This is a genomic window from Candidatus Zixiibacteriota bacterium (genome assembly GCA_036480375.1).
In the GTDB taxonomy this organism is placed as follows: Bacteria; Zixibacteria; MSB-5A5; order GN15; family JAAZOE01; genus JAZGGI01.
This window is the reverse complement of the sequence record JAZGGI010000049.1, coordinates 1-57,671: the sequence shown is the minus strand read 5'-3', so window position 1 is coordinate 57,671 and position 57,671 is coordinate 1. Positions and strand designations below refer to the sequence as shown.

The following is a 57,671-nucleotide window of genomic DNA, read 5'->3' as shown; positions in this document are numbered from 1 at the left end:
AACCCGTGAACTTGAATTCGAAATGCGCCTCTCCGGAAAATCGTACATGGAAATAGCCCGGGCCGGAGGAGGTATTCGCGCATCGGTTCGGTGTCTGAGGGAAGCCGACGAAAAATCTCTAATGGAGCGGACCCGCAAAACCATCGATACTCTGATGTCTTACGGCGTAACATCAATGGAAGCCAAGTCCGGATATGGTCTCTCGACCAAATCCGAAATTAAAATGCTGGAAGCGATTCAAAAGCTCAATGAGCAGGAATCGATGGATCTATATCCGACTTTTCTCGGAGCGCATGAAATACCGGATGAATACCGGGATAACCGAGACGCTTATGTTGATCTGGTCATAAATGAAATGATTCCGGCCGTGGCCGAACAAAACCTGGCGTTGTTCTGTGATGTTTTCTGCGAGGAAGGTGTCTTTACCGTCGATGAATCACGCAAAATTCTGATGGCTGCCAGACAAGCCGGAATGAAACCGAAACTGCACGCCGATGAAATCAAATCGACCGGAGGCGCAGAACTGGCGGTTGAATTAGACGCGGTTTCGGCCGACCATCTCGGATGCATTTCAAAAGCGGGAATCAGGCAACTGGCCAATTCGGATACCGTCGCGGTGCTTCTTCCCGGAACCGCATTCGCGCTTGACCTAAAAGAATCGGCTCCGGCCCGGGAAATGATTGAAAAAGGAGTTATCGTTGCGCTCTCGACCGACTGCAATCCCGGTTCATCAATGACCGAATCATTACCGATGATAATATCACTGGCTGCCGTAAAACTGAAAATGACCGCTGCTGAATCTCTCTCGGCGGTGACCGTCAATGCCGCCTGCGCGATCGGTCAGGGCGAACGTCTCGGGCGTTTGGAAAAAAATCTACCGGCCGATATCGTCATCTGGGATATGGAAGATTATCGGGAACTGCCATATCATTACGGCGTTAATCTGGTGGATACAGTTATTAAAAACGGGAAAGTCATAATCGAAAAATGAAGCGTTTAGTCGTACAGGCATTACTGATTTTGATAATCGTTTCCGGATGTGGACCGTATTCGTTTTCGCCTTCGGGCAAATCCGCTTTTCAATCGGTATATGTCGCCCAGTTCGAAAATAATACCATTCAATACGAAATGGGCGACCGGTTGACCGACGCCGTTATTGATGCTTTTGTGCTGGATAACACCGTTCAGGTAAAAGAGTCCGATAAAGCCGAAGCGGTATTAAACGGAACGGTTATCAGCTATCGCCGCGATCCGCATACTTTCGACCAGCAGGATAATGTTACCAAATATGCCGTTAAAGTCTCGCTGAGAGTTAAGATCGCCAAAGCCAATACCGAGGATATTATCTGGGAAGAGACTTTTTATGCTGAAGGCGTCTATGATGCCAATACCGAAACCGAAGAGGGCGAAGGGCAGGATCGCGTAATTTCTCTTCTGACGGCAGATATTTTGGATAAAACGACTAAAAGCTGGTGAGATTTGAGTTTGAATTGTGTATAATAGACTGGCCGATTTAATTTTGAATTTGATGCCGCAGGCATCTACACGAAATGAGTTACTATGAATAATTTCTTTGACCGTATGAGTAGAAAAACCGCCGTTTTGATAATAATCTTCGCTGTACTAATGATGTCAAATATCCCGATCAATGCCGGAGACATAAACAAAAACGCGGGGACCACTGGATTCTCGTTTTTGAAACAGGGAGTTGGCGCCCGGGCGGTTTCTCTGGGCGGAGCCTTTGTTTCCATAGCGGGCGATCCTTCGATAATCTATTATAATCCGGCCGGAACCGCCCACCTTGACGGTCGCCAGTTTTTAGCCGGTTATCATAATTATGTCCTCGATGTTCAATCCGGATTCGTGGCCGCGACCATGCCTTTCAAGACCTATGGAAATATCGGCCTGTTTATTTCCTACATGAATTTTGGCGAATTTATACGAACCGACGTCAATGGCGTAGTTGATAACGCCGATCCGACATTCTCCGGAGGAGATTTCTTAATCGGCGCCAACTATTCGCGATTTATTGGTTCATTTCTCTCGGCGGGCATCAACGCGAAATTTATTTCCGAATCGGCTGACGGCTATTCATCTCAGGCGATTGCGGTTGATTTTGGACTGATGTTGACGAATTTTTTCGGAGATTCTCTAACTAACGCCGGTGTCTCGGTATATAATTTCGGCGGAGTTCTTTCCGGATTTTCAGCCGCTTCGGATTACTCACACAAAGACAAATTACCGACGGGCGTCCGCGCCGGAGTGTCTCATTCGCTTCGCGAACTCCCCGTTATAGTTTCATTAAACGGAGTTTATCCCAATGACAATGACTTGTATATCAGCGCCGGTTTGGAATTCTATAAACTGGAGCCTTTATATCTGAGGCTGGGGTATTCGACCTTTGGTCAGAATTATAAAACCGGTTCCGACAGAGATGGGCTGGGAGGATTCGCGTTTGGCTTCGGGCTCGATTACAAACAACTTCAAATTTCTTATGCCTTTATGCCTTATCTTGATCTGGGATCAAGTCATCGGGTAACATTTACAGGGGGCTTTTAAGATGTACAAAAATTTGCTGGCTTTATTTTTAATCGGGATTCTGGCTTTGGGCGGATGTTCTTCAAAGCCTAATACCGATCAGGATCCGAGAAAAGTCGTTATCAAGTTCTTTGGAGCTATGGAAGAGAATGATGACACGGCGTTGGCCCATTATATTGATTTCGAGCGAATGATGAAGCCCCAATCCGCCGATTACGCCCTCTCCGGTGATACCGCGCGGAACTTCAAATTCCCGACGGAGATAATTGACGACTTGATGGATGGGGGGCTCACCAAGCAGCGGTGGTTTTCCATGCAGCGGATTGTCAATAACGCCGAGGATTTCGGCGACAGCGCCACAGTCGAGGTTTCATTTATTAATCCGACTACTAATACTCAATACCTGACCAAATTCGGCCTGCGCAAAATAAACGATATCTGGAAAATCTATAGCTTCAATGTCAGAGACGGCGAATAGCCAAAAAAACATCCAAATATAAAAAATCGGCGTCTTTTTTGTTGACATAATTATCCGAATTCAATATTAACAAAAAAATGGAAGCTTGCCGGCCAAGGGTTCTGTAGGGACAGAGGGGGAAGGTCCCCATAGGAGAACCTGTGGGATGGCGACAAACTTCCATTCTCAATAAAATAAAATGTCAAAAATTGTCAAGTACTTTATGGCCTAAATATAGGTATTACATAAAATACTGGAGATTATGTCCTGTAGTTGTTTAACTTACAACGATTAAAAAAACCCGCCAGGAGCGGGTTTTTTGGCTTTTATCATCGAATATTCTTATTCAAATACCATATAAAACGGCGGCGCCCCATGATGTTTCATGCCCGAATTGTTGCCGATCGCGATTGAAATCTGCAGCGAATCCGGGATTGAGAAACTCAAATCGACGTCATCGGCGTCCGCTGTGGTAAGCTGACGAGCGAAAACAACCGTCCATCCCAAACCGTCATGTTCCGAAACCGCACGAACATCCCAGCGAGAACCGTTAGCGCCGGAAAGATGATTTAAATAAAAACCGGGCATTTTTACTCCATTCGAATCGGTAACACTCGCCCAGCTATGGCTGTGTATATAGCCTATATATATTCCTTCCAGAAGATCCGGCCCGGTATAATCTGTGGAATCTGGATGCATATAAAGTGGCCGGGGGCTGGGAAATGCTCCGAAATTCCTATAGTATAACTCTCCGCCCGTTGATGCTTGAGGATCTGTTGCAGTCGTAGTAGTTGTAATATGCATATCTTCAGCATAACTGGCCAGTCCCGTTCGGTTTGCTTTCCAGTGCCACACATCAGCGTCATCACCAGTTGCGCCGTAGAGCTTTCTGCCGGAAGCGTTGGCCGTACTGTGGCATAAGGCCGAACAATCAGCGCCGTTGGGTCCCCCGTTGTCAATAATTACATAAAATCGATCTTCATTTGCAAACAGAGTAGTGTCTATTTCTTCCCAGTTAATTGTATTGTTTAGCCAGCGAGCCTGTAACTGCCCGAATTGGTTATCCTCGGAATTATCATTCCACTCAACTCTGACAAAAATGGAATCATTGGCAGTCAAGGCCTTCATGCTGGCGGTTAAATTATTGGTAAAACTCACTCCGGCGTTATATTTGGATGAATCACCCACGGAAACATCAACTGCTTCAATCGAATTCCAGACGGCATGATCGACCGAATTCAGGCCCGGACTCTGATGAGCTTCCACGACCAAACGCGGAGGCGGAGGAGGGGGCGTCGGCCCAACGCCGTTGTCATCATCGCCGCCGCAACCATACCAAACTGCGGCAAAGGCTATAATAAATATTAATGAAAGGATTTTTCTGAACATAGATACCTCCGTTTACGGATAAGTATTTCTAAGACTATCTAACTTAAATATCGCCTAATTTCGCAATTTGTCAAGTGAGTTCTCGGTTAATAATATGCTACAAAATGTGATGATCCATCCCAGAAAAGCGAAGCTTTTTTGGGGTGGGTTTCCGCAAATAGTGTTTGACTTTGATAGATATTCTTATTAATATTTGTGTTGTGCGTCTTAAACATTATGATAAGTCAAATACTGATCGTGCTGTAAATTTTTCCTGTTACGGCAGATTGCGATTACTACGCAATCGATCAGAGAATAATAACCAAACCCATAGAGGGATTATGTACAAATGGTCTTGGAGGATCTATAATGGACAGAAAAACGATAATAAGCATAGCAATTGCGAGTACAAATGGGACTATTGTTGGTGCATTAAAAGATATATTACTAAAACATGAATTTATTGCAGAAGTTATGCTAACGAATAGTCTTGACTCTACTCTTAAACAAGTACTTAATGAAAAAACCAATGCACTAATAATTGACATATTTGACCTAAATACACCAGATAGCGTGAAATTAATCGAGAACATCCGTGATCGCCTGCCTGAGGTACCGATTTGCCTACTGGGTACTCGCGAGCAATTGCATGAAATGCCGAATGTACCCACCTCATGGAAATGGCGCTTTCTTGACCATTATTATAAACTTCCATACGATACCGCCGCAGATAAATTCATTCAGTTGGCTAATTCTATGGCCAATAAACTTGCGTCATATTGGTTATCCCGTAAGGCACGGGTCCGATTGCGAGATTTGCAAAATATTGTGGCTCATGATTTAAGTCCAAATTACGTCCCGCATAATGGAAAAACAAAAGAGGACGTAGAAAAAATAGTCCAAATGGCAATTGATGCACTAGAAGTGAGAGAACTGGATACTGCGCCGAATCAAATTGTCCCAGGACTTGAATCAGGGGACGTTCAAATCTTGGTTAAACAAACGATACAAAAAGCCTCTGCGGCATTGGAAAAAACAGCCAACATAAATAAGACAATCCTTGCTTGTGGAGCCATACTCGTTTTGGGGTCATTTATAATCGCTATTCTAAAACCTGGTTGGGAACCAGCAGTTTTTGGTGGATTTGGGATAGCGGGCATCATAACATCGCTTATAGTTAATCCTCTTAGGTCAATAGGTAAGAGTGCTCAGCGGTTGGTTCAGATTCAAGTATCATACTTGAGCTTCCTTAATCAAGTATCGATCCTCAATAAGGTAATGCGTAAAGAGTCTGAATTATCCATTAAAGTAAGTGAGCGACTTGAAGCAGTAACCAAAAGCCTTCAGGAAGCGTTGGAGAAACAGTCAATGTAACTCTGTGAAAGAAAAATGTCAGATGGGAACGACTGGTGACCCATCCCAAAAAGTGCGGCTTTTTTCGAGTGGCTTCCCCCTTACAATCTCTTAAGCAGGATAACAGTCAAATCATCCATTATAAAGTCGGGGTGGGCGAATCCGTGAACGGCAGACAGCATCTTATGACCAATCTCTGATGCCGATAACTTCCTGTGTTTTTTTATAATCTCAACCATCCGCTCGGTTTCAAACTGCTCGCCTTTTTTATTTTCCGCTTCGGTGATGCCGTCGGTAAACAGGCACAGGATATCTCCGGCATTGATATAAATCGGACGTTCTTCATAACGGACGTCGGGTCGGACGCCGAGAATCAGGCCGCCTTCAAAAAGCTCCTCAACCGAATTGTCTTTCCTGACCAACAAACCCGGATTATGACCGCAATTGGAAAAAGTAAAGATTGAATTTTTGGAATCTAAAACTCCATAGATGGCAGTGACAAAATTTTCCGATTCCAATGATTCACATAGAAGATTGTTTACTTTGCGGCAAATAGTACGGATAGCGTAATTGTTTCTAATCTCGGCAATAAGTGAAGCTCGAAATGACGCCATAATGAGAGCGGCGGGGATGCCCTTGCCGGATACATCCGCGATGGTGATACCGAACTGATTCTGCACTATGTTAATAAAATCATAATAATCGCCACCGACTTCACCCGAGGGAATATTGGTTCCCCACAAATCATATCTGTCAATCCGGGGAACTTCATCGGGCAGGAAAGTTTTTTGAATCGTTCGGGCGATATGCAACTGCTCTTCAATCTTTTTCTGATCAAGCATATACTTATGCAAACGGGCCCGCTCGATTGATATTGCCGCCTGAGTAGCAAACGTTGTCAGGATATCCTTATCTTCATCGGAAAAGGCGTCATGATTGTTATGTTCGAGATTTAAAACCCCGACGAGTTTCATGTCCAGCATGATGGGGACAACGATTTCGGAATTCGTTTCCGGGCGGGCGTTAATATATCGGTTATCTTTGGAAACATCTGATATGATTTCAGCCTGTCCGCTTTTGGCGACGTTGCCGACGATACCCTGTCCTACTTTCAGATGCAAATCGGCGTTTATAACATCATCATACCCAACCGATGAAATTGATTCGACATCCTGGGATTCTTCCTTGATTAAATAAACGCCACCGGCATGATATTCTATGATGTTTTTCAAAGCGATTAAAATATTATGCAATACTTCATCAAGATTCAACGACGTCATCAGTAATCGGCTGACATCAAATAATGTTTTTTTCTCGAGGGCTTTACGGACAGCGGAGCGATACAACTGAGCATTATTAATCGCCAATGCGATTTGATCGGACAAAATCTCCAGCGTATCCAAATCTGATTGCTCGAACTTGCCGTCGCGAGCGTTAACCGCCTCGATAACTCCAAAAAACTCGCCGCGCAAAGTCAGGGGATAGCAAATAATTGATGTCAGATCAAAATCTTCGTTTTTGGTAAAGGCCGGATAGTACCGCTTATCCTCAGATGGACAGTTGGACAGAACCGGTTGGTTGTTTTGCGCTACCCATCCGACAAATCCCTGACCCATCTTAATAATCATCCGCTGCGGTTCGGTATCGCCGTAATAAAATCGGCCTCTCAACTCATCGCTGGCGGCGTCATAGCGATACACCATAGCTCCTTCGGCATTGACCGCCTGAGTCAGAAGCTGCAAAACCGACTTGAGGACGTCTTCATATTCAATCGTCGAATTGAGCATATGGGACGATTCGGCGATCAAGGCCAGCTTTTCGACCGATTCTTTTGAATCTTTTAATCTGTCTAATAGTCCGCTCATATTATATCAAAGCCTTTGCTTGATTGCTCTGCGTTTAAGCAATTATACAACAAGGCGATGAGATAATCGATAGAAAAATGACAGAAATCGCAACATACGAAAGACAGCAAATCGCCTGTTTTTAATTGAATATTATCAGTCACTGCCGGTATATTAGACAATACAAAACACAAACAAGACCTGTCGGCATGAGTTAAAAAAGCTCGTGCCTGATGCGGGAGGCTGATATGGATAGAGTAATCTGGGTATGGCTGGCGGCGGCGCTGGCTTTCATTATCTTCGAAATATTCGCGCCGAGCTTTATCTTTGCCTGTTTTGTTGTCGGAGCCATTGCCGGAGGAATCACGGCCTTATTTACCGATTCATACGTCTTACAGGGCGCGGTTTTCGCCGTCGTATCATTGATATTACTGCCTCTCACCCGGCCGCTGGCCAATAAAATCACCAAAGAATCGCCGATCAAAAGCAACATGGATGCCTATGTCGGCCAAACCGCCATGGTCAAAAAAGAAGTTTCCGATATCGCCGGACAAGTGGTTATCGACGGACAAATCTGGCAGGCCAGAGCCGAAAAAACAATCCCGGCCGACGCCCGGGTAAAGGTTATTTCCTACGAGGGCGCCAAATTAAACGTTGAAAAAGCTGAATAGTTTATAGACAAGGAGGAAAACATGTCAGGACTTATCATATTTGTCGGGGTACTGGTTGTCTTTGCCTTTATCCTGATCGGAATGTCGTTTCGCATCATCAGACCTTTTGAAAAAGGATTGGTGGAACGACTGGGTAAATTTCAAAAGACGCTCAACTCAGGGCTTAACATAATCATTCCTTTTTTTGACATGATTATTAAAGTCGATATGAGGGAGGTCGTTCTTGATGTCCCCTCGCAAATGGTGATTACCAAGGATAACGTCGGCGTCGAGGTGGACGCCATTATTTACGCCCAGGTAACCGACCCGGTCAAATCACGCTACGAGATCGGAAACTACATTCGGGCGGCTACCAAGCTGGCGCAGACTAACCTGCGTAATATCATTGGCGAAATGGAACTTGATCAGACGCTGACATCCCGCGATGTCATAAACGGACAGCTTCGCGATGTTCTCGATACCGCTACCGATAAATGGGGTGTGCGCGTCAATCGCGTCGAGCTCCAGCGCATTGATCCACCGGCGGACATAACTCAGGCTATGAGCCAGCAGATGAAAGCGGAACGTCTTAAAAGAGCCACGATTCTCGAAGCCGAAGGCGTTAAGCAATCTCAGATTTTGCGCGCCGAAGGCGAAAAACAAGCCACGATTCTCGAGGCTGAAGGTCAGGCCGAAGCTATCAAGCGGGTTGCAGATGCTGATAAATATAAAGAAATCGCCCTTGCCGAAGGTGAGGCGAAGGCAATCGTCAATGTCTTTAGCGCCATCCATGACGGGAAGGCGACCGAGGATGTCGTAACGATCAAGTACCTCGAAGCTCTGGCCAAAATCGCCGACGGAAAGGCTTCCAAGGTCTTTCTGCCGATCGAGGCCTCGGGTGTCCTTGGCGCTCTGGGTACCGCCTTTGAAACCATTGCCGGAAAAGGCAACAAAGATATTGCCCCCACGGCGGAAAATTCAGGTCAAGCCTAACTCAATCCTTTCAATAGTGAGACTGACGGCGAACCGAATGGTTCGCCGTTTTTTGTTAGTTCAGAGGGGTTTTAATATGACTATTTTAAGTTCTAAAAGTATTGCAATTCTAAAAAAAAATTGTATATTGCCGAGCAAAGATAATGGATAATATGGGTCTGAATTTTTTTAGCATTTAGGCCATATTTTATAAATGGCACCCGAAATTGATTTAGTTCGCGCCTCTGGAGACGACATGTATAACGAAAAAATAATGGATCATTTTCAGAATCCTCGCAATGCCGGTGAAATAGAAGATGCCGACGGCGTCGGAACCGTTGGAAATCCCACCTGCGGGGATATAATGACCCTTTACATAAAAGTTGAAGACGATATTCTCGTTGACGTCAAATTCAAGACCTTTGGTTGCGGAGCGGCCATCGCCTCCAGCTCATTTACAACGGAACTGGTCAAGGGCAAGAAGATTGAGGATGTTATAAAATTTACGCGCAACGACGTCGCCGAAGGTCTTGGCGGGCTGCCGCCCATAAAAATGCATTGCAGTAACCTGGCCATGGATGCTCTTAAGGCGGCTATCGAGGATTACCAGAAGAAAAAATCGCAATAAGTTATTATTAATGCCGGAGCTCCCTGAAGTAGAAACAGTTGTTCGAGGATTGTCAAAGACTATCGTCGGGCATCAAATATCAAAAATCACAATAAAAAATACCGCCAGAATTTTCCCGGGCAGAGCCAAATTCAAGGCGCGTCTCTCAAACACCAAAATAAAATCAATAAATCGCCGGGCCAAAAATATCCTGATAAATCTATCAAATGACTACACGCTCTGGGTACATCTGAAAATGACGGGATATTTTTATTATCGGCCCGCTTCAACTCCGATCGATAAACATGATCATGTTGTTTTTGACTTCACTAAAAATAATTACAATTTAAGATTCAATGATTACCGCCGTTTCGGATATTTGAAATTATTCCCAACCGATGAAATATATAATCAACCGGGGCTGGCTGACCTTGGCCCGGAGCCTCTGGATTTGTCGGCAGAAGATTTTTTATCTATGTGCCAATCTCGAAGCCGAATGATCAAACCTGCCCTTCTGGACCAGACTTTTATCGCCGGTATCGGCAATATCTATGCCGATGAGTCGCTGTACCTGTCCCGCATCCATCCTCAGAGATTGACAAATTCGCTATCCAGCAAAAAACTAACGGAGCTCCACGGGCATATTCAATCGGTCTTGAAGCAAGCGATCAAATTAATGGGAACTTCTGTTGATACATTCGCCGGCGTCAACGGTCAACCGGGGCGTTATCAGAAATACCTTCGGGCCTACGGGCGCGAAGATGAACCCTGCTTTCGATGCGGCCGCAAAATCAGGCGTGAGAAAATCGGCAGCCGCTCGGCTCATTTTTGCCCGTCATGCCAGAGGATATCACGGTAAATAATATTTGTCACGGTCTTTCTTGACTTAAGATAAAAATCGATTAACTTGTCATCATTACGATTTAATTCCCTGGACAGAAAAGTTTGTGGGACTTTTTAATATCTAAGTGAGGATTACCATGGATTACAAACATATCATCGTCGAGATTAAAGACGCTGTCGCGGTCGTTACGTTCAACCGCGAGAAAGCACTCAACGCGCTCAACTATGAACTGATTGCCGAACTGCATGATTTCTTTTCCAAAAACTGGATCGATCCTGATTTCAGATGTGTGATTCTAACCGGCACCGGTAAAGCCTTCGTCGCCGGAGCCGATATTGCCGAACTGTCTGAGCTTAATACCGCTACCGCCGCCAATGCATCGGAAATCGGACATTACCTGATGAAAACAATCGAAAACTTCCCCTGCCCGGTAATCGCCGCCGTTAACGGTTTCGCTCTCGGCGGAGGATGCGAACTGGCCATGGCCTGCGATATCCGCATCGCCTCGGAAAAAGCCAAGCTGGGTCAGCCCGAAGTCAACGTCGGCATTATTCCGGGATACGGCGGAACGCAACGTCTCCCAAGACTGGTCGGCATCGGCATGGCCAAAAAACTTATCTTTACCGGCGATATGATAAAAGCTGAAGAGGCTTATCGTATCGGCTTGGTCGATGAGCTATGCGCACCCGATGAACTGATGAACAGAGCCATGGAGATAGCCAAAAACATCGCCTCCAAAAGCGGGCCGGTATTAAAACTCGCCAAAGAATCAATCAATCACGGCATGAGCGTAAATCTATCGGCGGGATGTAATCTCGAACGCGGAGCTTTTGGAGTTACATACGGCTATTCAGACTCCACCGAAGGCCTCAAAGCCTTCCTCGAAAAACGCCCTCCCAAATTTGAGCATAAGTAGAAATTTATATAAAGCAGGAGTCGATTCACAGGCTCCTGCTTATTCTAATTTACCGCTCATCAGAATTCCATATTTGCCCTGAAAAATGGGTTTGTTTCCTCAGATTAACGTTTTGGGTCATATCAAGTCGGTGGTGATTCAGGCAAAAGCCTGTTTTCAGCTGTCGGGGATGTCATCCCTTTTTGGCTGTCGCGTAATTTATCTGAATTTTTGCCAAGGCGTTGGTCATTTATCTTATTCTACCTTAATGTTTTTTTGTTATTTCCCCGAAAGACCCGAAGGGGTCGTTGCAGGAATCCAGTATATAATTTACTCCGCATGGATTCCCGACTCGCTTCACCCCTTTCGGGGGTTTCGCTCTCGGGAATGACAGGTTATTATATTATCTGTAGGAGCAGGGTTTCCCGGCCCGAAAAATAATTGTTTGATATATCCACGCGGGCGCGGAAAACGCGTCCCTACGGACGATTGGTTAATTGTAATATGTTTCATCTTACATATGAGGATGAATTCTGAAAATACATCAGATCGGCTGGATAAATGTAAATGCTCACATGCGGGACCCCACCTTCCGGCTGTCGTCAGAGGACGGACCACCGGTCTAATTAAAGTGTAAGTTCTGGGGTCTATATTTTTTTATCTCTCGCATTCTTTTATTAACAGTTTCATGAATATTCGATTTCTCAGCAATAGATCTCCACACCCATCCCAAAATCCACCAAATTGGCCAAAGGGGATTATGAATTTTGTCTTTGTAATCGAGTTTGATTGAATTAAACTCCTCCATATTTATCGTCAAATCACAAGCGTCGGCTTGTTGCGCCATCCATTTCAATGCTATATTTGAAAGACCATCCTCAATATATCCACCACCCACGTCGGAATGAACTCCTGCAAACCACACCTGTTCAATTGTTTGGCCCTCTACAGGCAGTTCCCAAAGTACAGGTCTGAACTTAATCCGTTTTTCATCTACTGAGAGAGCATGATAACCATATTTTATGGCAGCATTAAGTTTTCTATCACTGAACTTAATGCGATCATATAGGCCGACGCTTTTGACAGTATCCCAAACTCCGATAAAATGTGGTACACATTGTTTCGAAAATGTCTCTCTAAATTCAATGGCCATTTTGTCATTAGTTTCAATCTTACGGCTCCGGTACAATTTTGTCGCATACGGAATAAGGTTTTCATGTCCTTTATATAGTAAGCCGCATTTCATAATCATTGCGGCTAAGGCTCGTACTGTATATGCGCCCCGACTAAAGCCAAATAAAAAGATTTTATCTTCTTCTTCAAATGTAGACATAAGGAACCGGTAAGCATCTTCGATGTTACGTGTGATGCCGTGGGCAAATGCCAATCCCATTAATCTTGTCAGTAATTTGCCAAGCCTCGTAACAGCAACGCGCGATCCAAGCGTCCCTATACCAGGATTATAATAGGCGATTTGCTCATCGGTATGGTTGGGGATCTTTTCAAATAGTTTTGATACATTCGTCTTGGTTTTGCAGTATTGATTACCCGTTCCATCACAGAAAATGACAATGTTTTTAGACATAACGCCTCCCAGTTTTGGATTATATTTTCCCGCTCGATTTATATATCTGAATGATGCTGTGTGAGCGCAGTGTGAATATATACAATAAATATTGGATGATCAATATATTCAAGTGCAAATTAGACTTTAGAGTGACACGGATTGTCACTCTGTATGAATAAATTTGATTTGGATCAAAAAATATCCTTTTTCTGTAATTTAGAATGCCACTATATGCACGCATGGGGCCTTCGCAATTATTCGTTAACTTTGATGTTTTTACCTAATTTGTTCGCATATATAAGATGATTGGGCGAGAATAAATAATGGAAACACACTCCGCCCCTGCGGGCACCCCTCTCGAGACAGGCGGGGGCCTGGTTGGGGAACAGGCGAAAGCCTGTTTTGCTGGTCGCTCGCGAGCGACTCCTACAGGAAAATCAGGAGTTCGCCTGTCGTAATTACCATCGAGTTGATATGACCCAAAACGTTAATCTGAGGAAACAAACCCATTTTCGGCGTAGGTGGACACCTGTACGGCACAATAATATTTGCTGGTGCACGAGGCTTACGCCGACTACAACCAAACATAGGTTTCCAGCATACGCTATTATTGAAATACAGATTATTGATTTTTTACAAGGTTTGTTTGGCAATGATGCGGTAGCGCCAGGTATATAAAACCGTATCGGAGGCGGGCCAGAAACCGATATTGTCATCGTTGGGATCGTTACTCGGCGTGACCCATCCGGTTACCGGCAAAGAATCTTCGAGAATAATTTCAATTGTGGGCGCGTTTTGTTTCCAGACGCAGGAGCCTCCGATCAGTCCGAACTTACAGCCCCGATCAGGAGGTGAAATCATCCAGCTATCATCGGGTATGGTAAATTGCGCATCCTCGACGTAAGATACCGAGGCATCAAACGAATCGGGAGAAACACGCATCGAAGACAACATCAGCGGTTTAAAAGTCTCCCATGGACGGATATCCGGCTCAACACTTCCGGTAACGGTAATTTTTACCGAAGCCACTGATGAATCGCCCCGGGGCGGCGCGATGATGATTTCGCCTTCGACTTGCAGAGTCGATATATCACCGGAAAACGAGAGCACAAGATCGTTGCAGATTTCCTGATAAGAATATACCACTGTGCCGCCCTGGAGTAGTTTGCCACCTTCCCAAAAAGTGGGCATCAATACTATTGATGTTCCCCAACCGGATTCTGTTCCGGAGACCATTCGAAAGTAGCTGCCGGCGGTATCGAGCGAGGCGTATTGCGGGTATGAAATATCGCTGCCGTAGGCGATCCGAACAGTGGAGCCGTCCTGAGTGACGATCCAGTTTGAAGATGATTCTCCGGGCGCGGGCCCGCTTTTGAAGATATAATTAACGAGATAGACAATATCGGCCATATTAATCAGGCCGTCATGATTGACATCACCCCAGAGCATCGGATCAATTCCCTGGCCGCCTCGAAACAGATGATACACGAGATAGACCGGATCGCCGACATTGATTTTTTCATCATTGTTTACGTTGCCGCAAAGTGGTTGGCCAATAACTAATTGAGGGATAAGCACTAATGTGACACAAATTAGAAAAAAGCGGAAAATCAGAATAAAATTACGGGTGATTTTGACTTTGAGCGGGACAAAAATAGACATTATTAACTCCCCGACATGAAAATAATGATATTTGGCACAGACTTCCCCAAGATGAGCGTAAACTAATATAACAAACATATCGCACTATGTCAATGGAAATAATTAATTAAATGCAGTAATTTGTAATTTTGATGTATTCAGAATCAAGGAAAATCACAGGCTACTGTGAATTTATCTTTTTTTCAAGCAAATCGGGCAGTTCGGCTATTTTATGCCGGGTTTGTTCCATGCTGTCGCGGTCGCGGAGAGTGACAGTGTCGTCTTCCAGTGTCTGACCGTCAACGGTAAAGCAATATGGTGTTCCGATTTCGTCCATTCTCCTGTAGCGTCGCCCGACGGCTCCGCCAGCGTCATAAAAGACTTTGAATTTCCCGCGCAAATCATCATATAATTTTTGCGCCAGTTCAGGCATACCTTCTTTTTTAACCAGTGGCAAAACGGCGGCTTTGAAAGGCGCGATTTTTGGTGACAGACGCAGGATAACTCGCGTTTCGTTTTTTACTTCTTCTTCGTCATAAGCGTCAACCAGACAGGTTAAAAGAGTCCGATCGCATCCGGCGGAGGTTTCGATGATATAGGGGAGATATTTGCCTTTGGTCTGTTCGTCCCAGTAACGCAAGTCTTTGCCGGTTGCTTCTTTGTGGCGGGTCAGGTCAAAATCGGTGCGGTTGTGGACGCCTTCCAGTTCTTTCCAGCCGAAGGAAAATTCGTATTCGATATCATAGGCCGCCTTGGCATAATGGGCCAGTTCATCGGGGCCGTGTTCGTGCCATCGAAGTTTATCTTCTTTGATGCCCAGATCGAGGTAAAATTGCCAGCGTTTTTCGCGCCAGTACTCAAACCACTTTTCGTCTTCGGAAGGATGAACAAAAAACTGCATTTCCATCTGCTCGAATTCGCGGGTGCGGAAAATGAAATTTCCAGGCGTGATTTCGTTTCTAAAGGCTTTGCCGATTTGGGCGATTCCAAACGGTATCTTCTGGCGGGAGGGACCCTGGACATTGAGGAAATTAACGTAAATACCCTGAGCGGTTTCGGGACGCAAATAGACGACACTGGCGTCATCCTCGACCGGGCCCATGAAGGTTTTGAACATGAGATTGAATTGCCGCGGTTCGGTCAATTCTCCGCCGCAATTGGGACAGGTATCGGCGTCCAGTTCATCGGCCCGGAAGCGGGCTTTGCATCTCTTGCAATCGACTAAAGGATCGGTGAATTCTCCAACATGGCCGGAAGTATGCCAGACTTTGGGGTGCATCAGGATGGCGGCGTCGAGACCCTCGATATCGTCACGTTTGTGAACCATTTCGCGCCACCAGAAATCCTTGATGTTACGTTTTAATTCGGCGCCCAAAGGCCCGTAATCCCAGCAGGCGTTGATGCCGCCGTATATTTCGGATGACTGGAAAATATATCCCCGTCTCTTACAGAGGGAAACCAACTTATCCATGAATTCATCTTTGACTTTTTTCTTCTTACCCACTTATCCTCCGGAGTTTTTTACCGCCGCGGCCAGTTTATCCAAAAAATCAAATGATTTCAACTGTTTCATCGACTCGGCATGATATTTCAAAAGCAGGGTTATAATCTCAACCAATTCCTGAAGTTCCTTCAGCGAGACCGGAATTTTTGACGCTTCCACCAGCGAGGATTGCATCAGCCGGACCAGTTTACTGTGGAATTCGAATCCAAGGCCGATGAGGGAGTTCTCTCCTTTCAATGTCGAGCGGCAATCGACGCATACAATCCCGCCTCGCTCGATGCTAAGCATCAGTTTTTCATCGCTTTCTTCCGAGTCCCGGATCAGGCTGTCCCCTGCCTTTCCACAGGAAGTGCATCCGGTCAGGTTGGGGCGAAACCCTAATAGCGAAACAAGGCGCAATATATAACCGGCGAACAGACCCGGCAACCGCTTTTTATCAATCGTATCGGTCATTCGCAAAAAAGACAGTGTTATCTGGTAACAAACAGACTGAGGATCCCCCCCGGTAAGTAAATTATTGAGCAGTTCAATGGCGGCTGAGGCGAAGGCCAGTCGTCCCAGTTGCCCGTCTTTTTCAAAAAGGAATACCTCGACCGGCTCAACATCCGATAAATAGCCGCTGCCTTTTTCGCCCCGCAAATATCCGGTAAATTCGAGGCGGGCAAAACGGAGAGGCCGTCCGCGTTTTCCGTTAAGTTGTCGCGAGCCTTTGACATTGAGGGTTAGTTTTCCGCAGTCGGGGGTGAAGATAATCAGAGTTTGCGATGATTCCGACCAGTTTGCGCTGGAGAGAATAATCCCTTCGGTTTTATGAATAGCCATTGTATCAGCGCTTTACCCGCAGGTGATAAATGGTTTCTCCCGGGCGCGAAAATCCGTAACGGGTACGGGCCAACCATTCGATAAAGTGCGGATCGCCATTTATTCGTTTCAGACGATACTTATAATCGGCCGCTTCGGTGAGTGTGTTCATATATTTCTTTTCGAGGTTTTCCTTTTGGGCTTTGAGGCGGTGGATGCGAAAGAGGCCGTAATCTCCCGAACAGAAGAGAAATGCCAGATACAGCACCCCCAGGCATACAAGGAAACGAATTGTTTTGCGCTTAAAACCATGTTCGTGTTCGGCCAGCCTTTTTATCAGCTGGCGCGTCACATTTTTTCTTAAATTATCAGCCATCATAAAGACTATTTAATATTATAGAATACATCCATGCCGCGATACTCGGCCATATCGCCGAGGAGTTCTTCGATTCTCAGCAGTTGATTATATTTGGCGATACGGTCACTGCGGCACAATGACCCGGTTTTAATCTGCCCGGCGTCGGTGGCGACGACAACATCGGCGATGGTTGCGTCTTCGGTTTCACCCGAGCGATGCGAGACAACCGCCGTGAAACCTGCCTTTTTGGCCAGTTCAATGGTATCGAGAGTTTCGGTCAGGGTTCCGATTTGATTGAGTTTGATCAAAATCGAGTTGGCTGATTTTTCCTCAATACCCCGGGCCAGTCGTTTGGGATTGGTGACGAACAAATCATCGCCGACAATCTGAATTTTGTTTCCCAGTTTTTCCGTCATCAATTTCCAGCCGTCCCAGTCGTCTTCGGCGTGGCCGTCTTCGATTGATATAATCGGATACTTATCCACCAGTCCGGCGTAATAGTCAACCATTTCCTCGGAAGAAAGCTCGCGGTTTTCGGAAGCCAGGATATATTTTTGTTTTTCGGTGTCGTAGAATTCGGTGGAAGCCGGATCGAGAGCATACATGATGTCCTGGCCGAGTTTATATCCTGATTTTTCGACCGCTTCGGTGATAACTTCCAAGGCTTGAGCGTTAGATTTCAAATCGGGAGCGAAGCCGCCTTCATCGCCAACGCTGGTGTTACATCCCATCCCTTTCAGTACTTTTTTAAGACTACCAAAAACTTCCACACCCATGCGGAGAGCCTCGGAAAACGAAGGCGCGCCGACTGGCATAATCATAAATTCCTGCAAATCGACATTGTTATCGGCATGCTTTCCGCCGTTTAAGATATTCATCATCGGCACCGGCATTAATTTGCAATTGGTTCCGCCAATATATTCATAGAGAAACCTGCCGGAAGACTCGGCGCAGGCCTTGGCGGTTGCGAGTGATACGCCCAGAATGGCATTGGCGCCCAATTTTGATTTTGATTCGGTGTCGTCGAGTTGAATCAGAAAATTATCGAGACGGACCTGGTCGAACGGGTCCAGGTCGGATTCGAGGATCGCGGGAGCGATGATATTATTGACGTTGCTGATCGCCTTAGTGACGCCTTTACCGAAATATTTTTCCTGGTCGCCATCGCGAAGCTCAACCGCCTCATGCGCCCCGGTCGAGGCTCCGGAAGGAACGGCGGCCCGGCCCAAAGTACCATCTTCGAGCATCACATCGACTTCAACAGTCGGGGTGCCGCGTGAATCGAGAATTTGCCGGGCGGAAATATATAGAAAATCAGACATTGACATATCCTTTCAATAATGAATTTTAGATTAAGAATCTAAACCGATTGAGATATTTAGCGCAAGTGAAAATTATTTACCGGCAAATTCAAAAATTGACATAAAATTTTCAAACCGCTATTTTCCTGCTGATGAATCTTCGCAATGCGATATTGATTTTTATTTCCCTGGTAATTTTTGTAATGGGGAATGCGGGCGCTGATGATTTAACGGGTAAAATTCGCGCCGCTGAATCGGATCTTACTGTTTTTTGCCCGGTTATTGATGCAGATTATATTCAATGGTCGGCCCTGCTTTATCTTAATCAGCAATATGGCGCCGAGATTTATATCGGGATATTGCATCCGTCGGCTTATTTCGGATGTAAAGAGATTACAAGTTCCGACGGACAGTTTCATCTGGCATATATAGGATACCCTCCGGCCGACAGTGATAGTATGCTGGTTGATTCGGTATGCGACGCGCTCTTTGCGGACGGTTATCCGAATATGGCGATCTTCGAAGCCGCGCAGGCGGCCGATTCGGCATTTATCACATATTTTTTGAGAGACATGCGGCAGAAAACTCTCGATGACTCGCTGGCTCTTTCGCACCTCGAACGCATTTACATTCGCGGAACTAAAAGCGGGTCGGGCGGAGTTATATTTAATGATTCGGAAATTTACGACAAGCTTAAAGACAGGGCAATTTTACTAAATCAGTCTTTTTCACTCGACGGCCCGTTGGAATACAAACCGGATCGATTCCGCTGGTATTATCCTCTGGAAGTTGATGAAGAGAATCCCGTTCAGACTAAGGGCGATTTCTTGTCTGGGATGGATGTTTTCCGCCTTCCGGATATTATTGCCCAAAAGGTTATCGCCGGGCCCGAGCAAAAAAACCTGTTAAACCGGTTGAGCCGGTTTATGTCATTTATTCGCACAACATATAATCAACGCATGAGCCAGACTGACCGCCTGCGCCTGCTGTTAAACGCGTACGGAGAAATTTCGCGTCTGGTTCAAATGCTGGACGCCGGCTCGGGTAATTTGAGAAGGACCCGGGTTCCTGACCGGGCCAAAAGAGTTCGATATAAAACTTCACTGGCGGTCGCTCAGGCGGTTGGGATTAACTGGTCGGGGAATCTGCAATCGAGAAACACGCCTTTTGGAAAAACCGGGAAGCTCCTTTTTGATCTGGAATTGACGGGGTCGCTACCAATTGAACTTTCGCATTTGAAATTCCTGCCGGCGGGTCAGGCTCCGGTTGAGATTGAATCAATATCGAGTATCGTTACGCCTCATCAGAAATTGCATCGGGAATACGCTGTTGATCTATCGGAGATAAATCTGGAAGGTCAGCCTGACAAAGAACATCTCTTTGCGATTGAAATAGTTATTGAAGGGATGCCGATGGAATTGTTTGTTCCGTATAATGAATACGTCGATGAGGAACTTTCTTTGACGTGGCTGCCGGGTTACGCGATTTTATCTCCCTTCAGAGAGGGCGATATAACTTCGCTGGCACAACCGTTCGATTGGCAGTTATTGATTACTAAACCATATCAGTCAGAACTAAAGGCTCGCCTTTTAATTGACAATCCCGACGCCATCGTGGTCGGCAGTTACAAAAAGGATATCGTGATACCCGAAGGCGTCACATCTCAAATGGTTGATATCCATCTGGCCGCGGGCCGGTCTATCGGTTATGGAGAGAGAGAGATTGTCGCCCGGTTGGTATCGAACGGCAATACGATTTCATCGACTTCGGCCGATGCCCGGATCGTCCGTTTTGAGGTGCCGCCTGTTCGCGATATCGCATTTGTACCGGATAAGACGGGACAATTGGAAGATATTCTGCGCATGGTCAACGTTTCCGGCCATGTTTTTACGCCGCATAGTATTTCAAGGGCAACTCTGGAAGCGTACGATTTGCTCATAATCGGTACGGACGCGGGCGAACAATACGCGAAGGCTCTGCGAAAATCGGGAAGGAGACTGCGGAGATTCGTTCGGGAAGGGGGCGAGATTCTTATTCTGGGACAATCATTCGGATGGCCCCATGATATTTTCGATTTTTCGATTTTTACTTCGGAAAATGTCGGCCCGGTACCCTTAGATATAAAAAATAATAGCCATAGACTAATAAATGAGCCGTATGCTATTGAAGGAAACCGGCTGGCAGAAGCGGCTCTGGAAATGAGCCGTTCCTGGTCGGCCATATTCAGCGCGGGCGATGAAATTATTTCGGCCGGGGAACTCGGCAGTTATTTGCGGGTTACCAAAATTGGTGAAGGTCATGTTATCTATTGCGGTTTGCCGCTTTTGGATATGGCCTCAAAACTTGACGTGGATGCAATTCATTTACTCGCTAATATATTGAATTTTGGACATGGACGCTGACAAAAGCGGATTATTCGTACATTTACTACCCCTGGTTAAAAAAAATACTCGCTACATTGTTATTGGAGGGGTAGCGGCCATTTTTGCCAATGGCCTGATGCTGATAAATCCTTACCTGATCAAGCTGGCTTTTGAGGCAATCGAATCGAAGCAGGCGACCGATGTTATTTTCAGGTTATGTGTGTACATGGCCGGTTTGTCCGTTGCCGCGGGATTGTTTCGCTTTGTCATGAGACGGACGATTATCTGGGCTTCCCGAAAAACCGAATTCGATTTGCGGAATTTGATGTTCACCAAATGGCTCGGTCTTGATGCCTCGTATTATAATCGAAAACGCACCGGCGATTTGATGGCTCATGCCACCAACGATATCGAGGCTATTCGGATGATGACCGGTCCGGGAATTATGCATATTCTTAATACCATTATTTCGGTCGTGATTGCCGTTGCGTTCATGGTCACACTTTCGGTCAAGCTTACCCTTTATACAGTTTTACCGCTTCTGCTTCTGGCGTTATCATATAATCGGTTGGGGCAATTGGTTCATAAAAAATATTTGGCGATTCAGGATCACTTTGCCTTCATGACAGCGCAGGTTCAGGAAAACCTGGCCGGTATGCGAGTGATTAAGGCTTACGGTCGGGAAAAATCCGAAAGCGACCGCATGGCCAAAACATCTCGTAAATATGCCGAGATGAATCTCGACATGATGAAAATTTACGGATTATTCCGCCCGCTTCTGTTTGCCATCGCGGGAGGTGTTTCGCTTTTGGTTTTATACGTCGGGGGACGGGAAGTCGGCGCCGGAATATTTTCACTGGGTACCCTGGTTGCTTTTTTGGGATATCTCGTCTGGCTCATTTGGCCGATGATGGCTCTGGGCTGGGTTATATCGCTTTATCAAAGAGGCACGGCTTCGCTCAAGCGTATTAATAAAATTCTTGACGCCGAACCTTTAGTTTCAGATGACGGGCAAAAACGGAAAGAGCGCAGCGAGGTTAAAGGCAAGGTTGAATTTAAGGATTTATCGTTCGCTTATCCGACATCCGAAGATAAAAACGTTGAAGTAGTTTTACATAAAATAAATTTTACGATTGATGCCGGGATCAGGCTGGGGATAACCGGCCCGACCGGTTCGGGGAAAACCACCCTGGTATCGCTTATCCCCCGTTTATATCCGGTATCAAAGGGGCGGCTTTTCATTGACGGTATTGATTGTACCGAACTTTCCATCAGGGCCCTGCGCGACGCGATTGGATTCGTCCCTCAGGAAACATTTCTGTTTTCCGACACCTTGGAGGCGAATATATCATTTAGCGATGACTCGTATGAACATCAAAAAATAACCGATACCGCTCGACTGGCGGCCCTGCATGAGGATGTCGAATCATTTCCCGAAAAATACGAAACAATGCTGGGCGAGCGAGGCATCACTCTTTCCGGCGGGCAAAAACAACGGGCGGCTCTGGCGCGGGCGATATTAAAATCGCCGTCGATTATTATTCTCGATGATGCCACCAGTTCAGTCGATACCGAAACCGAACAGCAGATATTTGAAAATCTCGAGCGAGTTCTTCCCGGGCGAACTTCGATTATAATTTCGCATCGCGTTTCCAGCTTGATGAAATGCGACAAAATTATTTATCTCGAAGACGGCCGGATCATTGAAGAAGGCAATCATGATAAATTGATAAGCCTGAACGGCGCCTATGCAGCCCTCTATCGACGCCAGTTGATGGAAGCGAGTCTGGAGAATATGTAAATGGCGTCGAACGCGAAGAAATATCACGATGAGGAAGTGCTGGGGAAAGCCTACGACGCCAAATTGATGCGGCGGTTGTTGACCTACCTGCGACCGTATAAAATGAAAGTCTTCTGGTCGGTGGCACTTTTGTTTGTCGTTACGGCATTGCAACTGGCGGGGCCTATTATAATCCAGATCGCCATCGATAAATATATCGCTGTCGGAGATAACGAAGGTTTACTCAGGATATCTCTATTATACCTGGGTATTTTAATTGCGCTGTTCGTGACGGGGTATATTCAATTCTACTCGATGCAGGTTATCGGCCAATCGGTCATGTACGATATCCGAATGCAGGCTTTCAAACATCTGCAGAAAATGCACCTTGCCTTTTTTGACAAAAATCCGGTCGGGCGGCTGGTTACCCGGGCAACCAACGATGTCAACGTCCTGAATGAATTGTTCTCTTCGGGAGTGGTAGCGGTCGTCGGCGATATATTGACATTGGTCGGAATCGTTATCGCCATGCTTTATTATAGCTGGCAGTTGACGTTGATTACGTTTTTGGTGTTGCCGTTTATGATCATCGCAACCGCGATTTTCCGCAACAAAGTCAGGGACATTTATCGGGAAATCCGGATAAGGCTGGCGCGAATCAACGCTTTCCTGCAGGAACATTTGACCGGGATTTCGATTGTTCAGTTGTTCGGGCAGGAAAAACGGATCTTTTTCAAGTTTGACAAAATCAATGAGAAGCTGCAAAAGCAGCATTTCAGGTCAATCTATTGTTATGCTATATTTTTCCCAACAGTGGAGGTTATCGAGACTATTGCTATTGTCCTGCTTATTTATTTTGGCGGGGTGCGCATCAACATCGATCTTTTGACATTCGGGGAATTGGTGGCTTTTATTCAACTGGTCGAGAGGTTTTTTCGGCCGCTGAGGGATTTGTCGGAAAAATATAATATCCTGCAATCGTCGATGGCATCATCGGAGCGGATATTCCGGATGATTGATAAAGAACCGGAAGTGGTCGCTCCTGTCCGCGCGAAGATAATCGAGAATTTCAAAGGTGAAATCGTTTTTGATAATGTCTCCTTCGCCTACAACGAGCCGGAATATATTCTCAATAATATATCTTTCACTGTCAAACCGGGCGAGAAAATCGCGATTGTCGGTTCCACCGGGGCCGGTAAGACTTCGATTATTTCGTTGCTGTTACGATTCTACGATTGCCAGAAAGGCGATATCAAACTCGACGGCGTGTCATTGAAAGATATGGATTCGGAATATGTCCGGTCGCACATGGCCCTGGTATTACAGGATGTCTTTATTTTTTCCGGTGATTTTTCGCGTAATATTGATTTGTATAACAATGATATTCAACCGGCGCAGATATCCGACGCCGCCCGAAAAGTAGGCATCGCCGATTTTATCGAACGCCAACCCGATAAGTATGCCGCCGCGGTTCAGGAGCGGGGCGCGACGTTATCGACCGGTCAGAAACAGCTTCTGTCTTTCGCGAGGGCGCTGGCGTATGATCCGAAAATACTTATTCTCGATGAAGCGACCAGTTCGGTGGATACCGAAACCGAGGGGATGATCCAGAAGGCGTTGGAACAGTTGATGCGGGGCCGGACGTCGATTATTATCGCGCACCGGTTATCGACGATTGAAAAAGCCGACCGGATTATGGTCATGCATAAGGGACAGCTCCGCGAGATGGGCACGCACCGGGAACTTTTGGGGCTGAAAGGCATTTATTATACATTGCATCAAACGCAATTCAAATTCGCTAATGGAGTAAGAGCCAGTGCCTGATTTTCGCAAAGAATTAAAATTCGCCAAAGAAACGGCCGTCGCCGCCGGAGATATCCTTTTGAAAGGATTGAAAACCAAAAGGCGGGTGCATTATAAAGGTCGAGTCGATCTGGTCACTCAATTCGATCTTAAAGCGGAAAAATATATCGTGGGGAAAATAGGCAAAGCCTTCCCCCGTCATTCGATACTGGCTGAGGAAGGCGGTGGCAGCGACAATCATTCCGATTATAAATGGATAATCGATCCTCTCGACGGGACGACTAATTTCGCGCATGGATATCCTGCTTTTTGCGTGTCGATTGGTCTTGAAGTCGAAGGCCGGATGATGCTCGGCGCGATTTATAATCCGGTGCTCGATGAATTGTTTTACGCATCCAAAGGCAAGGGCGCGTTTTTGAATCGGCGGCGGATTCATGTTTCGGAAGAACGCAAATTATCGCATTCGCTTCTGGCGACCGGATTTCCTTATGATATCGCCGATACTTATATCGATAATCTTGATAATTTCGCGCGGATGTATAAGGCGTCGCGGGGAATTCGCCGGGCCGGGTCAGCCGCGCTCGATTTGTGCTATCTCGCCTGCGGGAGATTCGACGGTTTTTGGGAACTGAAACTACATGCCTGGGATACGGCGGCGGGAATCATTATCGTATCCGAAGCGGGCGGCCGCATTACCGACCTCCACGGCGGCCAATACTCGATTTATGACAACAGTATCCTCGCCACCAACGGCAAGATTCACAATCAGATGCAGAAGGTGTTGGTGGGGTAGGGGGTTGATGTAGTAATTAAAATAGGGCAGAAGCCGAGCGTATTTCAATACGGAGACTCCTGCCAAATTAGGCTTGTTGGTTACCTGATTTCGATTTGTCGCTGAAAAGGTCAGAAGCGCTAACAAGAATCAATCCAAATACCTGTATAATCAACGCAATAATTAGTATGTCATTTTGAGTATTAGAATATTTATCTGCCTGCGATTTTAAATTGGCTATTTTATCTAAAAGTTCCTGATGAGTATTTGATTTTATTATAGAATCATTAATTGCTTTTAAATCTTCAAATGTCACAGCAGAATCCCAACTCCGAACAATGCTGTCGTTAGGCAAATCTCCAGTGTTAAATGCATACCAATACTTAAATGCTACCTTCCGTTGTCTAAGAAATTCATTCCAAATTGGTTCTAATGATTTTTCACTTTTTCCAGATTCATAGAGTATTCGATAAGTATTAAGGGTTATATTTGAATTCACGATTTCATTTCGATAGATTACATTATTTTCGCCAAATCTAATTTTCAAATCATTTTCGGCAGAAACTAACTTCTCTTTATAATGCCCAATTTTATTTTCAAGACATAATTGAGAAATCCCAATCAAAATAGTACTAACAATTAGTATGATTGTACCGGTAATCCAACAAATTCTAACTAGCTTGGATCGTCTATCCATCACAACTGAATACCCCAAAATGAATGGTCTTTTTTGTCGAAAGCAAAAGGTTTCGACCTACCTAAATAATACCGTGATTATATGATAAGGGCAAGATAAATTATTCACTGGATCAACGACAACCCGAGGGTTGTCGCTACACAAAATATAGTAATTATCATTCCTGCGGACGCAGGAATCCATACGAAGCGCAGAAAATTATTAAATTTGTTGTCTATTGCATATTACGCATGGATGCCAGCAACGACCCCTTCGGGTCTTTCGCTGGCATGACAAATTACTTCGGCAGAAAAGTCAGATCATCTATGCGACAGCGAGAAAGTAGCTTTCGTCATTCACAGTCAGATCACATGGAAAAAACTTAGATTACAGAGGTACATAGCTTAGGTCATCTAAGCGACAGCCAAAAAGTGACGAGTCACCCGCGGATGATCATGTTGACGATATCTTTGCGGAGGAGGATACCGACCAGTTTGGTTTCTTCGACGACGAAAACCCGGCGGAGGTCTTTGAAGAGCATCATGGCCGCGACTTCGACGATTTTCGTATCGCGGGTGACGACTTCATGATCCCTGACATAAAGCTGTTTAACTTTAATTTTGTCTTCTTTTTTGAGGAGCTCTTCGAACGGTTCAACATCGAGCGAGTAATTGAGATTGGATATAAGAGACTTGAAATCGGGCAGGGCGGCCCGAATAAGCTCCTTGTCGGTTATCAAACCGAGAAGGTTATTATCATCATCGACGACGGCGAGGGCCGAGAGCCTGTGGCGGAACATCAAATTAGCGACGTCCTTGAGGGTATCTTCCGGTTTGATGGTAATGATATTGTGATGCATAATATCTTTGGCGGTCAGTTCCTTTTCGACTCTGACCGAAGATTCCCAGACAGCGTCGATTACTCCTCCCGGCGAGGTGGCCTTGACGATATTTTTTATATTTTCCTGATTACGAGCGAAGGCGGCAAAGGCCGAAAGCGCCTGGAGATAAAGTTTGGCGATATTGGACGGCGTCAGCATGAGACAGACGACGTGAACCGGTTTGCCGTCCGGTGTTTTTTCCATGATGCCTTCGGGTGAGACCCCGACGGCGATGAACATATCGTCGACTTCATCGGTGCGTGCGTGCGGGAAGGCGATGCCACGGCCATAGGACGTATTTTCGATTTCTTCCCGGTCGAGAATAGATTTCAGGATGGCGTCGTAATCGTATTGGGGATGTTTGGTTTCAATTTTTCGAAGAAGTTCTATGATGGCTTCATTTTTCGTTGTTGCGGATAGATTATGCGTTACCAGTTCTTCATTCAATAAATTCGCCAGACGCATTGACAACCTCTTTGATTTTGGGATTATCTTCCATGTTAATCTCCGGCGGTACGACAATTCCGCCCGATACCAGAATTTTCATCGCTTCTTCCACGCCCAAATCGGTTCGATGAATATCGCACTCCGGCACGAATACAACCAGTCCGGTAAATGGCGTCGGGGTTGAGGGGACAAAAACGAGCCTCATTTCTTCGCCGCGATCATTTATTTTAATCTCGCTTTTTCCCGCCAGCAACCCGATAACAAACATCCCCCGCCGGGGATATTCGATAAAGGCGACTTCCGAAAAAGCCCGGGCCCGGGGAGCTACCATTGATTGCACCAGTTGTTTGGCCGCCGTATATACGATTCGAACCAGTGGTGTCCGAACCAGAAAGCGATCGCTCCAATAAAACAGTTTGGCCCCAATATAATTAGTGGCGATGATTCCCGCCAATAGAATTATCAAGATTGTTACGACGGCTCCCAGACCGGGAATATCGTAGCCAAGCAAATCGCGAGTGAGAGGATTTAATATGCCGTCGAGAGTGTTAAACAAAAATCTCAGGACAAAAAAGGTGACAATCAGCGGTACCACTACCAGCAGGCCGGATAAAAACTGCTTTTTCAAGACCGGAATGATTTTACTTAATATTAACGGCATAAGTTTTCCCTGATATATTAATCGGCATAGAAAAGCGGTTCTAAATACCAAATCGAACTGAGAATGTCAAGAGAGGCCAAAGTTTTTAAAAGGCGAAGCTGGTCGCCGCGTCATAGGCCAATTCCAAAATCGATTGCGGCAGAATCCCGAATATCAAAACGCCGATTCCGGCAATAGTCAGGACTAACCCGGCCGGAAATGACGGCACGACCCGATGTTGGCTCTTTTCGGGAGCCAGGTACATCAGCCGGATGACGTTGGCGTAATAATAAAGCGAAATGACCGAAGTCAGCAGAGCCAGGATTACCAGCCACGTGAAGTCAGCTTCGATAGCGGCGGCAAAGACGTAATATTTTGCCAAAAATCCCGCCAGAGGTGGAATACCGGCCAGCGACAAGAGAAAGGCCGCCATAAGCATTGAGACCATTGGCGAGGATTGGGCCAAACCCGCGAAATCTTTGATATTTTCAGAGCCCGTTTTCTCGGCGAATAGTCCGGCCACGGCAAAAGCGCCCATGTTGGCGAAAAGATAAGCGAACATGTAAAAACTGACCGAAGCCACACCCATCGTAGTCGCGGCAACAACGCCGACAAGAATATATCCGGCCTGGGCAATTGACGAATAAGCCAGCATGCGCTTGATGTTTGTCTGGCGAATGGCGATGACGTTTCCGACAATCATGGTAATCGCCGCCAGAACGGCCATCATGTTACCCCAGTCGCGGGGAGCCATCATATCAGAGGCAAAGGCGATCAGCATGCCGTCGAAAATCCTGACGATAGCGGCCAGTCCGGCAGCTTTGGAGCCAACCGACAAAAACGCCGTAATCGGAGTCGGCGCACCTTCATAAACATCGGGCGCCCACATGTGGAACGGAACAATCGCCAGTTTGAAAGTCAAGCCGGCCATAATCATCATCAGAGCAACCGAGAAGGCCGGGCCGATCATGCCGTGCGACAACCAGTAAATAGAGAGATTAATCGTGATCTGATTCAAATAGGTTGTACCGGCCAGACCATAGATAATAGAAAGTCCGTAAAGCAGGATGGCCGAAGATGCGGCGCCGATAATCAAATATTTCAAACCGGCTTCGGCTGAAGCCTTTCTGGTTTTTTGATAGGCTGCCAGGACAAATAACGGAATGGTTGTAAGTTCCAGACCAATATAGAGCATTATCAGTTCTTTGGCCGAGGCCAGATACATCATACCGACGGTCGAGAATAAAATCAGAGAGAAAAATTCACCCCGATGATGAGACATCTTTCCGACAATTCCGAAAGATGAGCCGATGGCCATGAAAGCGGAGCCCAGGAAAATAATTTTAAAGAAGACAGAAAATCCGTCGGAAACGAACATGCCGTTCCAGAGATTACCGCCTTGAAATTTATATAGCAATGCTCCGGTGATAACCAGAGCAACCATACTGGTATAAGCAGGGACCGCAACCGAGCGTTTTTTCGAAAACAGGTCGAGAAGCAAAACTACCAGAGCCATAACGAACAGGAATAGCTCCGGTATCATCGGCGTAATATCTGGAAAATCTACATTCATCTTATCGTGCCATCAGGGTTACAATGTTTTCCAAAGTGGCCCGCATCAAGTCACTCAGTGGTTTGGGATAAATACCTATGGCCAGTGTCAGCACCGCCAGAGGCGCGACACAGAGAATTTCGCGAACATTTATTTCTGTCAAATGACCCCATTTAGCCTGGTCAAATTCACCGAGGAATATGTTCTGGACCATACGCAGGATGTAGGCGGCGGTCAGGACAACGCCCAAAATCGCGATTCCGACGATTACCGGATAGCTCGGGAATGATCCGATAAAGATCATGTATTCGGAGATAAATCCGGACATGCCCGGCAGTCCCAGCGAAGCCATGGCGAACATAGCCATAATACCAGTGTACACCGGAAGTTTTTTACCGATGCCGCCGAAGGCCGCAATTTCACGAGTGTGGGCCCGGTCGTATAAGACGCCTACAAGTAAGAAGAGGGCGCCGGTGATGAGTCCGTGCGAGACCATCTGAAACATGCAACCGGCCATCGCTGTCACGGATGTAAAAGCCGCCAGCGATAGCATACAAAACCCCATGTGCGAAACGGATGAATAGGCGACCAGTCTTTTCAAATCTTTTTGCGCCATTGATACCAAGGCGCCGTAGATGATGGCGATCACCCCCAAAATCGCGATAGGTATCGCAAAAAATCGTATCCCTTCGGGAAGCATCGGCCATGAGATGCGGAGCATACCGTAGGTTCCCATTTTCAAGAGCACGGCGGCAAGGATGATCGATACGGCTGTCGGAGCTTCCACGTGGGCGTCGGGTAACCAGGTGTGAAACGGCCAGACGGGGACTTTTATCGCGAAAGCGATAAAGAAGAAGGCAAATGTAAAAAGCTGGATGTTATGCGGGAAGCTGGGGCCGATTTGGGTCATTTCAAGCATATTGAGCGTATGCGGTTCGGAAGTGAAGTAGAGAACCAGAATCGCCACAAGCATGAAGATGGAGCCGAATAATGTATAGAGGAAAAACTTGATAGCAGCATATTCGCGCCGGGGACCGCCCCAGATACCGATCAGGAAATACATCGGGACCAGCATTATTTCCCAGAAAACATAGAAGAGGAAGAAATCAAGAGCCGCGAAAACTCCTATCATACCGCATTCCAAAAGCAGGAAAAAGACAAAGTATTCCTTGACCCGCTTGGTGATGTTAAAGCTGATGACAATCGAGATAAGCGACAGGAGACTGGTCAAAAGAAGCATCGGAACGGAAATGCCGTCCACGCCCAGAAGATAATTGGAGCCGATAGTGGGAATCCAGGTGTGTGATTCCATGAATTGCATCTGGCTGGTGGTCCAGTCAAAATCGCGAAGGATAAAAATCGTCAGGATAAAGGCAATAAAAGCAAAAAAAGTCGAAACCCACCTGATGATATTATGCTTTTCCTTATCCAGAAACAAAAGCACAATCGCGCCCAAAAGCGGAATAAAGATGGTGTATGTCAGAATCGGATAACTGTAACTCATTTTGGTTTTATCCTCCCAATTGTCCCTCTATTATGCCGATGTGTATCAGAGCTTGATTCAGCAAGTCAGAGGCGGACAAAAGCGCTATCAGTATCAGTCCAAAAACGACGGCCAGAAGATAATGGGCCAGCCGTCCGGTTTGTATGCGGCGCAAAGCCGCGGAGAACCAGTCGGTAATTATACCGAGGCCGTTAACAATGCCGTCAACGATATTGACATCAAACCACTGTTTGGCATCCGACAGCCAGATTGTGATAGTTGCCTGCAGATTAACCAAACCGTCGATGATGCCGGCGTCAAAGCGCCAGAGATTACGCGCCATCCAGTAACAGGGCTGAACGATTACGGCATTGTAAAATTCATCTATGTAATATTTGTTATAAAGGACTTTGTAAACGAAGCTGAATCGTTGTGCCATCGCATCCGGTGAAATTTTTCCCTTGTAATACATCAGGTAGGCCAGAAAGATTCCCGACGAGGCGATAACGATTGAAAGTATCATCGGAAGCCAATGAACGCTTGGTATGTGAGGATGCTCACCAACGCCATAAATATACCAGGCAAATCCTTTAATTTCGATTACTCCTGGAATCTTTGGAATACCGACCCACCCGGCGCAGATTGACATGACAGCCAGGAAAATCAACGGATAAGTCATTGATTTGGGCGATTCATGGGCGTGGTCGTATTTTTCCTGATCGCGCGGTTTGCCGGTGAAGGTCAGGAAGAACAGGCGGAACATATAGAAGGCGGTCATGAAAGCGACCATAAGCGCCACAACGGTAAAGACCGGATGACCCAGAGTCGAGGCAATAATTTCATCTTTTGACCAGAACCCGGCCAGCGGAGGAATTCCGGCAATGGCCAGACAGGCAATCAGGAAAGTCATCGCCGTCGTTTTCATTTTGCCCAGCAGGCCGCCCATTTGTTGAATGTCGTTGGTGTGAACGGCATGAATGACCGAACCGGCGCCGAGGAATAACAGGGCTTTGAAGAAAGCGTGCGTCATCAGATGGAATGAACCGGCGACAAAATGAGTCAGGCCGAGAGCCATTATCATATAGCCCAACTGTGATAAGGTCGAAAAGGCTAATACTCGTTTGATATCATTTTGAACCAAGGCAATGCTGGCGGCAAATAACGATGTAAATAGGCCAATCCAGGCGACAACCTCGGCCGCGGCCGGTGCGGCGACGTAGATAGCCATCGTTTTGGCGACGAGATAAACGCCAGCGGCCACCATCGTGGCGGCATGAATCAAGGCTGAAACCGGAGTCGGGCCTTCCATCGCGTCGGGAAGCCAGACATGGAGCGGGAACTGGGCCGATTTGCCGACCGCTCCGCAGAAAATGCAAATTCCAATGGCAGTCAAAGCCGCGGTGGGAACGCCTCCGGCGGCGACAACATCGAAAACTTCTTTATAGTTGAATGAGCCGATATAGTAATATATCAGCATCAGGCCCAACAGGAATCCCAAATCACCGACTTTAGTGGTAATAAACGCTTTTTTGCCCGCGTCGGATGCCGATTTTTTCTCAAACCAGAAACCGATCAAAAGATAAGACGTGAGACCGACGAGTTCCCAGAAGATGAAGATGAGAAAGAAATTGTTGGCCAGAACCAATCCCAGCATTGAGAACGTGAAAAGCGACAGGTAGGCAAAATATCTCGAAAATCGGGGATCACCGTGCATATAGCCGAGGGAATATATCTGGATCATCAATGATACGGTCGTGACGACAACAAGCATCATGGCCGCGACGGGATCAATCAGGAAACCGAGTTCGAGGCGGAAGGCCGGTAGAGTGACAATATCGAATGCCCTCTCAAGCCGAAACGCTTCGTGCCCGGCATGCATTATCACTTGAGCCATGACACAAATCGACATCAGCCACCCCAGACCAATGGCCCCAATTGATATTCCGGCCGAGAGATTTTCTTTCCAGCGCGTGAAAAATACAATAATAACAAAAGCAAAAAGAGGCAGCAGACCAATTATGTAGGCATTATCCAGCATATTACCACTTCATTAAGTTAACCCGGTCGGCGTCAATACTGTGCCATCTCCGGTATATGAGAATTACAATGGCCAGTCCCACGGTCGCTTCGGCGGCGGCGACAACGATGACAAATATCGCGAAAATTTGACCGGTTAATTCATTAAGGCTGGTGTAACGATTGAAAACCACCAGATTTATGTTGACGGCGTTAAACATTAATTCCAGAGACATTAAAATCGCGATGGCGTTACGCCGGGTCAGAATTCCAAACAGACCGATAGAAAAGAGAACGGCGGCCAGGAATAGAAACATATAAAACATTTGACCGGTCATATCAGTTTTCCTCCCGCCTCGCGATTACGATTGCTCCGATTAGGGCCGCCAATAAAAGTACCGATACCAGTTCGAAAGGAAGAACAAAGTCGGTCATCAACAGCGTTCCGATTGCATGAGTATTATTGGCCGGCAACATTCCGATCGCTGGGCGGAAATAGGTTCCATCAACGATTCCCGGAATTCCTAAATACGAGCCGACCATGGTCACTAAGAAAATTAGCGAGAGAAATCCACCGATGACCTGCTGTTCATTGGAAATATTCGTTTCGCGTCCGGCCAATCGGGAAGTGAGCATGATGGCGAAAATCATCAGGATAGCCACAGCGCCAACGTAGAGGAGAACCTGAATAACCGCCAAAAATTCGGCGTTGAGCATGACATATAAACCGGCGATACAAAAAAGGCAAAATATCAGGGCCAGAGCGCAGTGGAAAATATTCCGCATCGTCACGACGGCCAGGGCCGAAGCGATGATGCAAATACTTAAAATCACAAATACGACCGGATCCATAATTACTCCTCACCCTCATTTTTCTCCGGCGGATTTTCGGTTTCTGTTTTCTCCGGTGCCGGTTCGGCTTTTGGCGTTTCCGGTTCAGGCTGAGTTTCAGGCGGTTTTGCTTCAGTTTCAGGGGCAGCCGGCTTTTCTTCGGCTTTCACATCAGAATTAGCATCGGCCGGTTTTTCTTCGGCTTTTGACTCGGCTGGTTTTTCTTCCGGTTTCACTTCGGCTTTGGCTTCATCCGGTTTGGGCGCCGGTTTCTTGACCGGTTTTTTCTTTTTAACCGGCTTTTCATAGGGTACATCAAGTCCCTGCTTAGCCAGCTTTTTCATATCATATTTTAAAAGGCCGCCTTCGTATTCCGGGAATTCATATTTGGTCGAGAGTTTTATTCCGGCGAAATTACAGGTGTCTTCGCACAATCCACAGAAACAGCACAGGTTGAAATCAACGGAAAAGTCACTCAGCTGGCGTTTTTTATTTTCATCTTTATAAGAGTCAATATCAATCGCTCCGCTGGGACAGGCGCGCATGCACAGCAGGCAGGCAGTGCAATTTAATTTACCGGTTTCGAGATCGGTCAGCAGAACGACCATGCCCCGCGAGCGTTCGGGGATTTCCCACCGTTCCTTGGGATACTGGATGGTAATGGCATGGCGGCCGAGATGTTTACTTGTCGTAAGCAATCCCAGAATCAGGTTGTATATCCCCGATGTAAATTGTTTTACCAGCTTAACCATTCAAGAATCCCGACCCACAAAATATTCAAAAACGCAAGGGGCAACAGCACCTTCCAGGCAAATTCCATTAATTGATCGACTCTGACACGCGGATAAGTCCAGCGGAAGAGCATGAGTAAAAAGACGACAAAGAGCGTCTTGCCCAAAAACCACATCCATGACGGGAAGAACGGGCCGTTCCAGCCGCCCAAAAATACCGTCGCGGCAATTGCCGAAACGGTGAACATATTTATAAACTCGGCCAGGAAAAACATGGCGAATTTCATTCCCGAGTATTCGATATTGAATCCGGCCACCAGTTCCTGTTCGGCTTCGGGAATATCAAACGGAGTGCGGTTGGCTTCGGCGGTAGCGGCGATGATGTAAATCACAAAACCGAGGGGCTGGAAAAATATATTCCATCGGAAACCGCCCCAGCCTGATTGAGCCACAACGATGTCATTCATCGACATCGATCCGGTGACCATGACGACTCCGAGAATCGAAAGCGCCAACGGAACTTCATAGCTGACCGCCTGAGCGGCCGAACGCATACCTCCCAATAAGGCATATTTATTATTTGATCCCCACCCGGCCATCAAAAGAGCGATTATGGTAAAAGTCGTTATCGCGATTATATAGAGAATTCCGATATTCAAATCCGAAACGATGAGCCCATCGCCGAAGGGAATGACCACGTAAGCGGCAAAAGCGCTTACGAAACAGATAACGGGAGCCCAGAAAAAGACGGAGCGGTCGGCTAATGTGGGGGTAAGGTCTTCTTTTTGAATCAGTTTGAGGGCGTCGGCAATGGTTTGGAGAACTCCGTGCCAACCGGTCATCATTGGCCCGTACCGCTGCTGAATATGAGCTGAAACTTTGCGTTCCCACCAAACAAGGAACAGAGCAATCAAAGATAGTAATCCGAAGACGACCAATGCCAGGACGGCGTTTTTTATAATGGCATTCCAGTATGGACTTAGTCCTATCGAGACTAAAAGTTCTCCCAGCCAGTCAAATACCGGTTTCAGTTCCATTATCTGTCAATCTCCGGCATAATAATATCAAGTGAGGCAAAAATCGCCACCAGATCGGCGATTTTCAGACCCTTAACAATTTCGGGGGTCGCCAGTAAATGATTATAACTGCCGCCGCGAGCGCGAACCCTGAACGGCTTTTTAGTACCGTCAGATATTAAATGGATACCCATTTCTCCGCGCGAATTTTCAATACGAGAATAGACCTCGCCTTTTTTAGTCTTGAAGGTCATTATTGCCGCTTTAGCGGTAATCGGTCCTTCGGGAAGCTGGTCAAGAGCCTGCCTGATTATCCGGGCCGATTGACGAATTTCGCCCATCCGGACACGGTAGCGGTCGTAGGAATCGCATCCGTGATAGACAACGGCATCGAAATTAAATCTATCATAAATTGAATATGTGTCGTCTTTGCGAATGTCAAACGAAACGCCGGAAGCGCGAGCAGAGGGGCCGGACACAGCGTAATCATAAACCATTTTCTCAGTGATGATGCCAATGCCCTTGTTGCGGGCGATCCAGATTGGATTTTCTGTCAATACTTTTTCGTAGTCATCGCATTTGATGTCGATGATGTCGAGAAATTCACGGCATTTGGGAATAAATTCCGTCGGGATATCTTTGGAGACACCGCCCATCCTTATATAATTGTAAGTCAAACGCTGTCCACAGGTCATTTCAAAGAGGTCGAGGATCAATTCCCGTTCGCGGAAAGTGTACAGGAAAGGAGTCAGGGCGCCCAAATCCAGACCCGTTACACCGATACATAATAAATGGCTCGCGATACGGTTGAGCTCGCCCATGATAACCCGGAGATATTCGGCTCGTTCGGGAACTTCCAAATCTGTCAGCTTTTCAGCGGCTAACGCAAACGCCCAGCTGCATGACATTGAAGTAACGTATTCGAAGCGATCCATCAGAGGCAGGCATTGGAAATAGGTGCGGTTTTCGCACATTTTTTCTATGGAGCGATGCAAATACCCGATAACCGGTTCGCAATCAATGATTTCTTCGCCGTCGATGATCAAAATCAGGCGGCAGACTCCGTGCGTGGACGGGTGATGCGGGCCCATGTTGATGACCATTCGCTCTGTGCGCAAATCTTTCGGCATTACTTTCTTTCCGGCATTGGTATCACGTTTTTGCCCTGCCAGCCTTTTCTCATCGGATAACCGTCATCCCAGTCATCGGGGAGCAGGAATCGTTTCAGGTTCGGATGCCCCTTGACGTTGATACCGAAAAGCTCCCAGATTTCTCTCTCGTACCAGTCGGCCGCTCTCCAGACGTCTATCACGGAATCAAATTCCGGCTTAATGTAATCGAAAATGATTTTGAAATATATGCGATGCTTGAAACGATAGGAGCAGACATTATAGACGATTTCAAACTGTTCGGTCGTATCAACCGCCGAGAGATTCATCAAAAACGTCATGAGAAGTCTCTCGTCGTCGTGGATGAAGCGGGAAAATTCGACCAGGTCCTGAGCCTTAACGATAAAATACGGCTCAGGGTGCTCGTTTTCGATAACTTCCAACTCGCCCGAGAAGTTTTCTTTTATATAATCAAGGAGCTCGGCTTTAGTCATCAAATTCTACTTAGCTCCAATCATCCATTTTCTGAGTTCTGATTTTTTTGCCCACTTCAAGACAGCCATGAAGCAAAGCTTCCGGCCGTGGCGGACAACCCGGAACATAAACGTCAACGGGGATAACTTTATCGATTCCGCGCAAAACGGAATAGCTGTCGTAATAGAACGGTCCCCCTCCGCAGGCGCATCCGCCCATCGCCAGAACATAGCGGGGTTCGGCCATTTGATCGTAGAGACGCTTTACGACCGGCGCCATTTTGTAAGTCACCGTTCCGGCGACGATTATTAAATCGGACTGGCGCGGCGAGGCCCTGAAAATCATTCCCAGCCGGTCAAAATCATATCGGGAGGCTCCGGTCGCCATCAGTTCAATTGCACAGCAGGCGGTGCCAAACAACAGATACCAGAGCGATTTGGCCTGAGTCAGCGTAAACACTTTATTTAACTGTGTGGTAATTATCCCGCCGCCGGGGACTTTTTCGGCATATACCGGAAGCTTTTTGATCACACCCATTTCAAAGCTCCCTTCTTCCAGGCATAGACCAGGCCGACCAATAGTATGGCAATGAAAATCACCATTTCGATTAGCGCAAAAAATCCCAAAGATTTATATGCTACTGCCCAGGGAAACAGAAAAACCGCTTCGACATCGAATATAACGAAAATCAGGCCGAAAATATAAAAACGGTTGTTGAACTGCGTCCAGCTTTCGCCGAAAATCGGTACGCCGCATTCGTATGTCTCGTTTTTTACCTGATAAGGATTGCGGGGGCGGATCAGCCGAGATAGAAAAAATGTAAAAATCACAAGGCCGGTGCCAACCAGAATAAAAATCAACACTGCCAAATACTGAGCAGGCATATTCAAATCTCCCGATGCCGGAACTATATTGTCTATGTGACGAATTTCACATACCGGCCTCAAATTAAGCTGTTAAAAAAGACAAAAAATTGTTTTTGTCAAGTGGTTTTTCAGCAAATAATTCGGGGCGGAAAATAGAGTGAGCTATCTTGAATTTTCTAATGATTTTTTTGTTCTTTGCGCGAAATATATAACTTCGCGATCGACGGCAGGACGAAGAATATCAGGACGGCTCCGCAAATCATAAAGACGCCTTCAAGTCCCAACTTTGAAGCGATAAAGCCAATCAAAATCCCAGAAAAAACTTCCCCGGTGGAGCAAGCCATATTAAATCCCGACAAAAACGTGGCCCTCCCGATGGACCCTATCGAGATATTAATCGACACCGAAAACAGAGACGCGACTATTTCCTTAATGACAAAGAACAAAGTAATCATTGCTGCCAAAATCAGGGCCGGAGCAAGGGGCATAAAATAAATAATCAATCCGGCCAGGAGGAGAATATTAAGAAGCGAAGATATATTGGCGGTGTGTTTTTTGGTTACCGGCCCGATCAGGATAAAGGCGAGAATGGCTCCCGCGGCGGTTATGATTCCGAAATAACTTGTGTCAATATTAGCAGATTCCGACGCGAGCACCTGCCAGAATTGATCGACGCCTTCAAAGGCAAAATTTGCAATTATAGCTGTTACGAAAGTAATTTTGATAAAACCGGGTTTGCGAATGTGAATGAAAAGTTGCCTGAGAGGTTCGGCAAATCCGGGATTTTCAAATTGTCCTCTCCCCTGCGACTTATAAAGCGATGATAAACCCAGCCCGGCCAAACCGCCCAACAGAACCGGATAGAACGTAATCGAGATATTTTGGGAGTAAAAATATCCGGCGGCAATCATAGCAACTGAAGTAATTGCTATTCTGACGCGGCCGCGGTTAGAAAACAATCGTTTAATAACTTCGTCACGATTTTCATTTTTAATCGAATCCACCGCCAGGGCTTCGCCGGCTCCGGATATAAAGGCTTCAGCCAGGCCGAATAAAATTTCAGCAAGAAGAAAACCGGTAAAATCTCGATACACGATAAAAATCATACCGCTGATAGAGAATAGCACAAAGCCGATATTGACCGAAAGCTTTCGGCCAAATCGATCGGCCAAAAGCCCGGTGGGGATTTCGAAAAGCAATACCGAGGCTTCAAAGACAGCCGCCAGGATAGCGATTTCAAATAGTGTAATATCGTAAACGCGGAAATAGAGAACATAAATCGGAAGGATGAACCCTCCGAAGGCGGACAGGATCCCTTCGCAAGAAAGATAGACAGCAATATTTCTATTCGAAAACATATCAGATAAATCCCGAATAGGAAATTAAGCTCTATAACGCGGCAATCGCTTCGATTTCCACCCGGGCGCCCAAGGGCAAAGCCGCTACGGCAAAAGCCGCGCGCGCCGGAGGATCATTTTCAAAATACGAGGCGTAGATTTCATTGACCGCCGCGAAATCGTTTATATCGGCCAGATATATGGTCGCTTTGACGACCGAACCGTAGCCGCCCCCGGCTGCTTTGAGGATGCCGCCGAGATTTTCAAGCACCTGTTTGGCTTCGGCTGAAACGCCTCCTTCGACCATTTTCATTGTTTGCGGATCAAGACCTATCTGGCCGGAGATGAAAAGCAATTTTGCCCCTTCAACCGCTATTGCCTGATTATAGGCCGCAATTGCTTTGGGGGCGGCGTTGGTTGCGATGATTGTTTTTTGCATACTCCCTCACTTTTTGCATTGAGTATAGGGAATGAGAGGCAATTGTCACAAGATTAAAATGAATGAATTAGAGCTTCATCAGGTCGGACGGACCCATCAACACGGCGAATTCCTCGAGGAGTTTGCGTTCAAAAAGACCTTCGGAGGTAAACAACGATTTCAAAGCCGGGTAGGTATCGACCGCTTTCTGATAAACCCGTTCGGTAGTCATGGCATCAAACGTATCGGCCAGACCAACGATTTTACCGGTGATATGGATATCATTGCCTTTATATCCGTAAGGGTAGCCGGAGCTGTCTTCTCGTTCATGATGCTGGATTATCGGATATATTGAATCGGTGTTTAGCATACGTGTTTTTTCGAGCATCTCCTGTCCCCATTCAGGGTGTTTTTTAATCAGGGACATTTCGGATGGGTTGAGAGCGCCTCGTTTATTAAGAATCCGATCGGAGATTTTGGTCTTGCCGACATCGTGTAACAAAGCCCCGACTCCAAGATGATTTAAAAATTCCTCGTCGTCGTATCCCAGATGCCGGGCGAAGGCGACCGAGAAAGTACAGACGTTGACGGAATGGGTATAGGTATAATAGTCAAACGACATTACTTTGAGCATATTATAAAAAGCCTGTTTTTCACGCAGAATGTATCCTACCGACGATTCTATCATTGATTTACTGCGCTGGATATTTTTGCCCAACGTGGGATTGGCCAAAACGTCCCTGACGAGAAGCTTGGTGCTGCTATAAACTATTCCGGCTTTGGCCGTGGGATTTATGGAATCATCTTTTAAGATCTGGTTGATATTGCCCTCAATATATTTCTGATATTGTTCACGCTCGCCGGTGGGAACGTAGAGGGTCTTAACGTTGTTATCGAGCAGATTGGTGCGGGTTTTTTCGGTGAAGGGCAAATTAGATGAGCGGTAGAGTATCAGGTCTCGGCCGATTTTGATATAGAGATCAAACTCGACGATAGTATCGACCCGCAACGCTTCCAGATAAACAGGCAGGAATTTTTCTTTTACCGCCGTTGATTTGCTTATGACACCCATAATAAGTAAATATTACCCTGAGGTTAATTATGGTTATTATTCTTATCTATAAATGTATCGGTTGGTTAGAATATTTTTTTTATAAAAAACCCGCCTGAAATCAGACGGGTCAGCAAAAAAAACAAGCTATGAGGAAGCGATATTTTTATATTTAAACTCCGTAACTCTTGATCATCATTAAGACCGATTGCAAAGAGCCGGAAATGTTTTTCAGGACATTTGAATATCTCTTGAGAAGTTCGCTGTATTGCCAGCGCATTTTGAAGGCTTCTTCGGGAAAATCAAAGAGATTCAAAAGCTGCTTCTTGTAGATTTCTTCAATGTATTTTATGACGTAATACGGATTATCCGCTAATTTGGCGTCGATCACCTGCCCTTTGGCAAGGCGCTCATTATATGTCTCTACTTTTTCCAGGATAACGGTGCCGAAACACCAGGGCGTCATGATAACTCCAAAATTGGAGCCGTCGGTATAAAACGACCGTATATTTTTGGCGACTAATTCGAGAATAATTTTTGAGGCGGCATAATAGGCGACGGTTTCGGTCCAGTCGCTGGAATATTCGGTTAATTTCTGGTCGATTCGCGTCAGCTCGGTCATGCAGCGCTCATAGCTGTTTTCCAAAAAATAATAAAAATCGTCAAAATAGACTTTTACGTTTTCCGAAATTGTCATCATATAGAACCCGTTGTCATCAGACTTGACCCGCGGTTCGGACATTGTCTTAAGGTATTCCTGCGCAAAACCACGTCTATAATTTTGAGCCAGCATCAAACCTCCTTGAAGTTGTCATCTGGGAAGGGTAAACGCAAACCCCATGCCTCAACCGTAGATTGGATGGGGAGCGTTTTTTGATATTATTTATTGCTCGTAATACTCATGTAAGTCATTCATTAACATTGAGAAATGCATTATAGGTCCAGTATGGCCATGTCCAATCCAACTATGCAATACCGTGCACTATACGCAAAAGTGTTCGTATGAGTCAGTTTTAAAAATTGTTATTATATTACTTGCCCAAAGACAGATAAAATAGTATACTTTCATCATGTGTCTGGCTATTGGGTATGGCAATTTCAATTTTTTTTAATCTGAAAGGGATTGAATATGCAGAAAGTTCACGTAACCTATCTAATCATCATTATTGTACTATCGTTAGTGTTTGCGGGTTGTGCCTCGATTATTCATGGTAGCAAGCAAAATGTGAAATTCCAAACTTCGCCTTCCGGCGCCGTAGTTGAGGTAAAGGACGCCATGGGAGTATCATATGGCTGGTGTGAAACACCCTGCTCAATTGAGTTAAAAAGGAAGCGGGAATATAAGGCATTTATCGCAAAAGAGGGATATGAACCGGTTGAACTGATAATTTCCAGAAAATCAGATGGATGGATTTGGGGTAATATCGTGTTTGGAGGATTAATTGGTTTAATTGTGGATTTTTCCAATGGCGCCGCATACAAGCTGTCGCCGGATGAGTTAAGCGCTACTTTATCGGAAAAAACGATTGGACAGATTTCCATAAATGAATCAGATGATGCTGTATTAATTTTTGATTTTGAACTCCTGTCTCAGGAAGAAAAGGCAAAATTAGCAGGTTTTTCTACGATTAATTTATCAACCAATTAGCATAATATAAAATCGGCAATCAAAAAAACCCCGCCAAATTTCGGCGGGGTTTTTTTTGGTGTCAATCTAAGAAGTGAGATTTTTAGTCAAACCAGTATAAAACAGATACCATATTGGCCCATCCCGGGGTTGACGTACCGGTAATGAAATCGGGACCATTATTCAAAAATGAGGGATTGACGCTGGCGTCAATTTCAAAATCACCCCAATGGAACCCGGCGCCTAAATATGTCATCGTTGAGGCTGTTGAAGATGAGTTTTTCATTACATCAGAGGGTTCACTGGTATAGCCTTCCCAGTCATTACTTACACCGGCTCGGAAATCCATCCATTTAAAGACTTTGGCGTCGATTCCAATTTTGAAAAATGGAATTGTTTTGGTGTTCATTTTAGATTCTATAGCTGATGCTCCCTCAGGCTCATTCTTGTAGCTGGTCGATTCAATCATGAAACCAAAATCGGTAACAACCAAAACATCTTCCTTCGCTTCGTAATTCATTCCAAGTCCCAATTCAAATCGAGTTTCCTTGTTGGTATAGGTGTTTGTAAGGACTCCGTCAGAATATAGTTCCAGACCTTGCTTATCCAAGTGTAAGCCGCCATGAGGAACCAACATACATTTACCCATAGGATCCATCCAGTAACGGAACAAAAATGATATTTCTGTATTACCAGACGGCTTCGTCATATCTAATACAGCATCTTCGGTAAGATTATAGGCTTTGTCGGTCCAGGATGTCGTAGTAAATTCGAGTAATAAATCGAGTTTTCCTTCCATTGGAGAAAGTCCAAATCCCAAGCCAAACTTTGTCAAAGCTCTTTCGTTATTGCCGATGATAACGTCATTTTCAACCTTTGAGCCAGTCTTAAAATAGCTTAGAGAAAAACCAAACGGCATATCATTGAAATTTCTACCGTATATTAGATTTAGCCTATTATCTGCATTAGTTCCACTTCCGTAGGCATCAAAAATACTATGTGAATATTCCAATTTTGAAAAATAAGCGCCCAATACCCACGGATTGTCTTCGTTAAATCCGAGGTTGGCGCCAGCCATCCATTGATTGCCCGTCATGATTTCAGTTGAAAATAAGCCGGGGTACTGATTAATGGTTGACGGATAAAGCCAAATATTGGCATCGTCCTTGACGATGTTGTTGACGCCACCCATGGTAGTTACCCGGGTATCACTGGCCATAACGAAGCTTCCGGCCAGCAAAGCGATTAATGTAATAATTAGCAACTTTCTCATTTTGTACCTTCTTTGTTTAGGTGTAGTTAGTTAATCTCAATTTAAGAAGATGGATTTCTCCATTTACGATTAAAAGTTATTAATGGCCTGAAGAATATCCAACGAAATACTTCATATAAAGTCCTCCATGATTTTCTCGTCAAAATAGAGATATCCATTTTGATGAGATATCTTCCCTGATTCCTCTGTCCCTATATTCTAATTTTTCCAATTAGCTTAAAAATCGAGCAGTATTTACGATTTTGAATATTTAAGCGCAAGAAAAAAACACTTATTTTATTTTTTTAACCATCACTTGAAACAAACATACTTAACAATAAGGGAGGGAATATATTGGGTCTTATTTTTCAACCACTTACGGATAGTTTAAAATTGATTTTTACAAAATCCTGTAGGCCACATTGGGATACGCAAGCAATTTTAGTGGAAATGAATCCTGCATTTGCATATACATTGGGCTGGTAATAATATTGGAGGGAGATATGATGAAGCTGTTTGGTGTGGCTTTGGTAGCTATTATGATTATGAGTGGGGCTGTCTTTGGTCAGAATGAAATGGATTTGCTGAGTCAGGCTCTTGATTCGATAGGATTTACGAGAGAAGATATCGGTTATCAGCCCAAAGGATACTGGACGCGATTTCCCAATGATGTCCCATACAGATTAAAATCATTTGATGATTTATTCGCCGAACCTCTCAAGCTGTACGATTTCGGGAAATCTTTCGGGGAGGCGATGCGAATCTATTGCGACCCCGAACGGCTCGATTCGCTTGATGATAATCTTTATCAACTGACATTTTTTCTCGGAGTTGAACGGAAACTCGGCGGGATGAGGTCTTACGGCGCTAACCTTGTTGAAGCTCCCGACAGTCTAAAACCGTTTGTGAGGGCGGTTGAGAATATATTTTTGGCCGCCGGTGAAAAAACAAAATTCATTTCATTCGGTCAGCGTTATGGATTTACCGATTCAATTGCTGAATTGGAAGAACTGACAGAAACGATTCCTCTGGAAATAAGATTATTGCTGGGTCAATTGGTTGAGAATCTGCGGGAGGCATATTACTGGCGTGATTTGGGAATCAGAAATATATCTGAAGATATCCGCAACAAAATTTTTCAAATACGCGATTTATCCGAAACTCAAGCCGATGGGCAAAAATATTATCCGGAACTGGACGATGCCGCCGGATTGATTGATTTTGAATCTCTTTTTTATGGCGGTCTTAAGGCCGTGGCAGCGGCGGAACAATTTGAAAAAGCAGTTTCTGACCTAAATTTAGAATTCTCTGAAGATTTTGAATTGGATTTTGATACTCCCTATGGACGAATCGTCATTAACGGAACGGAAAATAATCAGATTGACGGCAATAATTGTTTTTTGATTGTCGATTTTGGCGGCGATGACAACTATACGGGCTCAGCCGGGGCAACAAGCCGATATGACCGGGGAGTTTCGGTTTTGATCGACCTGGATGGCAATGATAACTATTCGACTGCCAACAGTAACGATATTTCATTCGGGGCCGGTATATTGGGAATTGGAGTTTGTTATGACGTTTCCGGTTCGGATCGTTATCGTGGCAAAGTCTTCTCGCAGGGCGCGGGGCTATTTGGAATCGGCATTTTATTCGATAAAGAAGGAGTTGACGATTATAAAGCGGAAACATCGGCTCAGGGATGCGGATATTTTGGTATCGGTCTATGCATTGACGCCGCCGGCAATGATGATTATTATCTGTATGGCGATGGTCAGGGTATGGGCGGTATCGGTGGCGGGATTGGCATTCTGGCCGATTATTCGGGAAATGATGTTTATACGGCTGAGCCATATTCGAGTGTCGTAGATCGGGGCGATTATCACAGTGAGCATGTAATCAACAGCAACAACGCCCAGGGAGTCGGATTTGGCCGCCGTGGTGATGGGTCGGATGGACATAGCTATGCCGGGGGTCTGGGCGTTATTGTCGATATTTCGGGAGATGATCAATATATATCCGGCAATTGGTCTTTGGGCTGCGGCTACTGGTTTGGGACAGGGATCTGCTACGACGGCGAGGGGGATGATTTATATAAATCGGTTTATTTTACTCAGGCTTCCGGGGCGCATTTTTGCAATGCCGCGTTAATCGACGAGGCGGGCGATGATAAGCATATTCTGTACGAGACGGCCGGAGCGGCTCTGGCGTTTGGCTGGGATTTCACCAATGCTCTTTTTATAGACAGAGGCGGAAACGATGAATATGAGGCGAAGATGATTTCTTATGGTTTGGCGCAGTTGAGGTCGTTTGCTCTGTTTTTTGAGATGGGCGGCGCGGATACATATAAATATGTCGAGGGACAGCAGGGATTCGGAGCGGCGTCATTTCGCCCCGATTTTGCCGAACCGAAATTATTGAATCCTTATACATACTACGCCAAATCAGCCGGTATTTTCATCGATGCCTCGGGAACCGACAATTACATCCTGCGTCAGGATGACAAAGAGGCGGCGGCCGAGATATATCAAGACAATGCTATCTGGTTCACGCTCGATAAAGATAATCCCAACTTTGGGCACAACAATTTCGGTATCGGCATCGACGCCGATACCGGGCATATCCCGGAATTGGGTGTTTTCGATAATTGATGGGCGAGGATCCTATTTCGACGAAGCATCAAATAACAAGTTTCCTCGGCATTTGGGGATTAAAATAACCTTGACAGTTTAACTCCTTAACGGTATTATGTAAGCACAACTACCGCATAATATTCAGCCGGAGTTTGTATATTATAATTTCATCTTAATGGCACGGGGAGGTTAGTATGCGATATGTCCAGTCTCACTCCTTTCGTCTTTTATGTTTCTTAGTTTTATTTGCTTCTTTGGCCTCGGCCACTGACAATTCCTTTGCAACCTACGAATCGAGTATTCTGTGGGGAGAAGCGATGGATGTCTCTGTATCTGGTAATTATACCTTTTATGTTAAGGCGTACGGTCTTGAGGTCGTTGATATTAGTGACCCGTTGAACCGAAATATCGTGGCTCGATTGTTGCTTGACAGAGGGTGTAACTCGATCGGCATATCGGGCACACATGCATACATATCTTTCAGAGAAGGTGGTTTTTATTCTGTGGATATTTCAGATCCCCATTTGCCCCTTATAAAAAGTACTTTTGAAGCAGAAAATTATTCAATAAATATCACAGTTAAAGACGATGTTGCTTTTTTGGGTAGGGATCTTTTCCTTTTTGACCCTCCACAGCAATTCAGGGATGTCGCCTTGGTGGATATTTCCAATCCCGCTTCTCCCGAATTGATATCAACTATCAGTACGATTGGCAGACCTCACAGTGTAACCTTGTTGGATAATTATCTCTTCATTGTCGAAAAAAATTACGGCCTGCAAATATTTGATATTTCCGACCAGACTGCCCCGTCACTTGTAGGTTATTTCGCCGGTGATTATGATGGAATTAATCCCAATGGCTTAAATTACTATGGTGTCGCTATCAAAGGAGAGGTAGCATATATCCCTTGGTTGAATACCGCCTGGCCAATTACTTCCGGCCTTCATGTTTTAGACATCATTGATCCTGCTAATCCGGAGTTGATTAATAACTACGAGTTTCATCATATCGATAATATAGCACTGGACGGAGATGTATTGTATTTAGCAGATAATTGGAATTTATATGCCATTGATGTATCGAGCCCGATCTACCCGCCTACTATTGATCATATCGAAACGCAGGCATGGATTAAGACAATCGACTTGTCGGGGCAATATCTGGCCACAACCTCCGTTGGTAATGTCATATTTGATATATCCGTTCCTTCTGAGCTGGAGATGGTTTCGTCCGAGCCGTATTCAGCCCGGGTGAATGAAGTATTCGTTTCCGGTGATTATGCATATATCGCCCACCACAGCTCCGGTTTCACAGTTGTAGATATTTCGAATCCGCAATCTCCCATACCTTTATCGAATCGCCCTCTTAATGGTCTGACATTTTCTATACAGGTAATTGAAAACATTGCCTACATAAATGCGCATTACGCACTTGAAATTTATGATGTTTCCGACCCGTCCAACCCCGCGTTTCTTGGGAAATTTTCTAATCCTGAACTTCCCAGCAACGGCGGTGACTTTACGATACAGGGAGAGATGGCATACTATTCTATCGGAGACAAAAAATATATCCTTGATTTGTCGAATCTAAATCACCCAACTGTAAGCGGGATTTATACCCCCGAATATATCGGTGACATAGAGAGCGGACATCAGATTAGAAATGTCAATATTAATGGGAATTACGCATACATTAGTTATAACAGACCAGACGTCGTCCATATTGTGGATATTTCCGATCCGGTGTCGCCGATAGTGGTTAGCAGTTATGAAATATCCAGACCGTATATTACGGCATTCCACGATAATTATGCGTTTATTAGCAGTCAATCTTCTGTACGAGGGACTGATATTCTTGATGTATCCGATCCGGCAAATCCCATATTGGTAGGACATCTCGATACATATTTTCGCCACGAGCCGAGCTTTAGTGGCGATTTTATGTTTATCCCAAATGAATTGCTCGGATTTTCAATCTATAATATTGCCGATATCAGCGATCCATATTTTGTCGGTCAAATTGACACCCAGGGCAGGACATATAGTGTAAAACCTGTGGGGGATAATCTTTTTATCGCTGATAGGGATGCCTTCTTGGTGATGTCAATGAATCTTCCGACCTATCAATCCGGCGATGCAAACAATGATGGTGATGTCAATGTTGGTGATCCAGTATATATAATCAATACTGTTTTCAAAGGAGGCCCGCCTCCTCAACCTATTGAAGCCGGCGATTCCAATTGCGACGGTGATGTAAATATAGGTGATGTTGTTTATCTGGTAAATCATATCTTTAAAGGCGGCGATGCACCCTGTTATAATTAATTTTTACAAATTATGCGAAAGCGAGATTTCAAAGTCAGGAGTTCTGAGGACTCCTGACTTTTTTGATTTTAATAGAGGGTCCGTAAATAAAATTTTCTGGTTGAATTATACATTTCAATACCTTAGCGTATATTTTATAAACGGGCAGGGAGTATAATCGTGGTAAACGACGAGCGGTCGAATAATAATACTCATTCGCATCTTGTCCTGACAACCGGAACTCAAATAAATCAATACCGGATTATAAGTAAAATCGGGGTCGGCGGGATGGGTGAAGTTTATCTTGCCGAAGACACCGAACTCAAGCGCAAGGTCGCGTTTAAATTCCTGCCGTCAAGCCTCGTCGAGAACGAGGATTACCGCGCGCGATTCAAACGCGAGGCGCAGGCGGCGGCACGGCTCAATCATCCGAATATAATTACCGTATTTGAAGTCGGTGAATTCAAGAATCGACCTTATTTTGTCATGGAATATATCGAGGGGAGGACTCTTAAGGATGTCATCGCATCATCTGAGCTGGATTTTGAAAAATCTATCGAATTGTTTATCGGGATTCTCGAAGGGCTGGAAAAAGCTCATAGTCAGGGCGTAAACCATCGTGATATTAAACCGGCCAATATTGTTCTGGATGGAGACGGGCGTCCCAAACTGGTCGATTTTGGTTTGGCGGCGGTCAGAGGGGGCGAGCATATCACCAAATCCGGTTCAACACTGGGGACATTTGGATATATGTCTCCCGAACAGATTCAGGCGAAAGATATTGATCATCGCTCTGATATATTTTCGGCGGGAGTTCTGTTTTATGAAATGATAACCGGCAAGAGGCCGTTTAGAGGCGATAATGAAGCGACCATGATTAATTCGATACTCAATGATAAGCCGGCCCCTTTATCCGAACATATAAGTAATATCCCGTGCGGAATAGAAAAAATCATCCTGAAGATGCTCGAAAAATCTCCCGACTCGAGATACCAAAACGCATCGGAGATAATAAACGACCTGAACGAATTACGAGAGGGACGAGGCGGGGGCGCTGCTCGGTTGTACGACTGGTGGAATCGCTATGTCGTTTTCGGAGCGGTGGCGATATTGGTTGTGATTATCGGATATTGGGCAATCTCTGAATTATACAAGGCAGATAAAGATGCGGCATCACAATCAAAAAAGATGCTGGCGGTTTTGCCGTTTCGCAACCTGGGAAATCCCGACGATGAATATTTCGCTGACGGCATGACCGAGGAGATAATATCGCGATTGGTATCGGTCAACGATCTTGGTGTTATTTCTCGCACCAGCGCCCGTACTTTTAAGATAACGGAAAAAACTCTGCCCGAGATAGCGAATGAATTAAAAGTGGGGTATGTCCTGGTCGGTACTATTCGATGGGACAAAACGGGCGACACTGATATTGTCAGGATCACTCCGCAACTTATCCGGGTATCAGATGAAATGCTGCTATGGGCGGAAAACTATGAACGGCCGTTGAGGCAGATTTTCTCTCTACAGACCGAAATCGCCGAGAATATCGTCAATAATCTGGGCATTACTCTGGGGGTGATCGAGGATGAGCGATTGCGAACGGTACCCACGGAAAATCTTGAGGCATATAATTATTATCTGAGGGCTCAATTTCATCTCGGTAAGCAAACGGTGGAAGGATTTCGCGAAGGAAAAACGTATTTGGATCGTGCACTGCAGACCGATTCTAATTTCGCTTTGGCCTGGGCAGGATTGGCGGTCTATTACACATTTTCGGTGACAACCGGAGTTATTTCGGTTGATAATGTTCGTTCTCCGGCGGTTCATGCCGCCCGCAAAGCGCTGGAGAAAGACAGCCTGCTTCCTGAAGCGCATTTTGTGATGGGGTGGGTCAACAGTCATCTCCTGCGGGATTGGAACGCGGCCGATAAGCAGTTCGCGCGGGCCCTGGATCTGGCTCCCGGTAATTCTACCGCGCATCTGGCTTACGCTTCATATTTGCTGCCTATGAATCGAACCACCGAAGGACTGGCTGAGATGGAAAAAGCCGTGATGCTCGATCCGTTATCGCCACTGGTTAATCAGTCGATGGGCTGGGCTTATTATATCACCGGGCAGACCGGGATGGCCATCAATCAATTTAAGAAAACGCTGGAAATCGATCCGACGAATATCTGGGCGCATACGCAACTTGCCTGGGCTTATGCTTATAACGACATGTATCCCCAGGCGGTCACCGAATGCGACCTGACTCTGAATGAGTTGAATCCCGAGTTTGACCCATGGCTGTATGCTTCGTTGGGGGCAGTTTACGCTAAAGACGGAGATAAAAACAAAGCTCGTGATATTCTGAAATTGCTTGAGCAGGCAGACAATGAAAAATATATTGATCCGTTTTGTTTTGCCTGCCTTTATGCCAATTTAAATGAGCCGGATTCGGCCTGGCATTGGCTGGAGAAGGCCTTTGATGTCAAATCTCCGCAGTTGTTGTTTATCAAGCTGCCCGGCATGAGAGATTTTTTTCTCAAAAATATAAGCACCGATAATCGATATTCGGAATTGATTAAGAAGATGAAATTCCCCTAAAGCACCACAGAACAGCTTTTTTGAAAAGATTAAGGGGTTTAAATAGTCCAAAATTCTCATAAAATTACTTGACAAATAGGGAGTGCTTAATCTATATTAATGTATATTATTCTACTTTGACTCTCGCCAGGGGATAATACATAATATACACATCTATAACACGGGGAGGTGTGCCATGCTTAGATGTCGGATTTGTTCATTATTCCTGGTAATTTGTTTCGTTTTTTTTATTTCATCAATTTCTATAGCAGATAATTTAACGGCCAGTATTGAAACCAGCATGTTATGGGGAAGGGCTTATGATGTTGCTGTTTCTGGTGATTATGCTTACTATTGCAAATATTACGGACTGGAAGTTGTCAATATTAGTGATCCATTGAATCGTAGTCTTACAGCGCGCTTATTTCTGGATTGTGGGGCATCTCATATTGATATTTCCGGGCAATATGCTTATATCAGCGGACGATGGTACACCGATGAAGGATTACGGATAGTCAATATTTCAAATCCAGAGTCACCTCAATTAGTAGCTAATATTGAAACTACCAATCATGATAGAGGAGTTTTATTTGATTCAGATATTGTATATGTCTGGCAAAGCGGATGGCAAGAAAATCCGGCCGGTATAACTTTGATCGATGTTTCCGATCCGACATCACCCAGCATAATTTCGACTATAAATACTCTCTACCACCCAGCCGAATTAATAAAAATTGGTGATTTTATCTTTGTAACTGAGTTAGAATCTGGATTGCAAATTTTTAATGTTTCGAATCCTGCCGCCCCAACCTGGGTAAAAGATTATTCAACTGCGAAGGAACTTGGCGATATTCGATACCATCATATAGAAGTATCCGGAGATGTTATCTTTATTTCTGACTATTCATATCCTCATTGGGAAATGGCTGGAATTCACATTGTAAACATGGGAAATCCTTACAGTCCAAAATACGTAACAACCATTGAAATGCATCAGGCCTGCGATTTAGTTCTGAACGGTTCAACCTTATTTGCCAGATCATCTTATAACAAGCTATACGCGATTGATATCTCAGATCTGGCTAATCCTGTTTTCCTGACAGAGGAATTTCCGATTTTGTTTTCGAGCGACATGAAGGTAACAAATGGCCATTTATTGGCCTGCTCAGGCAAGAATGAAATTTATGACATTTCGGATCCAACCAATATTACTTTGATATCTGAGGACGTATATGGCGATAACAACCACAATGTTTGTGTTTCGGGTAATTATGCCTTTATGGCTCAGGATTATTCCGGGATGACAATTATTGACATTACCGATCCCTTATCACCTCAAATTGTATCCAATTATCCAACCTTTGGACGGGCGCACTCAATAAAAATCATTGACGGTTTGGCCTATTTAACATCGGCGGGCGGACTGGATATCATAAATATCTCCGATCCACTTAACCCAACGATGCTGGGACGGTATCTTGACGCAGACAGCACCAGTTTGGAGCAGTTTACGATAATTGACAATCTGGCCTATCTGACCGCCTGTCCACACGGTTTTGATATTGTCGATGTTTCAGATCCGACTGATCCCACATTAATCGGCACTTATATTCCCGAAGGAGATAGGCTTTGGGATTATTGGATTGAAGATGTAAATGTATTTGGAAATTATGCTTATATGAGCAATATGCACGCTCATGAAGTAGAAATAATTAATATCTCCGATCCATTTGAACCCATCAAGGTTGGATCTTATACTGGTATTAGATCCCCCGTTAAAACTAGTTTTATCGATGGTTATGCATTATTTAGCGGTGGTGGTGTTACTGATATTGCGGATATTTCCGATCCGATAAACCCGCAAGCTTTACACCGGCTGAATGGTTCGTCACAACATGAACCGACAGTTTATAATGATTTTTTAATTTTCCCCGGTGAATTAAATAGCGGCGTTGCGACTGTTTTCAACATACAGGATATAACCAAACCATATTTTGTCGGGGAGTTTGCCATGCCGGGAAGATCAAAATCTATTGTGCCATTCAATAATTATTTCTTAGTCGCGGATTCATACGCTCTTTTGGTTGTGTCTCTTACTCTCCCGACTTATCTGGCTGGTGATGCCAATAATGACAGGTCGGTAAATGTCGGTGATGCGGTTTATTTAGTCAACACAGTTTTCAAAGGAGGCCCGCCTCCTCAGCCTCTGGAAGCAGGCGATTCAAATTGTGACGGTGAAATTAATGTCGGAGATGCTGTTAACCTGATTAATTACATCTTTAAGGGCGGCGATCCTCCCTGTTATAATTAGTAATAGTTACAAAAAGAAAATTAATGCCCTGCTGTGAAAAGCGACAGGGCATTTTTTGTTTTTTGTTATAATTAGTATCATCCCTGCTCGACAATCGGCAGGTGGATTCGCAATGGTTTATCTTCGCGAAGCCCCAGAGCGTAATCTCCCTGCATAATCGTATGAATCTCGCGCGTGCCTTCGTACAGGGACGCGCCTTTGGCGTTGCGATAGAACCTCTCGACCGGATATTCATCGGAATAGCCATAAGCTCCGTGAACCTGCACGGCGTCGGCCGCCGCTTGTTCCGCTTCACGGCAGGCGATCCATTTGGCCAGTGATGATTCTCGGGAATTGGGCTCACCCAGATTCTTTTTCCATCCGGCTTTGATCCAGAGTAGCCGCGAATATTCATATCCCGCTTCCATATTGGCGATCATCTGTTTGACTAATTGATGATGAGCTATGGGCGAGTTGAACGTCTCCCGCTCATGGGCATATTTGACGCAGGCGTCCCGGCAGGCCCGGATAAGTCCGGTCGATCCGGAGGCGACAGTGTAGCGGCCCTGGTCAAGACAGAACATGGCGATTTTGAATCCTTCGCCCCGTTCACCGAGCATATTTCCGGCAGGCACAACAACGTCGGTCATCGATATGTATCCGGTGTTCCCGGCGCGTACTCCGAGTTTGCCATGAATCGAACCGGTCGAAACGCCTTCATATTTGTTTTCAATGATAAAAGCTGATATACCGCGATGGTCGCGGACTTTTTTCTTTTCCAAATCGGTCCAGGCGAATATTAATGAATAATCAGCCAGGTCGGCCAATGATATCCACATCTTTTCGCCATTGAGAATATAATTATCGCCAGCTTTGACGGCGGTGGTTTGAATACCGACCACATCCGATCCCGCGGCCGGTTCGGTCAATCCAAAACATCCGATCTTTTTGCCGCTGGTGCAGGGTACCAGATATTTTTGCTTCAGCTCTTCGCTTCCCCAAGTGCATAGCGGCAGAGAATACAGCCCAACATGAACGGAAAGGACGACTCGAGCGGATGTATCGCCGTATTCCATTTCTTCGCAAGCCAGCCCCAGTGAAATATAATCCATCCCCAATCCGCCGTATTTTTCCGGCAGGCAAAACCCGAGCAGATCGGCGTCCGCCATATCTTTTAGAAATTGCGGGTCATGCGCCTGATTTCGGTCCTGTTCCGATATATGCGGTATGATCTTCTTTTCGGCCAGTTCGCGGGCCATCCGCTGAACTTCCAACTGACTATCTGTAAACTCAAATGATATCATCAGTATTCTCCGTTAAAATTTTTATTATCACCTGCATTTATACGGAGAGTTTTTCAGAATCTTGGAGGTGTATGGGGGATATTTTTCGGCGATGCATTCGACAAAGATTCCGATATTAAGTAAAGTTATCCACATTTGCATTTTAAAAATTCCTTGTATCTGAATGTACTGTTTTAGGTTGCGGGGAATTGGGTTCGTTTTGTCCTTTTTCGTTTTTCGCAAATTCCGTAGGATAAAAGGCCAAAGAGTCTTTGCAAAATTATCCGTGTTGATCCCTCTTTGAAACAATTATCCAAACTATTTGTTTTCATCCTATTAAAAGCGGATGAATTCTGAAAACACATCAAAGTTATTGAATAAATGTAAATGTTCTACGCTGGAACCTACCCAAAAAACGCTACGCTTATTTTTCGGATGGGCCGCCGGTCTGTCGATCCCCAAAACGGTAGGGAAAGAGCCCAACGGGCTCTTGCCAATCGTGCAAAGCGCGATAATTCAAATAATGGCAGCATCGCAGGGATGCTGCCCTACTGCCTGCTATTCGCTGCGAGCTATGCGACGCAGCGAATGCAGGTCAGACCGCGGGTCTGTAAAGGTAAGGACCCTGGGCTTGCCCGGGGGAATCTATATTAAACAATAATGCATTCAAATCGTCTTATTTTAGAAGTATAGATTAAAAATTCGTCTACTGTGATAGAAACACATTAGTATTTCATTTGGCCAAAAAACCGTAAGGAGTAAACAAAATGGGCTATTTAACCATTTTATTGCGCATTACTTTTACTACAACAATTCTATTGTTGATTACAACTTTGTGTTTGGCTCAGGACAAGTATCAAAAGGCTTCATTGACCGGACCCTATTTTGGGCAGGAGCCGCCCGGGGACGTTCCTCAGTATTTTGCTCCCAATATTCTGGGATCCACAATTCATAGCTGTCCGGTATTTACGCCGGATGGAATTGAAGCATATTGGTCGATACTGACAGGTAATATGACTACTATGAAGTATTCCGTAGCGACAGATAGTCAGTGGACAACCCCGGCAGATTTCGAATTTCCTCTTGAATTCACTACTTCCGACTCTCCACATATTACTAATGATGGCAATCGTCTATTTTTTGTAGCTGTGCTTTCAACTGGTCGGGGCCAATTTCCCAAAGAAAATATATGGTACATGGATCGCATTAGTGATGGTTGGGGCGAACCACAACTTTTGGGACCGATAATAAACAATGCCGATTTGCACTGGCAAATTTCGGTCGCAGATAATGGAAACTTATATTTTAGCAAGTTTCCAGGTGATATAATGTTATCCGAATATATTAATGGTCAATACACTCAACCCCAGATATTAGATTCAAATATCAATAAGGGAGGATCTATATTTGAAATGACCCCATTCATCGCGCCAGATGAAAGCTATTTGATATTTTCCAGGCACGATGAAAACGCCGTCAATCAATATTCAGATTTATATATCAGTTTTAGTAAATCTGATGGTTCCTGGGTCGAAGCCGTGCCAATAGAGGAGCTTAATACACCTAATTGGCACGAGAATTGTCCGAATGTTACCAGAGATGGTAAGTATTTGTTTTTTGTCAGAGATTATACTCACTGGGTTAGCGCAGAGATAATTAATAATTACCGAGCGATTTGTGGAGATGCCAATAGTGATGGGGATACTAATATTGGTGATTCCGTTTTCATTATAAACAATGTGTTTAGAGGCGGACCGGCACCCGACCCGATCTGCTCCGGCAATGCCAATGGCGATTCCGACACTAATATTGGAGACGCTGTGTATTTAATCAATCATGTCTTTAAGGGCGGACCACCACCTGATGAAAACTGTTGTCAATAAAAGCACTATTCGAAATCTTATAGCCGGTGTCCCACCGCTTATGCGGTGGAGGAAGAAGAATATTCGAAAATGTTTATTGGCCTAAAGGTCGATTCAAAATTGAGAAGTAATAAATCTAACCCATGTTTAAAGGGCGTGTTGATAAACCTCTTTCGGGTGTTGCGGCAGGTCTTGATTTTGTGAAAACAAAATTGTGATCTGCTGTGTATCAAGAACTTACGATTCGAAATATTTCCCCATTCCTTAGGCTGAAGATCATTTCAAGACTTTTTCAACAAGCCCTAAAGACTTGGGGCACCACACATTTATTAACAGGAGCCTGTGAAGGGGCTCCTGCCATCAGAATAATTTCTACTTATGCTCAAATTTGACCGGTGGCCCATCCGAATGGGACAAAGTCCCTTCGAGTGGATTCCCGCATATCGCATTTACAATTATTCAATAGCTTTGATGTTTTTTCCGAATTCATCTTCTTTACCAGGATGAGTACTTTTGCAAAAAATACCTGTCATTCCCGAGAGCGGAGTACCGTTAGGGGCGAAGCGAGTCGGGAATCCAGACATTGCCAATTCTTTTCTGGATACCCGCAACGACCCCTCGGGTCTTTCGGGGAAATAACAAAAAAACATTAAGGTAGAATAAGATAAATGACCAACGCCTTGGCAAAAATTCAGATAAATTACGCGACAGCCAAAAAGGGACGACCTCCCCGAGGGATGACATCCCCGACAGCCAAAAACAGGCTTTTGCCTGAATCACCACCGATTTGATATGACCCAAAACGTTAATCTGAGGAAACAAACCCATTTTAGAAGTTGCTCATTGTTCCGTCGGTTCCTTAGCGAAGCGGCGAACCGACGGTAGGTCAACTGCGCGACAGCCAAAAACAGGCC

49 protein-coding genes (1 of these 49 running past the window's edge) are annotated in these 57,671 nt (G+C 45.3%); 20 read left to right on the top strand and 29 right to left on the bottom strand.

Features of this window, described 5'->3' with window-relative positions:
- From hutI to V3V99_14675, 4 genes are all read left to right on the top strand, one after another.
- Nucleotides 1-991 carry the 3' portion of an imidazolonepropionase gene (hutI, locus tag V3V99_14690; GenBank protein ID MEE9443909.1) on the top strand. The gene continues 287 nt to the left of window position 1, outside the view, so only the last 991 of its 1,278 coding nucleotides appear in the window; the start codon falls outside the window, past its left edge; the stop codon is at nt 989-991.
- Nucleotides 988-1,476: an LptE family protein gene (locus V3V99_14685; protein MEE9443908.1), complete on the top strand. Its 489-nt coding sequence runs from the start codon at nt 988-990 to the stop codon at nt 1,474-1,476. The genes hutI and V3V99_14685 overlap by 4 nt, the downstream gene beginning before the upstream one ends.
- A gap of 84 nt (nt 1,477-1,560) precedes the next feature.
- Nucleotides 1,561-2,559, top strand: coding sequence for a PorV/PorQ family protein (locus tag V3V99_14680; protein MEE9443907.1), 999 nt, complete (start codon nt 1,561-1,563; stop codon nt 2,557-2,559).
- Between the two features lies 1 nt (nt 2,560).
- On the top strand, nt 2,561-3,016 hold the full coding sequence (locus tag V3V99_14675) for a hypothetical protein (GenBank protein MEE9443906.1): 456 nt from the start codon (nt 2,561-2,563) through the stop codon (nt 3,014-3,016).
- A 321-nt stretch (nt 3,017-3,337) separates the two neighbouring features.
- Here the strand turns inward: V3V99_14675 and V3V99_14670 are convergent, their stop codons facing one another.
- Entirely contained in the window at nt 3,338-4,384 is a 1,047-nt protein-coding gene (locus V3V99_14670) for an ethylbenzene dehydrogenase-related protein (GenBank protein MEE9443905.1), read from the bottom strand.
- A gap of 348 nt (nt 4,385-4,732) precedes the next feature.
- Here V3V99_14670 and V3V99_14665 point away from each other — a divergent pair, with 348 nt between their 5' ends.
- A complete protein-coding gene (locus tag V3V99_14665) occupies nt 4,733-5,737 on the top strand; it encodes a hypothetical protein (protein ID MEE9443904.1) in 1,005 nt (334 codons plus the stop codon).
- A gap of 80 nt (nt 5,738-5,817) precedes the next feature.
- Here V3V99_14665 and V3V99_14660 read toward each other — a convergent pair whose 3' ends face one another.
- The gene (locus tag V3V99_14660; protein MEE9443903.1) at nt 5,818-7,581 is read right to left on the bottom strand and encodes a GAF domain-containing SpoIIE family protein phosphatase; all 1,764 of its coding nucleotides are present in this window, start codon (nt 7,579-7,581) and stop codon (nt 5,818-5,820) included.
- A gap of 227 nt (nt 7,582-7,808) precedes the next feature.
- Between V3V99_14660 and V3V99_14655 the strand changes: the two genes are divergently transcribed.
- The 5 genes from V3V99_14655 (at nt 7,809) to V3V99_14635 (ending at nt 11,549) form a co-directional block, all read left to right on the top strand.
- Nucleotides 7,809-8,231 carry an NfeD family protein gene (locus V3V99_14655; GenBank protein MEE9443902.1) on the top strand — a complete coding sequence of 141 codons (423 nt, stop codon included), beginning with the start codon at nt 7,809-7,811 and terminating at the stop codon, nt 8,229-8,231.
- Nucleotides 8,232-8,252: 21 nt separating this feature from the next.
- A complete protein-coding gene (locus V3V99_14650; protein MEE9443901.1) occupies nt 8,253-9,203 on the top strand; it encodes an SPFH domain-containing protein in 951 nt (316 codons plus the stop codon).
- Nucleotides 9,204-9,438: 235 nt separating this feature from the next.
- Nucleotides 9,439-9,810 carry a Fe-S cluster assembly scaffold protein NifU gene (nifU, locus tag V3V99_14645; protein MEE9443900.1) on the top strand — a complete coding sequence of 124 codons (372 nt, stop codon included), beginning with the start codon at nt 9,439-9,441 and terminating at the stop codon, nt 9,808-9,810.
- 10 nt (nt 9,811-9,820) lie between these two features.
- Entirely contained in the window at nt 9,821-10,648 is an 828-nt protein-coding gene (mutM, locus tag V3V99_14640) for a bifunctional DNA-formamidopyrimidine glycosylase/DNA-(apurinic or apyrimidinic site) lyase (protein MEE9443899.1), read from the top strand.
- A 121-nt stretch (nt 10,649-10,769) separates the two neighbouring features.
- Nucleotides 10,770-11,549, top strand: a complete 780-nt coding sequence (locus V3V99_14635) for an enoyl-CoA hydratase-related protein (protein MEE9443898.1) — start codon at nt 10,770-10,772, stop codon at nt 11,547-11,549.
- A gap of 601 nt (nt 11,550-12,150) precedes the next feature.
- Here V3V99_14635 and V3V99_14630 read toward each other — a convergent pair.
- From V3V99_14630 to eno, 6 genes are all read right to left on the bottom strand, one after another.
- Nucleotides 12,151-13,113, bottom strand: coding sequence for a DUF2235 domain-containing protein (locus V3V99_14630; GenBank protein ID MEE9443897.1), 963 nt, complete (start codon nt 13,111-13,113; stop codon nt 12,151-12,153).
- Nucleotides 13,114-13,728: 615 nt separating this feature from the next.
- Nucleotides 13,729-14,757 (bottom strand): dockerin type I repeat-containing protein, encoded by a 1,029-nt coding sequence (locus V3V99_14625; GenBank protein MEE9443896.1) that lies wholly within the window; start codon nt 14,755-14,757, stop codon nt 13,729-13,731.
- 160 nt (nt 14,758-14,917) lie between these two features.
- Nucleotides 14,918-16,207 (bottom strand): glycine--tRNA ligase, encoded by a 1,290-nt coding sequence (locus tag V3V99_14620; protein MEE9443895.1) that lies wholly within the window; start codon nt 16,205-16,207, stop codon nt 14,918-14,920.
- A 33-nt stretch (nt 16,208-16,240) separates the two neighbouring features.
- The gene (gene recO, locus V3V99_14615) at nt 16,241-17,062 is read right to left on the bottom strand and encodes a DNA repair protein RecO (GenBank protein ID MEE9443894.1); all 822 of its coding nucleotides are present in this window, start codon (nt 17,060-17,062) and stop codon (nt 16,241-16,243) included.
- A 4-nt stretch (nt 17,063-17,066) separates the two neighbouring features.
- Nucleotides 17,067-17,420: a septum formation initiator family protein gene (locus tag V3V99_14610; protein ID MEE9443893.1), complete on the bottom strand. Its 354-nt coding sequence runs from the start codon at nt 17,418-17,420 to the stop codon at nt 17,067-17,069.
- 5 nt (nt 17,421-17,425) lie between these two features.
- Complete coding sequence (gene eno, locus V3V99_14605; protein MEE9443892.1) at nt 17,426-18,721, bottom strand: phosphopyruvate hydratase; 1,296 nt, start codon at nt 18,719-18,721, stop codon at nt 17,426-17,428.
- A gap of 131 nt (nt 18,722-18,852) precedes the next feature.
- Here eno and V3V99_14600 point away from each other — a divergent pair, with 131 nt between their 5' ends.
- From V3V99_14600 to V3V99_14585, 4 genes are read left to right on the top strand one after another with little or no spacing between them, the layout of a single operon-like run.
- Entirely contained in the window at nt 18,853-21,102 is a 2,250-nt protein-coding gene (locus V3V99_14600) for a hypothetical protein (protein MEE9443891.1), read from the top strand.
- On the top strand, nt 21,092-22,864 hold the full coding sequence (locus V3V99_14595; protein MEE9443890.1) for an ABC transporter ATP-binding protein: 1,773 nt from the start codon (nt 21,092-21,094) through the stop codon (nt 22,862-22,864). The genes V3V99_14600 and V3V99_14595 overlap by 11 nt, the downstream gene beginning before the upstream one ends.
- Nucleotides 22,865-24,667: an ABC transporter ATP-binding protein gene (locus tag V3V99_14590; GenBank protein MEE9443889.1), complete on the top strand. Its 1,803-nt coding sequence runs from the start codon at nt 22,865-22,867 to the stop codon at nt 24,665-24,667. It begins immediately after the preceding gene.
- A complete protein-coding gene (locus tag V3V99_14585; GenBank protein MEE9443888.1) occupies nt 24,660-25,439 on the top strand; it encodes an inositol monophosphatase family protein in 780 nt (259 codons plus the stop codon). The genes V3V99_14590 and V3V99_14585 overlap by 8 nt, the downstream gene beginning before the upstream one ends.
- Before the next feature lie 67 nt (nt 25,440-25,506).
- On the opposite strand, the gene V3V99_14580 is transcribed toward V3V99_14585, so the two are convergent.
- The 18 genes from V3V99_14580 to V3V99_14495 all read right to left on the bottom strand — a co-directional run bounded on the left by V3V99_14580 (nt 25,507) and on the right by V3V99_14495 (nt 41,738).
- On the bottom strand, nt 25,507-26,118 hold the full coding sequence (locus tag V3V99_14580) for a hypothetical protein (GenBank protein MEE9443887.1): 612 nt from the start codon (nt 26,116-26,118) through the stop codon (nt 25,507-25,509).
- A gap of 415 nt (nt 26,119-26,533) precedes the next feature.
- Entirely contained in the window at nt 26,534-27,439 is a 906-nt protein-coding gene (locus V3V99_14575) for a PTS sugar transporter subunit IIA (protein ID MEE9443886.1), read from the bottom strand.
- Nucleotides 27,414-28,082, bottom strand: a complete 669-nt coding sequence (locus V3V99_14570) for a DUF502 domain-containing protein (protein MEE9443885.1) — start codon at nt 28,080-28,082, stop codon at nt 27,414-27,416. Before V3V99_14570 ends, V3V99_14575 begins: the two co-directional genes overlap by 26 nt.
- A gap of 85 nt (nt 28,083-28,167) precedes the next feature.
- A complete protein-coding gene (locus V3V99_14565) occupies nt 28,168-29,634 on the bottom strand; it encodes an NADH-quinone oxidoreductase subunit N (protein MEE9443884.1) in 1,467 nt (488 codons plus the stop codon).
- A gap of 1 nt (nt 29,635) precedes the next feature.
- Nucleotides 29,636-31,117: an NADH-quinone oxidoreductase subunit M gene (locus tag V3V99_14560; protein MEE9443883.1), complete on the bottom strand. Its 1,482-nt coding sequence runs from the start codon at nt 31,115-31,117 to the stop codon at nt 29,636-29,638.
- Between the two features lie 7 nt (nt 31,118-31,124).
- Nucleotides 31,125-33,134, bottom strand: a complete 2,010-nt coding sequence (gene nuoL / locus V3V99_14555) for an NADH-quinone oxidoreductase subunit L (protein MEE9443882.1) — start codon at nt 33,132-33,134, stop codon at nt 31,125-31,127.
- Between the two features lies 1 nt (nt 33,135).
- Entirely contained in the window at nt 33,136-33,450 is a 315-nt protein-coding gene (nuoK, locus tag V3V99_14550; protein MEE9443881.1) for an NADH-quinone oxidoreductase subunit NuoK, read from the bottom strand.
- A gap of 1 nt (nt 33,451) precedes the next feature.
- Nucleotides 33,452-33,964 (bottom strand): NADH-quinone oxidoreductase subunit J, encoded by a 513-nt coding sequence (locus tag V3V99_14545; protein ID MEE9443880.1) that lies wholly within the window; start codon nt 33,962-33,964, stop codon nt 33,452-33,454.
- Nucleotides 33,965-33,966: 2 nt separating this feature from the next.
- Nucleotides 33,967-34,695 carry a 4Fe-4S dicluster domain-containing protein gene (locus V3V99_14540; GenBank protein ID MEE9443879.1) on the bottom strand — a complete coding sequence of 243 codons (729 nt, stop codon included), beginning with the start codon at nt 34,693-34,695 and terminating at the stop codon, nt 33,967-33,969.
- The gene (nuoH, locus tag V3V99_14535; protein ID MEE9443878.1) at nt 34,680-35,711 is read right to left on the bottom strand and encodes an NADH-quinone oxidoreductase subunit NuoH; all 1,032 of its coding nucleotides are present in this window, start codon (nt 35,709-35,711) and stop codon (nt 34,680-34,682) included. The genes V3V99_14540 and nuoH overlap by 16 nt, the downstream gene beginning before the upstream one ends.
- The gene (locus V3V99_14530) at nt 35,711-36,820 is read right to left on the bottom strand and encodes an NADH-quinone oxidoreductase subunit D (protein MEE9443877.1); all 1,110 of its coding nucleotides are present in this window, start codon (nt 36,818-36,820) and stop codon (nt 35,711-35,713) included. The genes nuoH and V3V99_14530 overlap by 1 nt, the downstream gene beginning before the upstream one ends.
- Nucleotides 36,820-37,293, bottom strand: coding sequence for an NADH-quinone oxidoreductase subunit C (locus V3V99_14525; protein ID MEE9443876.1), 474 nt, complete (start codon nt 37,291-37,293; stop codon nt 36,820-36,822). Before V3V99_14525 ends, V3V99_14530 begins: the two co-directional genes overlap by 1 nt.
- Before the next feature lie 10 nt (nt 37,294-37,303).
- On the bottom strand, nt 37,304-37,810 hold the full coding sequence (nuoB, locus tag V3V99_14520; GenBank protein ID MEE9443875.1) for an NADH-quinone oxidoreductase subunit NuoB: 507 nt from the start codon (nt 37,808-37,810) through the stop codon (nt 37,304-37,306).
- Nucleotides 37,801-38,157: an NADH-quinone oxidoreductase subunit A gene (gene ndhC / locus V3V99_14515; protein ID MEE9443874.1), complete on the bottom strand. Its 357-nt coding sequence runs from the start codon at nt 38,155-38,157 to the stop codon at nt 37,801-37,803. The genes nuoB and ndhC overlap by 10 nt, the downstream gene beginning before the upstream one ends.
- Nucleotides 38,158-38,315: 158 nt before the next feature.
- On the bottom strand, nt 38,316-39,497 hold the full coding sequence (locus V3V99_14510; protein ID MEE9443873.1) for an MFS transporter: 1,182 nt from the start codon (nt 39,495-39,497) through the stop codon (nt 38,316-38,318).
- A 31-nt stretch (nt 39,498-39,528) separates the two neighbouring features.
- Complete coding sequence (locus V3V99_14505) at nt 39,529-39,915, bottom strand: Rid family detoxifying hydrolase (GenBank protein ID MEE9443872.1); 387 nt, start codon at nt 39,913-39,915, stop codon at nt 39,529-39,531.
- Between the two features lie 67 nt (nt 39,916-39,982).
- Nucleotides 39,983-40,966, bottom strand: a complete 984-nt coding sequence (locus tag V3V99_14500) for an HD domain-containing phosphohydrolase (protein MEE9443871.1) — start codon at nt 40,964-40,966, stop codon at nt 39,983-39,985.
- Between the two features lie 151 nt (nt 40,967-41,117).
- The gene (locus V3V99_14495; GenBank protein ID MEE9443870.1) at nt 41,118-41,738 is read right to left on the bottom strand and encodes a hypothetical protein; all 621 of its coding nucleotides are present in this window, start codon (nt 41,736-41,738) and stop codon (nt 41,118-41,120) included.
- A 336-nt stretch (nt 41,739-42,074) separates the two neighbouring features.
- Here V3V99_14495 and V3V99_14490 point away from each other — a divergent pair, with 336 nt between their 5' ends.
- Nucleotides 42,075-42,593 carry a PEGA domain-containing protein gene (locus tag V3V99_14490; protein ID MEE9443869.1) on the top strand — a complete coding sequence of 173 codons (519 nt, stop codon included), beginning with the start codon at nt 42,075-42,077 and terminating at the stop codon, nt 42,591-42,593.
- Nucleotides 42,594-42,675: 82 nt separating this feature from the next.
- Here V3V99_14490 and V3V99_14485 read toward each other — a convergent pair whose 3' ends face one another.
- The gene (locus V3V99_14485) at nt 42,676-43,845 is read right to left on the bottom strand and encodes a hypothetical protein (protein ID MEE9443868.1); all 1,170 of its coding nucleotides are present in this window, start codon (nt 43,843-43,845) and stop codon (nt 42,676-42,678) included.
- 482 nt (nt 43,846-44,327) lie between these two features.
- On the opposite strand from V3V99_14485, the gene V3V99_14480 reads away from it, so the two are divergent.
- From V3V99_14480 to V3V99_14465, 4 genes are all read left to right on the top strand, one after another.
- Nucleotides 44,328-46,472: a hypothetical protein gene (locus V3V99_14480; GenBank protein MEE9443867.1), complete on the top strand. Its 2,145-nt coding sequence runs from the start codon at nt 44,328-44,330 to the stop codon at nt 46,470-46,472.
- 176 nt (nt 46,473-46,648) lie between these two features.
- Nucleotides 46,649-48,778 (top strand): dockerin type I domain-containing protein, encoded by a 2,130-nt coding sequence (locus V3V99_14475; GenBank protein MEE9443866.1) that lies wholly within the window; start codon nt 46,649-46,651, stop codon nt 48,776-48,778.
- Nucleotides 48,779-48,937: 159 nt separating this feature from the next.
- Nucleotides 48,938-51,343 (top strand): protein kinase, encoded by a 2,406-nt coding sequence (locus V3V99_14470; protein MEE9443865.1) that lies wholly within the window; start codon nt 48,938-48,940, stop codon nt 51,341-51,343.
- Nucleotides 51,344-51,518: 175 nt separating this feature from the next.
- Nucleotides 51,519-53,633, top strand: a complete 2,115-nt coding sequence (locus tag V3V99_14465) for a dockerin type I domain-containing protein (protein MEE9443864.1) — start codon at nt 51,519-51,521, stop codon at nt 53,631-53,633.
- Between the two features lie 77 nt (nt 53,634-53,710).
- On the opposite strand, the gene V3V99_14460 is transcribed toward V3V99_14465, so the two are convergent.
- Nucleotides 53,711-54,916: an acyl-CoA dehydrogenase family protein gene (locus V3V99_14460; protein MEE9443863.1), complete on the bottom strand. Its 1,206-nt coding sequence runs from the start codon at nt 54,914-54,916 to the stop codon at nt 53,711-53,713.
- Between the two features lie 746 nt (nt 54,917-55,662).
- On the opposite strand from V3V99_14460, the gene V3V99_14455 reads away from it, so the two are divergent.
- A complete protein-coding gene (locus V3V99_14455) occupies nt 55,663-56,778 on the top strand; it encodes a hypothetical protein (GenBank protein ID MEE9443862.1) in 1,116 nt (371 codons plus the stop codon).
- A gap of 434 nt (nt 56,779-57,212) precedes the next feature.
- Here the strand turns inward: V3V99_14455 and V3V99_14450 are convergent, their stop codons facing one another.
- Complete coding sequence (locus tag V3V99_14450; GenBank protein ID MEE9443861.1) at nt 57,213-57,368, bottom strand: hypothetical protein; 156 nt, start codon at nt 57,366-57,368, stop codon at nt 57,213-57,215.
- Between the last annotated feature and the right edge of the window lie 303 nt (nt 57,369-57,671).

Coding starts and splice junctions, on each gene's coding strand:
- V3V99_14685 (MEE9443908.1), top strand. CDS start 988: ATGAAGCGTTTAGTCGTACAGGCATTACTGATTTTGATAATCGTTTCC.
- V3V99_14680 (MEE9443907.1), top strand. CDS start 1,561: ATGAATAATTTCTTTGACCGTATGAGTAGAAAAACCGCCGTTTTGATA.
- V3V99_14675 (MEE9443906.1), top strand. CDS start 2,561: ATGTACAAAAATTTGCTGGCTTTATTTTTAATCGGGATTCTGGCTTTG.
- V3V99_14670 (MEE9443905.1), bottom strand. CDS start 4,384: ATGTTCAGAAAAATCCTTTCATTAATATTTATTATAGCCTTTGCCGCA.
- V3V99_14665 (MEE9443904.1), top strand. CDS start 4,733: ATGGACAGAAAAACGATAATAAGCATAGCAATTGCGAGTACAAATGGG.
- V3V99_14660 (MEE9443903.1), bottom strand. CDS start 7,581: ATGAGCGGACTATTAGACAGATTAAAAGATTCAAAAGAATCGGTCGAA.
- V3V99_14655 (MEE9443902.1), top strand. CDS start 7,809: ATGGATAGAGTAATCTGGGTATGGCTGGCGGCGGCGCTGGCTTTCATT.
- V3V99_14650 (MEE9443901.1), top strand. CDS start 8,253: ATGTCAGGACTTATCATATTTGTCGGGGTACTGGTTGTCTTTGCCTTT.
- nifU (MEE9443900.1), top strand. CDS start 9,439: ATGTATAACGAAAAAATAATGGATCATTTTCAGAATCCTCGCAATGCC.
- mutM (MEE9443899.1), top strand. CDS start 9,821: ATGCCGGAGCTCCCTGAAGTAGAAACAGTTGTTCGAGGATTGTCAAAG.
- V3V99_14635 (MEE9443898.1), top strand. CDS start 10,770: ATGGATTACAAACATATCATCGTCGAGATTAAAGACGCTGTCGCGGTC.
- V3V99_14630 (MEE9443897.1), bottom strand. CDS start 13,113: ATGTCTAAAAACATTGTCATTTTCTGTGATGGAACGGGTAATCAATAC.
- V3V99_14625 (MEE9443896.1), bottom strand. CDS start 14,757: ATGTCTATTTTTGTCCCGCTCAAAGTCAAAATCACCCGTAATTTTATT.
- V3V99_14620 (MEE9443895.1), bottom strand. CDS start 16,207: ATGGATAAGTTGGTTTCCCTCTGTAAGAGACGGGGATATATTTTCCAG.
- recO (MEE9443894.1), bottom strand. CDS start 17,062: ATGGCTATTCATAAAACCGAAGGGATTATTCTCTCCAGCGCAAACTGG.
- V3V99_14610 (MEE9443893.1), bottom strand. CDS start 17,420: ATGATGGCTGATAATTTAAGAAAAAATGTGACGCGCCAGCTGATAAAA.
- eno (MEE9443892.1), bottom strand. CDS start 18,721: ATGTCTGATTTTCTATATATTTCCGCCCGGCAAATTCTCGATTCACGC.
- V3V99_14600 (MEE9443891.1), top strand. CDS start 18,853: ATGAATCTTCGCAATGCGATATTGATTTTTATTTCCCTGGTAATTTTT.
- V3V99_14595 (MEE9443890.1), top strand. CDS start 21,092: ATGGACGCTGACAAAAGCGGATTATTCGTACATTTACTACCCCTGGTT.
- V3V99_14590 (MEE9443889.1), top strand. CDS start 22,865: ATGGCGTCGAACGCGAAGAAATATCACGATGAGGAAGTGCTGGGGAAA.
- V3V99_14575 (MEE9443886.1), bottom strand. CDS start 27,439: ATGCGTCTGGCGAATTTATTGAATGAAGAACTGGTAACGCATAATCTA.
- V3V99_14570 (MEE9443885.1), bottom strand. CDS start 28,082: ATGCCGTTAATATTAAGTAAAATCATTCCGGTCTTGAAAAAGCAGTTT.
- V3V99_14565 (MEE9443884.1), bottom strand. CDS start 29,634: ATGAATGTAGATTTTCCAGATATTACGCCGATGATACCGGAGCTATTC.
- V3V99_14560 (MEE9443883.1), bottom strand. CDS start 31,117: ATGAGTTACAGTTATCCGATTCTGACATACACCATCTTTATTCCGCTT.
- nuoL (MEE9443882.1), bottom strand. CDS start 33,134: ATGCTGGATAATGCCTACATAATTGGTCTGCTGCCTCTTTTTGCTTTT.
- nuoK (MEE9443881.1), bottom strand. CDS start 33,450: ATGACCGGTCAAATGTTTTATATGTTTCTATTCCTGGCCGCCGTTCTC.
- V3V99_14545 (MEE9443880.1), bottom strand. CDS start 33,964: ATGGATCCGGTCGTATTTGTGATTTTAAGTATTTGCATCATCGCTTCG.
- V3V99_14540 (MEE9443879.1), bottom strand. CDS start 34,695: ATGGTTAAGCTGGTAAAACAATTTACATCGGGGATATACAACCTGATT.
- nuoH (MEE9443878.1), bottom strand. CDS start 35,711: ATGGAACTGAAACCGGTATTTGACTGGCTGGGAGAACTTTTAGTCTCG.
- V3V99_14530 (MEE9443877.1), bottom strand. CDS start 36,820: ATGCCGAAAGATTTGCGCACAGAGCGAATGGTCATCAACATGGGCCCG.
- V3V99_14525 (MEE9443876.1), bottom strand. CDS start 37,293: ATGACTAAAGCCGAGCTCCTTGATTATATAAAAGAAAACTTCTCGGGC.
- nuoB (MEE9443875.1), bottom strand. CDS start 37,810: ATGGGTGTGATCAAAAAGCTTCCGGTATATGCCGAAAAAGTCCCCGGC.
- ndhC (MEE9443874.1), bottom strand. CDS start 38,157: ATGCCTGCTCAGTATTTGGCAGTGTTGATTTTTATTCTGGTTGGCACC.
- V3V99_14510 (MEE9443873.1), bottom strand. CDS start 39,497: ATGTTTTCGAATAGAAATATTGCTGTCTATCTTTCTTGCGAAGGGATC.
- V3V99_14505 (MEE9443872.1), bottom strand. CDS start 39,915: ATGCAAAAAACAATCATCGCAACCAACGCCGCCCCCAAAGCAATTGCG.
- V3V99_14500 (MEE9443871.1), bottom strand. CDS start 40,966: ATGGGTGTCATAAGCAAATCAACGGCGGTAAAAGAAAAATTCCTGCCT.
- V3V99_14495 (MEE9443870.1), bottom strand. CDS start 41,738: ATGCTGGCTCAAAATTATAGACGTGGTTTTGCGCAGGAATACCTTAAG.
- V3V99_14490 (MEE9443869.1), top strand. CDS start 42,075: ATGCAGAAAGTTCACGTAACCTATCTAATCATCATTATTGTACTATCG.
- V3V99_14485 (MEE9443868.1), bottom strand. CDS start 43,845: ATGAGAAAGTTGCTAATTATTACATTAATCGCTTTGCTGGCCGGAAGC.
- V3V99_14480 (MEE9443867.1), top strand. CDS start 44,328: ATGATGAAGCTGTTTGGTGTGGCTTTGGTAGCTATTATGATTATGAGT.
- V3V99_14475 (MEE9443866.1), top strand. CDS start 46,649: ATGCGATATGTCCAGTCTCACTCCTTTCGTCTTTTATGTTTCTTAGTT.
- V3V99_14465 (MEE9443864.1), top strand. CDS start 51,519: ATGCTTAGATGTCGGATTTGTTCATTATTCCTGGTAATTTGTTTCGTT.
- V3V99_14460 (MEE9443863.1), bottom strand. CDS start 54,916: ATGATATCATTTGAGTTTACAGATAGTCAGTTGGAAGTTCAGCGGATG.
- V3V99_14455 (MEE9443862.1), top strand. CDS start 55,663: ATGGGCTATTTAACCATTTTATTGCGCATTACTTTTACTACAACAATT.